Source organism: Crocosphaera sp. XPORK-15E (genome assembly GCF_034931425.1).
Taxonomy (GTDB): Bacteria; Cyanobacteriota; Cyanobacteriia; order Cyanobacteriales; family Microcystaceae; genus UHCC-0190.
This window is the reverse complement of the sequence record NZ_JAYGHQ010000006.1, coordinates 57,672-115,342: the sequence shown is the minus strand read 5'-3', so window position 1 is coordinate 115,342 and position 57,671 is coordinate 57,672. Positions and strand designations below refer to the sequence as shown.

Genomic DNA, 57,671 nt, shown 5'->3' with positions numbered 1-57,671 from the left:
GCGTCCTCTGGTGTATGTTGATGAAGATGTGGTACCTGGACAGGTTTTAGCCGATGGTTCGGCCACAGAAGGGGGAGAATTAGCCCTCGGCCAGAACATTTTAGTGGCTTATATGCCCTGGGAAGGCTACAACTACGAAGATGCAATTTTAATCAGTGAACGGTTAGTCTATGACGACACTTATACCAGTATTCACGTCGAAAAATTTGAAATTGAAGCCCGTCAAACCAAGTTAGGGCCAGAAGAAATTACCCGTGAAATTCCCAATGTGGGGGAAGATGCTCTAAGAAACTTGGATGAACAGGGTATTATTCGTAAAGGGGCATGGGTAAATGCAGGAGACATCCTAGTAGGGAAAGTAACCCCCAAAGGGGAATCAGACCAACCCCCCGAAGAAAAGCTTTTACGGGCGATCTTTGGAGAAAAAGCGCGGGATGTACGGGATAATTCCTTGCGGGTTCCCAATGGAGAAAAAGGCCGGGTGGTCGATGTGCGGGTATTTACCAGAGAACAAGGGGACGAATTACCCCCTGGGGCCAATATGGTCGTTCGGGTTTATGTGGCCCAGAAACGGAAGATCCAAGTCGGGGATAAAATGGCGGGCCGTCATGGGAATAAGGGGATTATTTCCCGAATTTTGCCCATTGAAGATATGCCTTATTTACCTGATGGCCGTCCCGTTGACATTGTGCTTAACCCCTTGGGGGTTCCCTCACGGATGAATGTAGGCCAAGTGTTTGAATGTCTGTTAGGGTGGGCCGGTGAAAACTTAGGGGTCAGGTTTAAGATTACTCCCTTTGATGAAATGTACGGCGCAGAATCATCCCGTAAAACAGTTCATGGGTTATTGGACAGTGCTGCTAAGAAACCCCGTAAAAACTGGATTTATAATCCTGAACATCCAGGGAAAATTCAGGTCTTTGACGGGAGAACAGGGGAAAAATTTGATCGGCCCGTTACCGTCGGTCAAGCTTATATGCTGAAACTGGTTCACCTGGTCGATGATAAGATTCACGCAAGGTCTACCGGCCCTTATTCCTTGGTAACACAACAACCTTTAGGTGGTAAAGCACAACAAGGAGGACAACGGTTTGGAGAAATGGAAGTATGGGCCCTGGAAGCTTATGGGGCGGCCTATATTCTGCAAGAACTGTTAACGGTTAAATCTGACGATATGCAAGGACGGAATGAAGCTCTAAATGCGATCGTCAAAGGAAAACCCATTCCTCGTCCTGGTACCCCTGAATCCTTTAAAGTGTTAATGCGAGAATTACAATCTTTGGGGTTAGATATTGCCGTTCATAAGGTAGAAACCGCAGAAGATGGCACCAGTCGAGATGTAGAAGTCGATTTGATGGTAGATACCCAACGCCGGGCCCCCAACCGTCCTACCTATGAATCTTTGTCTACAGAAGACCTGGAAGAAGAGGAAGTTTAAATCAGTCCATAGTAGGGGTTAACGGCCGTTGACCCCTATCGGCAATGTAAGGGCAGGTTTATCTGAAAATATTTGTTAAAATCATGGGATTTTGGGCAAAACCTACCCCTACCAACTATCACCTATCAACTATCAACTGACAACTGACAACTGACATGACATTCTATAACCACATTGTTGACAAGGGTCGTTTAAAAAAATTAATTGCCTGGTCTTACCGTCATTATGGGTCGGCCCGGAGTTCTCAAATGGCGGATAATTTAAAAGATTTAGGGTTCCGCTTTGCGACAAGAGCAGGGGTTTCGATTAGTATTGATGATCTGACTATCCCACCAACTAAACGGGGACTGCTTGAGAGTGCAGAACAAGAAATTAATATCACAGAAGCTCGATATGCCAGAGGAGAAATTACCGAAGTAGAGCGTTTCCAAAAGGTAATTGATACCTGGAATAGTACCTCAGAAGAACTGAAAGATGAGGTTATTCGTAATTTCCGAGAAACTGACCCCCTCAACTCAGTTTATATGATGGCTTTTTCTGGGGCGCGGGGAAATATGAGCCAAGTCCGTCAGTTAGTGGGAATGCGGGGCTTAATGGCTGATCCTCAAGGGCAGATTATTGACCAACCGATTAAAACGAACTTCAGGGAAGGATTAACAGTAACAGAATACGTTATTTCTTCCTATGGGGCCCGGAAAGGTTTAGTAGACACAGCTTTGCGGACAGCAGACTCTGGCTATCTAACCAGACGTTTGGTGGATGTGTCCCAAGATGTGATTGTCCGGGAAATTGACTGCGGAACCAGTCGCGGCCTCACTGTCACTGCGATGAAAGATGGCGATCGCGTGAAAATTCCTTTAGTGGATCGCTTGCTAGGACGGGTATTGTCCGAAGATGTGGTGGTAGATGGTAAAGTTTTGGCCAAGCGAAATCAAGCGATTGATTCTGACTTAGCAACTGAGATCGCCTCCCAAGTAGAATCGGTGGTAGCGCGATCGCCCTTAACCTGTGAAGCAGCCCGTTCTGTCTGTCAAAAGTGCTATGGTTGGAGCTTGGCAGTGGGTCGCCCAGTGGATCTTGGGGAAGCGGTAGGAATTATCGCGGCTCAGTCTATTGGGGAACCAGGGACGCAATTAACCATGCGGACTTTCCATACAGGCGGGGTGTTTACCGGAGAAGTAGCCGAGCAAGTGAAGGCAAAGGATGCTGGAGCGGTGAAATGGGGTAAAGGACTGACTACCCGCAAGGTTCGGACTCGTCATGGGGAAGATGCGTTTCAGGTAGAAACAGCCGGAGAATTAGCTTGGACACCGACCGCAGGGGGTAAAAAAATCACTTATTCCGTGACACCAGGATCTTTGTTGTTCATCAGTGATGGGGACAAGGTTGAAAAAGAGCAGTTGCTGGCGGAGGTGACTTCAGCTAAGGCGACGCGCTCAACAGAACGGGCCACAAAGGATGTGTCAACAGATTTGGCGGGGGAAGTGTTCTTTGCCAATTTAGTCGCCGAAGAAAAAACCGATCGCCAGGGGAATACGACTTATATTGCTCAACGGGGTGGTTTAATTTGGGTCTTGTCAGGAGATGTCTATAATTTACCCCCAGGAGCAGAACCCGTTGTGAAGAATGGGGATGAGGTAATAAGAGAAACGGTGTTAGCGGAAACGAAGCTGACATCGGTAAATGGTGGGGTGGTTCGTCATCAAACCAATAGCCGTGAGATTGATATTATTACCGCTTCGGTGTTGTTGGATCAGGCTGAAGTACGCAAGGAAAGTACGGCAGGCCATGAACAGTATGTCATTTATACGGCGGATGACCAACGCTTTTTGTTGAAGGCCACCCCAGAAACGAAGGTGACGAATCATGCAATTATTGCTGAGTTGATTGATGATCGTTATCAGACTGCCACCGGGGGCCTGTTACGCTATGCAGGAATTGAGGTAGCTAAGGGCAGCCGCAAAGCTGGCTATGAGGTGCTTCAAGGGGGTACATTATTATGGATTCCCGAAGAAACCCATGAAGTCAATAAGGATATTTCCTTGTTGGTGGTTGAGGATGGCCAGTATGTCGAGGCGGGAACTGAGGTGGTTAAGGATATCTTCTGTCAGTCCTCTGGAGTGGTAGAGGTGATTCAAAAGAATGATATTCTCCGAGAAATTGTGATTAAACCTGGGGAGTTTCATTTAGATGTTGATCCCGACGAGGTGAAGATTAAAAATGAGGAGTTGATTCAACCAGGGACAGAGGTACTGCCCGGCATGGTGATCACCGATCTGCGTCAAGCAGAATGGATCGAAAGTACGGAAGGTTTAGGGTTGTTGTTCCGTCCGGTGCAGGAGTATCCGGTGTCTGATGAACCGGCCGCGCCGTCTCAAGGGTCGATTAATGAAGAAGAAGGCCGACGGATTGAGTTGCGATCGGTGCAACGACTCTTTTATAAAGATGGGGAACGGGTGAAGTCAGTAGATGGCATTAATTTGTTAAGTACCCAATTGGTTCTCGAAATTGTGGTCGGGACAAATAACAATGCTTCGGGGACTGAGACAACAACGGTCAATCTTTCGGCGGATATTGAATTAAAAAATGATGAGGAGGAGGACTGTCAACGGTTACAGTTGGTGATTCTAGAATCTTTGATTTTGCGTCGGGATCTTGATACTGATCCCTATGGTGGTCTAATTAAAACGACTGTTTTGGTTACAGATGGTCAGCAAATTGCCCCAGGAGATGTGGTGGCAAAAACGGAAATCCAATGTAAGGAACATGGGGAGGTTCGAGGGATTAAAAGCGGCCAGGAGGCGATTCGTCGGGTTTTGATCGTGCGAGATGAAGATGTCACTACCCTGACCATTTCTGAAAAACCGACGGTGGCTAAAAATGATTTAATTGTGGCAGCAACGGAGTTGGCCCCAGGGGTAATTGCCCCTGAGTCGGGACGAGTGGTGGCCATTGAATCCACTGATTCGGGTTATGACATTAAATTGCGTTTGGCCCGTCCTTATCGGGTTTCTGCCGGAGCAATTTTACATATTGATGATGGGGATTTGGTGCAACGGGGTGATAATCTCGTGTTATTGGTGTATGAACGTTCTAAAACAGGGGATATCATTCAAGGTTTACCCAGAATTGAAGAACTTTTAGAAGCCCGTAAACCCAAAGAAGCTTGTGTCTTGGCCCGCAAACCGGGGATTTGTCAGGTGGAATACTTGGAGGATGAAAGCGTTGATGTGAAAATCATTGAAGATGATGGCACCATCAGCGAATATCCTATCTTACCGAACCAAAATGTCATGGTATCTGATAATCAACAGGTTGATGTGGGTGATCCCTTAACAGATGGGCCGGCAAATCCTCATGAGATGTTAGAGGTATTCTTTAGCTATTATGTGGACAAGAAAGGGGTTTATGACGCGGCCCTGATTGGTTTACGGGCAGCCCAAAAATTCTTGGTGGATCAGGTACAGACGGTTTATCAGTCTCAAGGGATTGATATTTCTGATAAGCACATTGAGGTGATTGTCCGTCAGATGACCGCTAAAGTACGGGTAGATGATGGGGGTGATACCACTATGTTACCTGGGGAATTGGTGGAGTTACGTCAAATTGAACAGGTTAATGAAGCCATGGCTATTACAGGGGGTGCGCCCGCCCGCTATACTCCAGTATTATTGGGGATTACAAAAGCCTCTTTAAATACGGACAGCTTTATTAGTGCTGCTTCTTTCCAAGAAACAACCCGTGTCTTAACTGAAGCTGCCATTGAAGGGAAGTCTGACTGGTTACGGGGGTTAAAGGAAAATGTGATTATTGGTCGCTTAATTCCCGCTGGTACTGGCTATAATATCCATGAAGAAATGGTGATGGGAGGGGTGGACAATAGTGTGGAAGAAGCCCCTAAAAATCGCTATGAACGGGAGAATAATCATGACCAACCTCGCCCCACCAGGATCTTAGGGACTAATTTAGATGAGGTGGATGAGAATATGATCTTAGATGATCATATCGCTCGTGCCTATACTGAAGCAGATTCTCCTTGGAGTTTAGAGTCTGATGATAATCTTGATGATGATTTTGATGACGACTAAAAACTAATAATTAGGGCGGGTTCTTCCCGCCTTTTTTTGCCGAAAAATCAGCATTTTTTTTCTTAATCCTTCCTTTGAGTAAACAACGTCTCGATACCCTATTAGTTGAACGCAACCTCTGTTCCTCTCGTCAACAGGCCCAAGGACTGATTCGGGCCGGAGAAGTCAGGGTTAATCAACAAATTATTGATAAACCTGGCACCGAAATCGATACCGCCGCTGATATTCAACTGCAAGCAAAACCCCCTTATGTCTCTCGCGGGGGACAAAAGCTTGAAAAAGCCCTAAAAGTGTTTAAGGTGGCGGTGGAAGGACGAATATGTTTAGATGGGGGGATTTCAACAGGGGGGTTCACCGATTGTTTATTGAAGGCGGGGGCTAAACAAGTTTATGGCATTGATGTGGGTTATGGACAAGTGGCTTGGTCTTTGCGTCAAGATCAGCGAGTGATCTTAAAAGAACGAACCAATTTTCGCTATCTCACCCCTGATTTATTATATCAAGACGACACAAGGGCAGATTTAGGGGTAATGGATGTTTCATTTATTTCTTTAACCAAAGTCTTGGAAGCCTTGTGGAATCTTTTGGTTGTGCCAAAAGAAGTCATCTTATTAGTGAAACCTCAATTTGAAGTCGGGCGATCACGGGTGGGTAAAAAAGGTGTGGTTCGAGATCCTAAAGATCATGCCCAGGCAATTACCCAAGTTTTACAAACCGCTTATGATCTGGGTTGGTATTATTGTGGTTTAGTCAAGTCTCCCATTACCGGGCCTGCGGGAAATATCGAATATTTGCTATGGTTACGTAGCGATCGCGGGACTCAGGAAGATCAATTAGATCTGATTGAGCAAGTTACTGAAGGAAAAATTTCAGAGTAATTACTGCTATTCCCTACAATACAGCATTCTTCATCAACTATTCCCTATCTACCCTGATATTTTTGCTATGCCTTGCAGTCTTGAGTTATCTGGATAATTACTGATACATAGATAGGTTTTTTCGCTTCAATATTCCCTCTTTAACCTGGGAATTTTAAGCTAGACTCAGATCTTGTACCAGCACCGAAAAGCTAAAAAAATCGGATTTTAAAACCGTCAAACCCTGATTATTTCGTTGAAATTTAGGCCAAAAATTGGATTTTTGGTTCAGGTGCAAGATCTGAGTAGATGTGAATTTTATCATACAACTAAAAAGTTTGTAGTAAGGGCTTCAGCCCTGGCTGAATGCCCTAAAGCCCAAGGACAAACGATATTTCTATTTGTACTTTATTAATGACCATCGACTTACTTTGATAATTATGCGGTATGTCCTGATTATATTTTATTATATTATCGGTATTTTCTTGGTTGTATCTGTTTTATTACTTAAGGGTTTATTGGGATAATCAAAAATGTGTTTTTTAAAAATATTTTTGACAAAAATTTCTCTATTTTACGTAAAAATTACCTTATCATTTCTAATTCTTAAAACATAGAATTGACCTATGATTAACAATTTTGGTAATCACCCTCACCACTAGCTGAACAGCTAAATCATTGTAATAATTTTGAATCTAGAGAGAAACAGCCATGGATAACCTATTTGATATAATCAACGATAATAATAATAATAACCAGCATGACTTATCAGTTACCGACTATAAATGTTCCTGTCCAGCTTGCCTTAACGGACTATTAGATAATAATGATAATCCCATCAATACAACGACAAGTAGTAATACCCCTTCATCAACAACGACTTCAAATAATCCTCCCATTGACGCAGTTTTATCTGGTTATAAATGGACGGTTCCTACCAATAGGGTGATTACCTTTAGTTTTTATGAAAATGATGTTTTTAACGGTTCATATTACGGCTATGAAACTGGAGTAAAAGAAGTCAGTAATGCCGTTAAAAATAATGTTCGCTCAATCATGAGTTGGCTAGAAAATGTCATTAATATTGATTTTCAAGAGGTAACAGAAACTAATACAAGCACCTATGGTCAAATCCGTTTTATGGATTCTGATAGCCCTTCTTATGCCTATGCTTATTTCCCTGGTGGTTCAGGGTTAGGAGTATCAGGTGATGTTCATTTAAGAAGTAGTTATGATCGTTTAGGCGATACCAATGGCTTCCAAAACCTAGCAGGAAAGCATGGTTATATGTCTCTAATTCATGAACTTGGTCATGCTTTAGGATTAAAACATACCCATGATGGAGGCTTAGATGCGGCTTTAGATAATACTGATAACTCAGTAATGACTTACAACTTCACGGGGAATTCTGCGGGAACTTATATGCCCCTTGATATTAAAGCATTGCAGAGTTTATATGGGGCCAAACAGTTTAATACTGGTAACGATACCTATGTTTTTACAACTAGCATTGATAAGTTTACTGTTAATGGTGTTTCACTGCTCAATACCACTAATTTAACCAAACAAGCACTTTGGGATTCAGGAGGAACTGATACCCTAGATTTTTCCGCTTTAACCTATAAAAGTGGTGGCTATCAGATGGATCTAAATCCTGGGGGTTTGTTGAGTGAAACCTTTGGTGCAACTACCAGTTATACGACGGCGATCGCTTATGATGTGACCATAGAAAATGTCATTAATTCTAGCAGTAATGATAAAATTTATCTCAATAGTGGCGCGAATACTATTAGTGGATATCTAACCAATAAAGTGACACGCAATGATGTTATTTATAATGGTAACAGTCAAGATACACTGAAGCTAGATTATACAAATGCTGCGGTTACTAAAACCCAAAGTGGTCAAGATCTAATTTTAGGTTTAGGGAGTAATGGTTCAATTAAGCTAGTTAATTATTATAGCGATCTTAACAATCAAATCAAGATTAATTATAGTGATAGTAATATTGCTCCTCCTCCTCCTCCTCCAGTTAGTAACAATAATGAGCTTTCCTTAACCATCAATGGAACAACCAAAACAGGTTCTTTGCAATCCTATGGTGCTGCTTCTATCAACAATGGGACACCTTCGCCTCAAGATACAAATCAAGCGGTTGTCACCTATTCAACGGATAAAAGTGAGGTGCAAATTGACAACAATGGATGGAAACAGTTTGGCATTGGCAACTACAATATTACCGCTAATACCGTCTTAACTTTTGACTTCCTCAGTACAAAAGAAGGAGAAATTCAAGGGATTGGTTTTGATAATAACGATAATATTTTTGATGATACCAATGCCCTTTTTCAACTCCACGGGACTCAAACCTGGGGAAATCAAGCCTTTAATAATTACACGGCTGCTAATGGTTGGAAAACCTATAGTATCAACGTAGGAGACTATTTTACTGGAAACTATGATCGCTTAGGTTTCATGAATGATGATGATAGAACTACTCCTAACATATCCAGTCAATTCCGTAACATTAAGATTTCTGAAGCCAATCTCACTAATACCACCAATTTAAACATAACTGTTAACGGAACCACCAAAACAGGTTCTCTGGAATCCTATGGCGCTGCTTCTATCAACAATGGGACACCTTCGCCTCAAGATACAACCCAAGCGGTTGTCACCTATTTTAGCAATATTAATGAGGTGCAAATTGAGAATAATGGATGGAAACAGTTTGGCATTGGCAACTACAATATTACCGCTAATACCGTCTTAACTTTTGACTTCCTCAGTACAAAAGAAGGAGAAATTCAAGGGATTGGTTTTGATAATAACGATAATATTTTTGATGATACCAATGCCCTTTTTCAACTCCACGGGACTCAAACCTGGGGAAATCAAGCCTTTAATAATTACACGGCTGCTAATGGTTGGAAAACCTATAGTATCAACGTAGGAGACTATTTTACTGGAAACTATGATCGCTTAGGTTTCATGAATGATGATGATAGAACTACTCCTAACATATCCAGTCAATTCCGTAACATTAAGATTGAGGAAAGTGCGACTCTTGGAAACACTCTTTTAGGTGAAAATGATAAAAATACTAAAAGCGGTAGTAAAACCATTCTTGAAGAAATTAGCTCCAATACAGGCATTGATTTAACAGGGATTAAAAAAGACCAACAATTAGTAGGACAAAAAGCACTGGTGAAGCTAGAAATAGGAACCAAAGGAGCAGATACATTCATTTTAGGAGATGAACTTCAAACCTACCATGATCAAGCTGGATATAAAGACTTTGCGCTGATTAAAGGATTTAATACCCAACAAGGGGATGTAATTCAACTTCATGGCGATCAGAGTTTATATGATGTGGTTTCCTTCGGAAAAGGTAATTATGAAGCTAGTGCTATCTTCTCTAAAGCTGGTAATACTGATGAGTTAATTGGTGTTGTTTCCGGGGTCAATTCTCTAGATTTGAATAGTTCAGCCTTTAGTTTCGTTTAAAGGAGGCAATAGAAAATAGGCAAAAAGCAAAAGGTTGTTAAATAAAAAGGACACAGATCTTATCTAATTCTGTGTCCTTTTGACTTTAAGATAATAGGAAAGCTAAGATAACTAATCCGGCATTAATTAAGTAAAAAACTCCGACAATTTGAGTTTCGGCCCAACCACTTAATTCTAAATGATGATGTAATGGGGCCATTTTTAACAATCGTTTTCCCTTCCCATCGGGGCCTTTTGTAGCTTTATAGTAACTAACTTGAGCAATCACAGACAAAGATTCCACAAAGAAGATGCCACTGAGGATAAAAAGTCCCCAAAGATGACCACTGAGAATGCCTACTGCTGCGAGAGAACCCCCTAAAGCAAGGGAACCCGTATCACCCATAAAAACCTTGGCCGGGTTACGATTATGCAGGACAAATCCCAAACAACCCCCACTCAGACAAGCGCAAAATATCCCTAATTCTGGTGAGGTAGCAGCGAGTAAAATTCCTAATCCTAAGAAAGCTAAGGCCCCGGTTCCTCCGGCTAAACCATCCACTCCATCAGTGAGGTTAGTCGCATTACTTTCTGCTACTAGAACAAATGCGGCCAGTCCCCAAAAAAAGACCCCTAGGGGAAGAATAAGATTACCAGCTAGGGTAACATTGGTGATGCTAGAGGGTTGACTCCAGAACATCCAGAGACAAAACCCAACGGCGATCGCAATTTGTAAAATTAGTTTCATGCGGGGGGTTAGGCCCTTATTCGATTGTTGCCGTAGAATTTGCCAGTCGTCAACCCAACCAATAGTCATATAAGCTAAGGTAACGAGAGAAACGGCAATGACATTAGGGTTAAAGTTAGACCAAATTAAAGCAATTATCACCGCTACAGGAACAAAAAAAATCCCCCCCATAGTAGGGGTTCCTGCTTTGGTTAGATGGGTTTGGGGGCCATCTTCTTGAATGACTTGTCCCGTTTTTAAGCGTCGTAATAAAGGGACAATGAAATAACCAAAAAGACCACTTGCAGCAGAGGAAACCCCTAGAGGAAACAGGAGTAACCGACTAAAATGATTAAATTGGCCCGATAACTGAGCAAAACCGAGAATCAGAAAGGACAGAAGCAGGGTTAGTAAGATTAGCAGACTGTTTCCTGATGGTTTTTTGAGGGAGATTGAGGGAGAGAATTTTGCGTCCACGACTTAAATTACACTATCACCAAAAATCAAGATTAATTAACTCAGTTGAAAGGGGAACGATCTTAAATGTTCCCCTAGTTTGACTCAATAGTTCGTCACGACTTCTATTGTTTAGTCTTCATCGAGATTAATAGTGTCATCATCGTCGTCATCATAGCTGTCATCAACATCAATTAAGTCGGAAATTTCCGCATCTTCTTCTACGGAACTGGTAGATTCTTCAGTTTCACGGGGAATCAAGCGATTAGTCGCTTCTAACCAATTAAGAATTGAAGAATCTTGCTTAACCGGAATGACTGCGGCCGGTTCATAGCGGGGTTCTTGACGAACGGAAGGATTACACTTGTACATTGGTTTAGATAGTAGAGATTACGCTAATATCTAATTTTAGCGGACAATTTGAGTTTACCGCTTATTAATCCTTGATCTTAAATAAAAGCAACTATTTTATGATGATTAATTATTTTAATCTTCCTGACCGTAAAATACTAATAAGTAGCCACATTCCTAATAAACTTGCCGAGGCAAATAAAACATTACTAATTAAGGATAATTGTTGAGTCTTAGATCCGGTTGAAATAATAGCAGCACCCATAATCAATGATCCTAACACAATACTAAAAGAAAGACGATTTGCTGAAGCATCAACACTACGACGTAAGGGATCTAATTCTTGTAATCTTAAATTCCATTGTAGGGTTTCAGAAGATAATCTATCGAGCAGCATTTCCACTTGTCGCGGCGTTTTTAGATAAATTGATTTGAGATCTAAAACCGTTCTTAAACTGGTTTGTAAGGGGGTATCTCCAATCAGTTGATTACGGAATAAATCTGTCATTAAGGGTTTAATTTCATCAAAAAGATTAATTGATGGGTTAAACTGTCTTGCTGCTCCTTCTAAATTAGCTAAACATTTAGCATATAATCCTAAATTTCCTGGCACTTTTAACTTATTTTTTCTCGCAATTTGCAATATTTCATAGACAACTTCACTAAAGTTAAATTGAGAGATACTTAAATCATAATACTTGCGTAAAATGCGTTCATAGTCACTTTGCAATCTCTCTAAACTTACAGATTTTCCTGACTCGGATAATTCAATGGTTAATTGAGTACAACCTTGAGCATCTAAATCAAAAATTGCTAATAATAATTCAGTCAAAATTTGTTGGGTTCGAGGATCAAGACGACCCACCATTCCACAATCAATAATAGCGATCCTACCATCATCTAAGTAGAAAATATTACCAGGATGGGGATCAGCATGAAAAAATCCATCTAAATAAATTTGTTGAAAAAAGGCTCTAAATAATAAGGTTGTGATTTCTTGTTTGCGTTGTTCGATGGGTTTATCACTTTCTGTAATTGTTAAATCAGCTTGTAAAATTGGTTTGCCATTTAACCATTCTAAGACTAATATTTTTTCTGTTGTCATCTCCCAATATACTTGGGGAACTACTAATTCTTTAGGATCAAACCAACGACTTTCCGATAAGTTTTTGCGTATTTTATCTGTATAAAGGGCTTCTTTTGTGAAGTCTAATTCGGCTTTAATTGCTTGAGAAAATTCATCAGCAAGTTTAACAACATCATAATTTTGACCAAATTCTGTCAAAGAAACTAATTCAGCAATTCCTTTGATTAAAGTAATATCTTGATCAACAATTTTATCAATACCTGGCCGTTGAACTTTAATCGCAACTTCTTGACCATTTGTTAAGGTTGCACGGTGAATTTGTCCAATGGAACCCGCCGCAATTGGTTGCTGATTAATTTGACTAAAAATAGACTCAATTGGTTGCTGTAATTGTTGACGCAAAACCCCTTCAATTTCTGTCCAACTAACAGGTGGAACATTTGCTTGTAAAGCGGTCAAAGCATTAATATAATTGGGTGGTAAAATGTCAGGACGAGTGCTTAAAATTTGCCCTAATTTGACATAAAATGGGCCAAGTTCTACTAATATATTACGCAGAACTTCTGGGGTGGGAATTTGGGGATTATCTGCTTTTCCCCTTGTTAATAATCCCCTCATATAATCCCAGCCATTACTAAGAACAACTTCGATGATTTCTCGTTGACGGGTACTTGTTTTAGTTAAGGAAAACATAAAAAAGTTAAACAGGTAATAAGGTAATAAGTTTAAAGTAAGTTTTCAAAACTCTCGTTATTTTGTAAGAGTTTGAGTAACTTTTTAATGTCTTGAGTGCGGTTTTTATTGACCACAAGGGTGACATTTTTATCTCGAACAATCACTACATCTTCTAATCCAATGGTGGCAATAACTTCCTGATCATCACTCGCATAAATGATCGCCCCTTTTGTATCAAGTCCCACATGATTTCCTAATTCTACATTTTTACCTGTACTATCAACTAATCTTTCTAAAGAATTCCAGTCACCTAAATCATCCCAGCCAAAATTAGCGGGTAAAACATAAGTTAATTGGGTCTTTTCCATTAAAGCATAATCAATACTGGTTTTTTCTAAATCAGCATAAGCATCTTGTCCCTTTTCTTCTAGGGGTTTTAAAATTTGGGGCGCGTGTTTTGCTAATTCATCTAACACAACACCTGCGCGGAAAATGAACATTCCACTATTCCAACTAAATTTACCTGTAGCAATAAAAGATTCTGCGGTTTCTTGATTGGGTTTCTCGGTAAAACGGCTTACTTTATAAACAGGTAAACTATCAAAATTACCAAACATATCTCCTTGTTCAATATAACCGTAACCTGTTGCTGGATAATTAGGTTTAATCCCTAATGTAACAATAGCATTTTCGGTTAAAGCTAATTGCGCTGCTGCCTTTAAAGTATGTTCAAATTGATCAGTATTTTTAATCCAATGATCTGCGGGAAAAAAGCCAATTACTGCATCATTTCCATAACGTTTAGCAATTTCTAAAGTTGCCCAAGCAACTGCTGGCGCAGTATCCTTTCCTTCAGGTTCAACTAATAGATTACTATTAGGTAAATTGGGTAATTGTTCTCTCACCCCATCAGCGATCGGTGCAGCAGTAATCACCCAAAGATTATCCCAATTTTGTGCTAATGGTAACAGACGATTAGCAGTAGCTTGTAGTAAACTCTCTCCACTACCATCAAGGGATAAAAATTGCTTGGGACGTTGACGACGACTAAGGGGCCAAAATCGTTCCCCTTTACCACCAGCAAGGATCACAGGAATTAAAGGTTGAGTCATGATGTCAAGTTTCAATCAGGTTGTGAACCGATTGTATCCTTAATGGTTGAATTTCGTTAAGATAAATTACAAGAATTATCTCAAATACCTTGACTTTAACATCAGCTTATCTTCTTGTTTCCCATGGTAGCCGTGATCCTCGCCCCCAAATTGCCCTAGAACGGTTATCTTATTTAGTACAGCAACATCTTCAGGCTTTCTGCTTACAGGGAATGAGCAACCGCAAAAACGCTCGTTCTGCTGTGCTTTCTCCTGTTTCCTCCATTTTAGTCGAAACAGCATCCTTAGAACTCGCTTCAGTCTCCTTAGCAGAGAGAATTCAACAATTTGCTGAGAAAGCTTGTACTGTGGGTATTAATTGCCTCAAAATTGTCCCCTTATTTTTATTACCAGGGGTTCATGTCAGAGAAGATATTCCCAGGGAAGTGGCGATCGCTCAACAAGCATTAGGAAACACCATCAAGTTAGAATTATGCCCCTATTTAGGAAGTTATGAAGGATTAATTAATATTCTGTCTTGTCAGTTCTCTAGTCACCCCCAAGACGCTAGAATAATTATCGCTCATGGTAGTCGTCGTCCGGGTGGTAATCAGTCCGTTGAGACAATGGCCAATCGGTTAAATGCGACTGTTGCTTATTGGAGTATTGCACCCAATTTACAAGACCAAATTTACGCCTTAGTTAAACAGCAAAACCAAAGTATTACTATTTTGCCTTATTTTCTGTTTACTGGTGGCATTACAAGCATTATTGAGCAACAGGTGAAGCAATTACAACAAAGTTTACCCAAGATTGAGATTAAGTTAGGGAACCCCTTGGGTGCAACCGCAGAATTAGCAAAATTGATGGTAGAGGAGATAACTCGATGACAGAAATAACAACGCAACCATGTTTAGGAAAAGTCTACTTAGTAGGCGCAGGGCCAGGTGATCCAGGTTTAATGACCTTAAAAGGCAAAACCCTCCTGGAACACGCTGATGTGGTCGTTTATGATGCGCTGGTAAGCCTTCCAATCTTGGATATGATCAGCGATCGCGCTTTAAAAATTGATGCGGGAAAACGTCGGGGCCGTCATTCCAAATTACAGGATGAAACCACGCAAATTTTAATTGAAAAAGCCCGTCAATATCCTGTTGTAGTGAGACTTAAAGGGGGTGATCCCTTTGTGTTTGGTAGGGGAGGGGAAGAAATGCAAGATTTAGTTAATGCAGGTATTCCTGTTGAAGTAGTACCTGGGATCACCGCAGGTATAGCGGCCCCTGCTTATGCAGGTATTCCGGTAACTCATCGGGGTTATAGTTCTTCTGTTACCTTTGTGACAGGCCATGAAGCAACGGGGAAATATCGGCCTAATATTAATTGGCAAGCGATCGCCCAAGGATCAGAAACTATTGTGATTTATATGGGGGTTCATAATTTGGCTAATATTATTAGCGGATTGCAACAAGGTGGGTTAACTGCTGAAACTCCTATTGCTTTAGTAAGATGGGGAACCCGACCCGAACAACAACAATTAATTGGGACATTTGCAACTATTTTAGCACAAATTGAGCAAAATAATTTTGAGGCCCCTGCGATCGCAGTTATTGGTAATGTGGTTAATTTGCATTCTATTCTTTACTAAATTTATATTCCTCTAATTATTTATTTTCGGGTAACAGGGGAACAATATAATCAGATAAAGTCGGTAGATTAACCTTAATAACAGTCCAAACTTCTTCTAAATCTACCTCATCATAATCATGAGTAATAACATCTCTCATACCAGCGATTTGCTTCCAAGGGATTACAGAATGTTCCTGCTTAAATTCTGACGATAATCTTTTAGTTGCTTCCCCAATAATCATAATACGTCTTAAAATAGCGTCCTGTTTTTCTTGATTATTTTCTAATTCTTCATAACTCACATTTTCGCTATATCTAAAAATTAAAACTATAGCTTGGTAAATATCCAATAATGCAGCTAAATCATGCACGATAAATCACCTCTGCTGAATTAAGAATTTCTTGACGTTTAATCCAGTTACTACTTTTTTGTATGCTGGTTTTACTAATTAAATCCACAGGGCGATTAAATAAACTTTCTAGCTTTTCTTTCAGTTGAATTTTTTCTAATAACCCTCTGGGGGCTGAAGGTAGATAACTAATCAGTAAATCCACATCACTACTTGAAGAAAAATCATCCCTTAAAATTGAGCCAAAAACTGCCAATTCAGCAATTAAATTATTCTCACAAAATCTTTTTAATTCTTCTGAATTAACTTGTAATCGTTGATAAATTTTAATCTGATTTGGAGCATTTGTAATTTGCATGAAGTTTCTAAATTTTTGAGTCTAGCATCAATAATACCTATCTATTGCTGTGATGAGAATACCAATTAGTGTCCAAATTAATGAGTAACTAACTGTTATGGGTGTTTGACTCATCGGGTTATTCTCCTACTGATTTTGTTTTTGTGCCATAATTGTTTTCCAATCTTCAATAATTCTTTGACGTTGCCTAGCAATAACTAATGCTTGATCAGGAACATTATTGGTAACAACTGAACCCGCAGCTACTGTCACATCTTCTCCCAAGGTTACGGGGGCAATAAATACACTATTAGCCCCTGTTTTGGTACGACTGCCAATAATTGTCGGATGTTTATTCACCCCATCATAATTAGCTGTGATAGTTCCGGCCCCAACATTCACCTGTTCTCCTAATTTAGCATCACCGAGATAGGATAAATGGGCCACATTGCTTTTTTGTCCGACTTCTGACTTTTTAATCTCCACAAAATTGCCAATGCGACAAGCTTCTTTAATTTTCGCCTCTCCCCGTAAATGAGTGTAGGGGCCAATACGACATTCTGAAGCAACTTCCGAGTCTGTAATCACAGAATAGAGTACCGTTACATTCTCACCAATTTGACTATTTTCGATCAAACTACCTGGCCCAATACGACTACCGGCCCCAATTACAGTATTACCCCGTAAATGGCTTTGAGGTTCAATGATCACATCAACCTCTAGTTTAACCGTGTCATCAATGGTGATACTATCAGGATCGATCATGGTGACACCTGCGGCCATCCAACGATTTTTGATACGGTCTTGTAATATATCGTTAGCGGCTGATAATTGTTGGCGATCGTTAATGCCATTAATTTCTAAGCAGTCTTCCACATCAACAGCCATGACGGGGCTAAGATACTGCACCACCTCTGTTAAATAATATTCTTGTTGATCGTTATTGGGGGAAAGTTTGGGTAAAACTTTGGCCAGTTGTGGCCAGTTAAAGCAATAAATACCCCCATTCACCCGATGATTTTTCTTTTGGGCGGCGTTACAGTCCCGATCTTCCACTATTTGGGTCACAAGATTATTATTATCACAAAAGACCCTTCCATAGCCTTTAGGGTTGGGTAAATGGGCGGTTAATAGGGTGGCTGCATTGCCATTAGTTTGATGAATTTTTAGCAGGGTTTCGAGGGTTTCGGGACGGAGTAGGGGAACATCCCCATTTAAAACCAATAAATCACCCTCAAAGTCTTGTAAATCGGGTAATAATTGTTGAATAGCGTGGCCGGTGCCTAATTGTTCTTTTTGTTCAACAAATTCCAGGGTTGGGGTAGTTTGTAGTGATTGTTTAACCTGTTCCCCTTCATAGCCAATGATAACCAATTGCCGAGACGGGTTAATCTTATGACAGCTATCAAGTACCCGTTGTACCAGCGATCGCCCTCCTAAAGTATGCAACACTTTAGGTAAGTTAGATTTCATCCTTGTGCCGCGTCCGGCTGCTAAAATTGCTACCGCTACCATTGTCCTACCCATCAACACTGTCGATTGGAGTATATCGCGTCTTGTTACCTTTTGGATAGAGGGGTTGATGAGGTCAGAAGCAGCAATTAATTAACAACTCAAACAAATTACTTATTACTTAAAATCTGTCTTACTGCGGTTAATGCAGAATAACTGACACCTGCTGTCCCTTCTCCTGGGTGGGTTGAGTCTCCCACTAACCAAAGATTTTTAATAGGGGTACGGGTTGCTATTCCAAAGGGGCCAAAGGTAGAAACTCGTTGACCTATTCCTCCAACTATACCCTGATCTCTAGCAGTATAATGGGCAAAAGTTCGAGGTGTGGCTGTTTCTTGATGAATAATGGTATCAGAATTAAGCTGAAAATAATTGCTTAAACAGGCGATCGCTTCAGAGGTATATTGTTGTTTTAATTGTTGATACTTTTCTTCTGTGGTTTGCCACCAAATTTGAGTATCCGTAAAACTAGAAGCAATGATAGTTGCTTTTCCTTCCGGGGCCCTACCATCTCCTGGTTTACTTACCGAAACAAACAAAGAATTATTCTCGCCAATGATGCCATTATAATCATATAAAAATTGTAAATGAGGGGGACAATTTTCAGGAATAGCTTGACGATCAACTCCTAAATAAATAACAAATGCCCCCGATGCTTCTGGTAATTTTTCTACTCGTTTTTGATACAATTTCAACCAAGTATTTACAGGTATATCCAACATTTTGACTAAATTTTGTACGGGAACATTAGCCACAATATGATTAGCTGTTTCAGTTAAAATACCCCCTGTTTTTTGATTACGAATGGTAATATTTTTATCATGAATTTTTTCGACTTTATGACCAGTTAAGAGTTTTCCTCCATGTTTTTCTAACCCTTCTACCAGGCGATCGCTTAATACTTGCATACTGCCTTGAAGATGATATAATCCTTGGGGTTCCTGGGATACTCCTAATGCTGTTGCTGCATATAATAAAGCGGTTTCATCTGCATTGACTTGGGAATAGAGTTTTAATTGTAAATCCAAGAAAGTTTTTAGGCGTTTATCTTCATATAATCCATATAATTTTAAGGCATCTCCTACCGTCATTAAGGTAAAAGGAACGGTAATTAATGTATCTAAGCGCATTGCTTTTATTAGCTGCCAAACATCCCAAAAATTACGGGGTGGTAAAACAGGATCTCGGCCTTGAAATTTCCAACTAGCTTGAAATAATTTCGCTAATAATTGCCAAAAAGGTTCACTTTCTGGGAACTGTTTTTGTCTTTCTATTTGCCATTTTTTGGGATCTCGCCAAACATTAATTGGGGTAGTTTCTTCTGGTAAAAAAACAGCACAAGCGGGGTCACAAAAAGTCGTTTCTGGTAATTCTATGTCTAATTCTTCAAAAATGCGTTGATGAATGCCTCCAGGCTCTAATCCTGCCACTTGAGTCGCTCCTACATCAAAGGTAAACCCCCTACGTTTAAAAGTAGAAGCACATCCTCCAGGTACAAAAGCCTGTTCATATACAGTTACATCATAACCGCGACGGGCTAATAATGCACCTGCCGTTAAACCTCCAATTCCTGCCCCAATAACAATAATTTTATTATTCATATTTTTTGGAAATTATATGTTTAAACTCTTAAGGGTTAATTTAACATAGCAAATTCTGTAGAACCAAAATTTTAGATTATTCATTATTTCCTTCTGTTTCCTCAAATTGAACTCCTTCATATAATTCTTTTATTTCAATGGAAAATTCGAGAGATTGTAATTGTAATATGGCTGCTTCTTGTTCATGTTCTCGTAATAACCAATTACCTTCTGGGGTTTTCGTATATTGCATAATATAACAGCGATCTTGTGCTAACAAAATATATTCTTGTAATTGAGGAATGGAACGATAAAAGCGAAACTTATCCCCCTGGTCATAATTTTGAGTTGATTTTGATAAAACTTCTACAATTAAACTAGGATTTGTCACTGTTGTTTTACTGTTTCCTTCATAAATGGGTTCACCATCAATTACCATTACATCAGGATAAGTATATTGACGAAAATCAGAAATCCAGAGACGTACATCGCCAATATAAACATCATATTTTTGACCCTTGAAGGCAAATTTAAGATAAGCGTAAAAGTTACCAGCAATTTTATTATGATTTGTGGTTCCACCCGTCATAGGAATAATTTCTCCATCTCGATATTCATTTTTATAGTCTGCTGTTGCTTCGAGTTCTAAATATTCCTCTGGGGTGTAATACTTGGGTTTGATTTGAGTCACCATTGAACACCTCTTACTGATAATTACGTGAACTATTACCCATTGCTTAGCTGCTGAAAAAATAACAATTAGAAAAATTTTAGATCGGTTTTCTTAAAAATTCTAATAAGATAGAGTATAATTGATAACAAGAAATCTAATCCATGATTAAATCGCGTTGAGTCGTTACCCTATGAGCAGTCAACCTGATCACATTATCATCTTTGATACTACTTTACGAGATGGGGAACAGTCCCCTGGCGCAAGTCTCACGGTTGAAGAAAAACTCACAATTGCTCGCTCTCTCGCACGACTTGGCGTTGATATCATAGAAGCAGGTTTTCCCTACGCCAGTCCTGGAGATTTTGAAGCTGTCCAGAAAATTGCGAAAATTGTGGGAACGGAAACTGGCCCGAAAATTTGTGGCTTGGCCAGAGCAAGTAAGAATGATATAAAAGCAGCAGGAGAAGCTCTAAAACCTGCCGTAAAAGCTCGCATTCATACCTTCATTGCTACCTCAGATATTCACCTGCAACATAAGCTCAAAAAGACTCGTCAAGAAGTCCTGGATATTGTGCCGGAAATGGTGGCTTATGCCAAAACTTTCCTGGATGATGTAGAATTTTCCCCAGAAGATGCGGGACGCAGTGATCCAGAATTTTTGTATCAAGTCTTAGAAGCGGCGATCGCAGCCGGAGCAACCACTGTTAATATTCCTGATACAGTAGGTTATACTACCCCAAGCGAGTTTGGGGCCTTAATTAAGGGCATCAAAGACAATGTTCCCAATATTGAGCAAGCCATCATCTCCGTACATGGTCATGATGACTTAGGGTTAGCGGTGGCCAACTTCCTGGAAGCGGTTAAAAATGGGGCCAGACAGCTAGAATGTACCATCAATGGCATTGGGGAACGGGCCGGCAATGCTGCCCTGGAGGAGTTGGTAATGGCTCTCCATGTTCGTCGTCAATATTTTAACCCGTTTTTGGGTCGTCCGGCTGATTCTACTGAATCTTTAACCAATATTAACACCAAGGAAATCTATAAGACCTCCCGTCTCGTATCTAACCTCACAGGGATGATTGTACAACCAAATAAAGCCATTGTGGGGGCAAATGCCTTTGCTCATGAGTCTGGTATTCACCAAGATGGAGTTCTCAAAAATAAGTTAACCTATGAAATCATGGATGCTGAGTCCATTGGGTTAACCAATAATCAAATTGTCTTGGGTAAATTATCGGGACGCAATGCCTTTCGGACTCGCTTAAAAGAGTTGGGGTTTGAGTTGTCTGATACGGACTTAAATAATGCTTTCTTGCGGTTTAAAGAAGTCGCTGACAAGAAGAAAGAAATTACAGATTGGGACTTAGAAGCTATCGTTAATGATGAGATTCAACAAGCCCCTGAATTGTTCCGTTTGGAGTTAGTACAGGTGTCTTGTGGCGATCGCGCTTGTCCTACTGCAACTGTTACCCTCAGAACTCCCGAAGGGAAAGAGTTGACTGATGCTGCGATCGGGACGGGGCCGGTTGATGCCGTTTATAAGGCGATTAATCGGGTAGTTAATGTTCCCAATGAGTTGATCGAGTTTTCGGTGAAGTCAGTCACAGCAGGGATAGATGCTATGGGAGAGGTAACAATTCGGTTACGTCATGAGGGGCGTATTTATTCCGGTTATGCTGCCAATACAGACATTATAACAGCTTCTGCCCGTGCTTATATTAGCGCGTTAAATCGTCTCTACGGGGCGATTCAGGAACAAGCTAAGGTTAACCCTTCCGAGGTAGTTTTAACGTCTAAGAACTAAATCCTTGATGGTTTCGAGGCAGAATATTGGTTGATGGTAGGGGCATAATAGATTATACCCCTACTTATTTTTTATGGGATTTAAGGAATATCTTCGACCCACATTAAATGATCAAACAGAAAATCATTTCTAACTGCGTTGAAAAAGCGTTCATCTGCTGTAACCATTTGACATTGATTTGTCACTGCTAATGCTAAATATACACAATCATATACCGCTTGATTAACTCTTATGGCAGTCATCAAAGCCATTGGCATTAAAGAAAAAGAGGGACAGATTTGCAATGGAAAACTGGAGATGGCTGCTAAATCGCTTTGAGCATCTTCTAAGGACATTTCTCCTCGACGGACTCGTTTCCACAGAATATTACCAATTTCAGGAAAGAAAAAGTCTGGAACACAAAAATTGTAGTTACTGTTGCGTAACCGTAAAGCTTGCTCTGAGTAAATTTCAGGCAATACCCATTTAATAGCAACATTAGCATCAACAACAATTTGATTCAACGCTGTCTGTCCTCTCTTAATAGTTCAGCACTATCACTAAAACTTTGACCTGTATGACGGTTTCTCGCTTCATCAATTTTTGCCCAAGCTGTTTCACTGGTTGTTGTTTGTGTGTCTTCAAAGGCTGTAACTGGTTCGAGAAAGTAAGTCATCAATAAGGTAACAATTTCATCATTAAGAGAATGTCCTTGTTTTTCAGCCCGTTTTTGAATAGCCTGATATAGTTCTGTGGGTAAAGTGACTTGAGTATTAATATTCTTAGTGTTAGTAGCCATCACGTTTTTAGGTTTGCTATGATAACTTTCATTTTATTCTAGCATGATGCAATTTTTAAATTAAGTAGCCCAATGCACTGTCCACCTTACCATTTAGGGTTTAACAGTGTTAAACCCCTACAGAATCATATTTGTATAAACTCGCAAACTATAGATCTAAAGTCGTTTGTATGCCTTTGGTTTCCCGTTGTTTTTCCGCAGACTTCAGCACTTCAAACATCAACCCAATATCAATACGTTTTCTTTCTTCTAAAATCTCTTGAATGGTGATAATTTGTATTTTGTCTACACTTTTATTCATATATTTACCTTGATAAATACCCGCAGCTTTAGCTGTTTGGATCATGTCTTTGGTAGGAGGTTTTAAGGTGATTAAAATTCCAATGGCAGCTTCTTGTAGGGTTATAGTTCCCTGTAAATCTCGAATATCTCCTGATTTTACTTTGCCTGATTTTACTTGAAAAATGATTTTTTCTCTCTCATCTTTATCTCCTTGGAAATAAGCAACCCCATCAATGCCTTGATCTGCTCCTTTTTTTGTATTAATTACGGCTCGGTTATTACTGTAGGTTAAGACTGCCCATTTTTCAAATTCTTTACGGGTACGATCATCAGATTTATTAGCTAAGGCGATCGCAGACTCTATGTCTTGAGGAATGCCATTGAGTTGTATTTTATCTAAAACATTTTTACCAAAAGAATCTTCGAGTCGTTTTAAAATGAGACTAATACTCTGATAAGTAATATCAATACCAATCCAAGGACGATTTAATCTTTCTGCAACAGCAATGGTTGTCCCACAGCCACAATAAGCATCTAAAATAATATCCCCTTCATTACTACTTGCTTTAATAATTCTTTCTAATAATGCTTCAGGTTTTTGTGTGGGATATCCTAAACGTTCTGGATCATTCGCATTAAGAATATTCATCAGCCACCAATCTTCAGGAATTTTCCCTAGTGGATGAGGTTTATATACTTTGTTCGTCCCTTTATGTTTTCCCCACATAGCATCATCTTTTCTATTGATTCCCTCAGCTTGATAAGGTACTCTAATTTGATCTGGATTAAATAAATATTGACTACTTTTAGCATATCTAAAAATAACGTCGTGTCTTCTTCCAAAGTCTTTTTTAGGAGAACATCCACCACGATAACACCAAATAATCTCATTCAAAAAGTCCCCCCCTTGACTGCAAAAAATAGCATCTAATACTAATTTTAAATAATGACTTGCTGTGGGATCACAATGTAAATAAAAACTCCCTGTTGGTTTTAATATTCTAAATATTTCAGCAATTCTTAAAGTCATACTTACCAGATAAGCGAGTAAACTACCTTTACCTAAAACTTTAGTTAAACCTGAAATTAAATCAATACTTTGAGAAGTAAAATGACCTAAATAGTTTTCTTGAATTTCTGCTAAACCTTGATTAGCATGATCATCCCAAGTCCAAGTATCTACAAATGCTTGTGCCTGTGCTTGATCTTCTTTCCCAAGATTATTATAAATTTGATTATAATTACGCTTAGAATTAAACGGCGGATCAATATAACATAAATCTACTGATTCATCTTTGATATGTTTTCTTAAAACTTCTAGATTGTCACCGTAAAAAAGTTGATTATTCATCTTCAATTAATTTGGAGTGTAGAGTTAATCCCAAACAGATTAAATACTACAATAATTTGAGTGGTTAAGCAATCGTTCTTAAACAAAATTATCCCATAATATCGTTAAAAAATCTCGGCAATTATATTGCATTCTCTACAATGCGATCGCCTTCTGAATAATTATCCAAACTTATCAAATTTTGTATAACTCATGATTTATTTCAATCAATCAGACCTCTTAACATAACTTCACTGAGATCTACTTTTTCCTGATTTTGCTAAAATTTGCCCGAAAATGAGATTTTTGCTATTTTCAGGATGCGCTATACTAATGTTAGATTGTAGAAATCTGTCTAAAAATCAAGTTACACCCCTCAAAGCCCTATATTACGTTATTCCCCTACCGTCTTAACTTCTCTCCATCCCTCAAAATAGCCCGATTTGAGCAGCAACCCCAATAATACATGATTACTAATAGATAATATTTGTAAACTGAGCTTGACAAAAAACTCATATATCTGAATTAGTAATTCATGAATTACCCCTAATGTTGTTATTGATACAGAAAAAATAGATAAAATGATTATTCCTTAAGGCTTCATTTGTTGACTTAAAGAAGAAATATTGTATTTTAGAAATATTGTTGAAATCATTATTAAATGAACCTTAAACAATAAAAGAATTTAATAAAAGTTACTGCATAATTACAGAAAAACCTATCAGAGACAGTCTATGGCTAATGTTCTTTGGCTGCAAGGCGGGGCCTGTTCTGGGAATACCATATCCTTTCTCAATGCAGAAGAACCGACCGTAGTAGACTTAATTACGGACTTTGGGATTAATGTCTTATGGCATCCGTCCCTGGGTTTGGAATTAGGCGATGATTTACAACAACTCTTAAAGGACTGTGTTAGTGGCAAAATTCCCGTAGATATCTTAGTATTTGAGGGAACAGTGGTTAATGCCCCCAAGGGAAGCGGAGAATGGAACCGTTTTGCGGGTCGTCCCATGAAAGAGTGGTTAGCAGACTTATCCAAGGTTGCCGCTTTTGTGGTTGCCGTGGGAGACTGTGCCACCTATGGAGGTATTCCGGCCATGGAACCCAACCCTAGCGAGTCCGTAGGCTTACAATTCCTGAAACGGAAGGAAGGGGGATCTTTAGGGGCAGACTATCGTTCTCAAGCTGGTCTACCTGTTATTAATATACCAGGCTGTCCTGCTCACCCAGACTGGATTAGTCAAATTTTGGTAGCAGTAGCGACGGGCAGAGTGGGAGACATCACCTTAGATGAGTTTCACCGTCCTGAAACCTTCTTCCGTAGCTTTACCCAAACAGGTTGCACCCGGAATATGCACTTTTCCTATAAGGCAAGTACCCAAGACTTCGGACAGCGTACCGGATGTCTCTTTTATGATATGGGTTGCCGTGGCCCCATGACTCATTCTTCCTGTAACCGTATTTTATGGAATAGGGTATCTTCTAAAACCCGTGCAGGAATGCCCTGTTTAGGTTGTACAGAACCAGAATTTCCTTTCCATGATCTTAAACCAGGAACGGTCTTTAAGACGCAAACCGTGATGGGTGTTCCCAAAGAATTACCACCCGGTATCAATAAGAAAGATTATGCCTTATTAACCGTTGTGGCCAAAGATACCAGTCCATCTTGGGCCAACGATGACTTTTTTACTGTGTAATAATCTGTAGGGGCATAATATATTATGCCCTTATGTTATAAAACATTTAACCATTCTTGAGAGGAGCAATATGGCAGTTCAAAAATTAGAAATATCTCCGGTTGGGAGAGTCGAAGGCGACTTAGATATTAGAGTTGATATTGAAGATGGCTATGTAGTCAATGCTTGGACAAAAGCCGAATTATTTCGGGGTTTTGAAGTAATTTTAAGAGGAAAAGACCCCCAAGCAGGACTCATTGTTACCCCTCGTATTTGTGGTATTTGTGGCGCGTCTCATCTTAGTTGTGCATCTTGGGCCTTAGATACAGCTTGGGGTACAGAAGTTCCTCGTAATGCAATTTTAGCCAGAAATTTAGGGCAATTAGTTGAGACTATTCAAAGTCATCCTAGACATTTTTATGCTCTATATGCCATTGATTTAACCAATAAAAAGTATAAGAATAGTCCCTTTTACGAAGAAGCTTGTAAACGGTTTAGTGCCTTTACTGGGACATCTTACGAAATAGCCATTACCACCTCAGCGAAACCTGTAGAATTATATGCTTTATTTGGGGGACAATGGCCCCATTCAAGTTATATGGTTCCTGGGGGTGTAATGTGTGCGCCTACCCTAACAGATGTTACCAGAGGTTGGGGAATTATGGAGTATTTTCGCACCAATTGGTTAGAACCAGTTTGGTTAGGATGTTCCTTAGAAAGATACGAACAAATTCAAACCTATGAAGATTTCTTAGAATGGTTAGATGAAAGTCCTAATCATGCTAACTCTGACCTTGGTTTTTATTGGCGTATGGGGTTAGATATTGGGTTAGATAAATATGGTGCAGGGCCAGGTAAATTTTTAACTTGGGGTTATCTTCCCCACGAAGACAAATATCAAAAACCCACCATTGAAGGACGCAATGCTGCCGTTATCATGAAGGGTGGTGTTTATGATAGCCTTACTGATACTCATCAGATGGTAGACCATACCTTCACCCGCGAGAATACCAGTCATGCTTGGTATGAAGAAGGCACTGCTGATGTTCATCCCTTTGATCGTACCACCGTACCCAAGGAAATTAATACCGGGGACTATGAAGGTAAATATTCTTGGTCTACTGCGGTAAGTCATAAAGACTTAGGCCGTATGGAAGTGGGTTCTCTAGCGCGTCAGTTAGTTGCTGGTGGTAAACATGGGGAAAGTTGGCAGCATTATGATGGTTTAGTGTTGGATATGTTCAAGAAAATGGGTGGCCCTAGCATTCATTTACGGGAGTTTGCCAGGATGCACGAATCCGTTAAACTATATCGGGAAGTAGAACGGTGTCTGCGGGAATTTAAGTTAAATGACCCTTGGTACATCAAACCCACAGAAAAAGATGGCCGGGGTTGGGGTGGTACCGAAGCAAGTCGCGGGGCCTTATGTCACTGGGTTGAGGTAGAAGGGGGCAAAATCAAGAATTATCAGGTAATTGCCCCGACTACCTGGAATGTGGGGCCAAGAGACGGTAATCATACCAGAGGGCCTATTGAAGATGCCTTAATTGGTATTCCTATTGAAGACCCCACCAACCCCGTAGAAGTGGGTCATGTGGCCCGTTCTTTTGATTCTTGTTTGGTTTGTACTGTTCACGCTCATGATGCGAAGACAGGCAAAGAATTAGCCAGGTTCCGTACTAATTAAAGTTTAATGGGGTGGGCAATGCCCACCTTATTTGTTTATTATTAAATCCTGTAGGATTTTCAGAGTATTAAATTCTAAAATTTGAACCCATATTTAAAAGTTTTTTTCAAAATGTCAGCTATCAATCATAGCAATTATAAATGTACTTTCTAACCAAGCTATTATAAACTTTATCTCCATTTTTTAAAACTGTAATTGTACTATATCCGCCTTGTTTCTTGGTGTGAAAGACTCGATAAATATATTCATTATTATTAGCTATCCATTCTTCAGTCCACTCCATCCCATCTAAAACGTTATATTTAGCCGACAAAAATACCTTGGAGTTATCTTGTTTATTCTGACCTACATAGTAATATAAGTTCTTACCTTCAGGATCGTAAACACAATCATCTCCTTGAAAACAAATTGCAATATTATATTCTTTAGTTGATAAGGCCATATACGTTTTCTTCCCTTGATTTTTACATAAAATTGAGTCTCCATAAACAAATTCTTCTCCTAAACTAACATTAGGAAATGATAAAAACATAGCTATGGATAAAGCGATAGACTTAAATGACTTCATCTAGAAACTTTCCTCCTACTAGAATTATAAAATATAATACATTCGAGGAGGTCGTAACCGTCCAGAAGATATTAGACGGGGTATAGGAACTCATCCTTGTGGAATTACTGGCATTTCAGTGGAAAGTGCAGTAGGCTTAAAGGTGGAACAATTGGCTAAAAACATCCCTCATGGTCAAATTGGTATGACAACAGTTAAGGAGGTTCGTCAAATGGGTGGTGATGTTATTCGTACCTCTGGAAGAAGCAAGAATCATGCAACGCTAACAGGTTTAACCCCCGAACAAATTAGTTATTTGTTGACACCAACGATTCCTAATCCAACTAAAAATAATTAAGGACTAAAATAATGATGAATCAATTAAGAGTTTTTGCCGATTTTCATAATGCTGATGCTCAAGGTCATTTACGATTAAATTGTACGGGAACTCTTGAAGATTTAAGCTGTCAAAATATTCGTTTACAAAAGGGACAAAAATTAACTTTGTATAGTGAAGAATTAGAAGTTGATGGAATGGTGGAATATTCCTCAGAAGAAAATCTTTGGGTTGCTGTGATTGATTGGGATAAAATTAGAGAGATTGATGATATTAATGTTGAATTAAATCCATCAGTATCTATCTATTAAATTTATACTATTAGTTCTATGTCTAAAACACTTTACGACCAAGATTTTCAAAAGTGGATAGAAACCACTATCTATCAATTGCAAAAAAGTGATTTTTCTTCTTTAGATATTGATAACTTAATTGAGGAATTAACGGAGTTGGGAAAATCAGAAAAAAGAACTTTAGAAAGTAATTTGATGATTCTTTTAGCTCATTTGCTCAAATTAAAAGTACAAGATGATGCACCTTCATCTATGAAAGATAGTTGGTATCGTTCTATTATCGAACATCGTCAACGAGTTCAGAAAAATTTACAAGATACTCCTTCCCTTAAATCTTATCTAGAAACTGCTATAGAAAAAGCTTATCCTGATGCTCGTAAAATAGCCATTAAAGAAGGAAAACTTGCTAAGTTTGGGGTTCGTATTCCTCAAGAAAATGAATATCCTAAAATTTGTCCTTTTTTGCAAGAACAGATATTAGATGAAGATTTTTATAGTAATTAATAAATTCTGTAGGGGCATGGCATTAATAAGATTGTGGGTTAACCATTAAATTTGTATTGCCATGCCCATCTAATCCCTGACCTTATAAATTTGGTCAAATTCACGGTAAGATGATAAATTGGTCTGTGTGGTAACTAACTGCTTAAACAAGACCAGTGAGGAGCCTGTAAACTGGTTAACAGCAACGTTTCCAGACATAAGCAGGAAAAAATATCAGCTTAGATAGTCTAACTTTTATCTAAGTTTTTAGGTAAAAGTCGGCAACTTGTCCCAAAAATCAGCAAGTTGCCCCAAAAAATAAGTGATGGCAACATTTCATTGATGACACTGTGTAAAATATTATGACTGATTCGATTCGTATCTTAATGTGCGCTCCCGACCACTATGATGTAGATTATGTGATTAATCCTTGGATGGAGGGGAATATTCATAAATCTTCCAGCGATCGCGCTGTAGAACAATGGAACAAGCTCTATCACGCAATTAAAGATCGGGCCATTGTAGAACTCGTTACTCCCCAAAAAGGATGGCCGGACATGGTATTTACAGCCAATGCGGGTCTAGTTTTAGGAGATAATGCGGTGTTAAGTCGCTTTTTCCACAAAGAACGTCAAGGGGAAGAACCCTATTTTAAAGAGTGGTTTGAGGCCAATGGGTTCACAGTTTATGAACTCCCCAAAGATCTCCCCTTTGAAGGGGCCGGAGACGCTTTATTTGATAGAGAAGGCCGCTGGTTATGGGCCGGATATGGGTTTAGATCCGAATTAGACTCCCATCCCTACATTGCTAAATGGTTGGATACAGAAGTTTTATCCCTACGTCTTATTGATGAAAGATTCTATCATTTAGATACTTGTTTTTGTCCCCTCACAGGTGGTTATTTACTCTATTATCCCCCTGCTTTTGATTCCTATTCTAACCGCTTAATTGAATTGCGAATTCCTGAAGAAAAACGCATCATTGTGGAAGAACCTGATGCGGTAAAATTTGCTTGTAATGCGGTAAATGTTAACCACACCATCATTATGAACCAGATAAGCGAAAGCTTACAACAACGGTTAACTAATGTTGGTTTTGAAGTGGTACAAACTCCCTTATCCGAATTTCTTAAAGCAGGAGGGGCCGCTAAATGTTTAACCCTGCGGGTTAATGAACCTGTCTTAGAATCAGTTCATGCAAGTACCCCCGTTGAAAGTCGTATTATGCAACTACAAGGACATCTCCTTGACGCGGGTGTCATGAATAAGGCCCTAGATATGATTGTCGAGAATGGGGGCAGTTTCAAAGTTCTTAACTTTAACTTAGGGGTAGAAAGACAAAGCACTTCCTCTGCTGAGGTAAGAGTTTCTGCACCGGATCATGATGTCATGGAAGAAATCATGACACAACTAATTGATATTGGTGCGGTTGCTCCTCCCGAAGAAATCTGTGATATCAATGTAGAAGTGGTGCAACAAGACGGCGTGGCCCCCGATGACTTCTATGTGAGTACCATTTATCCTACAGAAGTACGGGTTAACTGTGAATGGGTATCAGTGCAAAATCAACGCATGGATGCAGCAATTGTGGTTGATCCTAACGCCATGACGGCCCATTGTCAGTTATTACGGGATCTTAAATTAGGCGATCGCGTGATGGTGGGGGTTGATGGTATTCGTACCGTCAGACAATCAGAAAACCGCGATCAACGCAACGGTAAAAAAGAATTCACCTTTATGGGGTCTGGGGTTTCCAGCGAACGTCGGGTAGAATTATTGGTGGAACAAATTGCCTGGGAACTTCGCCAAGTGCGAGATCAAGGGGGTAAAGTTATAGTTACCGCAGGCCCTGTGGTCATTCATACGGGTGGGGCCCAACATTTAGCCAAATTAATCCGAGAGGGTTATGTTGATGCTTTATTAGGGGGAAATGCGATCGCGGTTCATGATATTGAACAAGCGATGATGGGGACTTCTTTAGGGGTAGATATGCAGCGAGGTATTCCTGTGAGTGGAGGCCACCGTCATCACCTCAAAGTTATTAACACTATTCGTCGTTGTGGTAGCATTGCCCAAGCGGTAGAAGCAGGAATTATTACCAAAGGGGTTATGTATGAATGTGTCAAGAAGAATGTCCCCTTTGCGTTAGCGGGTTCTATTCGGGATGATGGCCCCTTACCTGATACAGAAATGGACTTAATTAAGGCCCAAAGTCACTATGCTGAATTAATACAAGGGACAGACATGATTTTGATGTTGTCCAGTATGCTGCATTCCATTGGGGTCGGAAACATGACTCCTGCGGGGGTTAAAATGGTCTGTGTGGACATTAACCCTGCGGTGGTGACGAAACTAAGCGATCGCGGTTCTGTGGAGTCTGTGGGCATTGTAACTGATGTGGGACTATTCCTCAGTTTACTGGTACAACAGTTGGATAAATTAACTCATCCTTATCCCTTAGTTGGAGCCGTATAATTTATGTAAGGTGGGCAATGCCCACCTTACTCTTAATATAGTCATGATATTTGATTTTCTTATTCCCCAACGACCTCGATCTGTACAAGCAAAAAATGTACAAACTTGGAAACATACTGTGAAAACTGAAGCTCAAAAAACTTGGACAGGAACAGTATTACCAGAAGATTTAGAGTTACATCTAACATTAGTTTACTTGTACCATAGAGATCCTGTTGATGTAGATAATATAATTAAACCAATACAAGATGCCTTAATTGGTGTAATTTATGAAGATGATCAACAAATCACAGATGTTCAGGCACATCGTCGACATTTGAAAGGAACTTTTGATCCTTTAAATTATCCTGATCTATTACTTCAAGGAATTTATACTGGTTCTGAATGTGTTTATGTAAGAATATGTCAATCTAAGACTTTGGAGAGTTATTTATGAATGCTGAAACAACTAGAAATCAACATAGTCAACTAGAAAACAGGATTGCTCAAAAATATAAAGAACAGGGGTATGAAGTATGGATTGAACCTGATGCTGTTCCTTTTGATTTAAGTGGATATCGACCTGATTTAGTCGTTAAAAAATCTGATCATGAAGGTTATATTATCGAAATCAAATCCCAATCTTCAAAACAGATTACTATAGATAGATATAAAGAAATAGCTGAAATAGTTGCTCAACATTCAGGCTGGCGTTTTTTATTGATTACAGGAGACGATCAAGTTCCCATTAATCCAAGTAATAGCAATAGTTTGCTATCTTGGGAAAAGATTATCAAGAAAAGAAAAACTGTGGATAATCTTATTACATTAGAAGATCAAGAAAGTGCTTTTTTAATCTTATGGATAATCTTAGAAGTTTTACTTCGTAAACAAGCGGAAAAAGTGTCTATTCCCATTGAAAGATTTAGCCCAGTGTCACTTATTAACCATCTTTATTCTCAAGGAGAACTTTCAATAGAACAATATAATATAGTCATTAATTTATATAACATCAGAAATCAGCTTGTTCATGGATTTCAAACAGTAGAATTCAATCAAGAAATTCTATCTCAACTTCAACAACTTGTTGATCAATTCATAGGTTTATGGTCGCTAAGATAATCGTCATTTAAGGATAGATAATTAGTCATGACAAAAGAATTAATAGAACTTAGGCAATATATTAAGGAAGGTCGTTATCAAGACGCATTAGATATTATTGATGATTTAGAAGAAATGAGTAAAAAAGCAATTTTAGAAAAAATTCAAAGTTTTCTAGTAAGATTGCTAATTCATTTAATTAAAAATCAAGTCGAACAACGATTAACTAATTCTTGGGCTGTTTCTATTCGAGATTCTATTTTAAGAATTCAATCCCTTAATCTGAAAGACAATAATAAATTTTATTACATCAAAGAAGAGCAATGGCAAGATTATTTAGATGATGGCTTTGAGGATGCGGTTTTTGCTGCAAGTGTAGAAGTATTTGACGAGCAATATAATCCATTTCAACTTAGAGAAAAAGTTAACGAAGAACAAATTAAAAACATCGCTTATGCTTTGTTAAAGATGACTTATACTTATTCTACAAAAACAATTAGAGTAGAAATTAATCATCAATTATCCCAATTACCCGGAGGAGAAAATTGGATAAATTAAACTACTTTTTAAACTTTGTAGGGTTGACGGTGCCTACCTTACGAAATTATTTAACATAATTATCCATTTCTTCTTGCAGAAGTCTAACATAACTAATCAGAAATTCCTCAGCATAATAAGGTTGAGGTGTTTTTGTCTGTAAATAGTCAAACCCCCCACTTGCATAAGCATTCATTCTATCAATTCCGTAATCAGTTAAATTTGTAATACTACTAGGATCAATTAAGTCTTTTAAAATCTTTTTAGTCTGACTTTTATCATCTAAACTAAGCCCTTTATCTGACAATTCTGCTTGTATTAATAACCCAATAATTAAGTTTTGTTGGCTTTGATAGTCTGAGACAAAATACTCAACAAAATCTGTAGAATTACTGGCAGCAGGAATATTATAGCTTTTTGATGCTAGTCCCATCATCAAACATAAATAGTATAAATCAAATTTAGTATTAAGAGGAGGTTTTTGGTTTTTAATTTTAGAAAACCAATCTTCTGCGTCATGACGCATTCTAAATGATTTAGCCATGTTTATTGCTCCTTTAAATCGTATTGTGTATCAAAGTTATCAAAATAGTCTTTACCCTGCACAATGACACAATTTTGAGTATGGGTTACACCTTCTGATGGTAAAGTTTTTTCTAGTTTTTCAGTTCCTTGAGTTTTCCGAAATACTGTCAGAAACTTGATCTTTTCTGAATGTTTATCAAGGGTATCTGTGAACCCTTCTCGTTCTGAAGAAATGGTAAAAGCAATAAATTGTTGACATAATTTAGGAATTAATTGAGCGATTTCTCGTCTAACTGTTACATCAATTGAATTAGCTGGACTATCAACTAATAAGGGGAATTTATTTTGTCCTTCTGATAATAAAGTTGTCAGAAAGATATAACCAACTGATAAAGTTTGTCCGATACTTGCTGCTTTTTGTCCTTGTAAAGTAATTGAGTGATTGATCTCACTAATCGAAATAGGATCACGATGTAATATATTACTTAATCTGACATTACACTTATCACGAATAGACTCTCTTAGATTATTATTTGCTTTCTGTTTAGTGAGTTCAATAATCTTTTGTAAAACCTCTTTTTTCTTACGCATTTCTATAGTATTAGAAATTTCAGCGAGTTTAATTTCTTCATCTTCTCGCCATTTATAAAGAGCTTTTAGACAGTTAGTTTTTTCATAAAATTTAGGATTGTCATGATGATTAGGTTCCCGTTCAATTGCTTCTAATTCTAACTCAAGTTTATTTTTTATATTTTTGTTTTCATCAAGTTGTTCCTGCCATTTTTTAACTTCATCACTACCCTGATCAATAATTTCTTGTTTTAAATAATCCCTTTCATTTTTGAGCAGTTCTCTATATTCATTAGTGTCTTGTAAATTATTCACACTATGTTTTAAACTATTTTCTATCTCATTATCGGTTGATAACAAATCTCTCCTAATATCCTCTTTTAAACTATTTAAAAATGCTGCGGTATTATCAGACAGATATAAATCAGCACGTTGTCTAATTATTTCTCGTATTTCGTCATTTAATTCTCTCCCACAAATACATTCTTTCTCATGACAAAGATCAATAAAAAATTGCCGCGATGCTTTTTCTGGAAGTTCAGCTTTATCAAATTTATCTTTTAATTCAATCAGTAAATTTATGAATTTTGGATGTAATAATTGAGGTTTTCTAATTTTATCCATCAATTCATTAACATCTCTTATGACTCTTTCTTCAGCACGAATTAAGTCTTTTTCTTTTTCTTTTAGTTTTTCATCAAGATTTTGATCTTGACTCAGATAATATTCAATTTTAGAGTTTAAGTCTTCTATTTCTTTTTCAAGCTTAGAATGTTTAATCCGTTTAAGATTAGTGATTTCTTCTATGGTTTCAATACGTCTTTTTAACCCATCTACTAAATTTTTTTGTCGTGTATAACCCCTTTGACATTTTGCTTTATAAAAAGTTTCTCTGTCCCAGTGATTTTCAGCATTGTTATGTAATTCATCTAATAAATATAACTGAAACAAAGAATCAATTGCTTGAGAAGCTTCTGATTTATTGGAGTCTAATAATTCTTGAGCAAGTTCCCCATCAAAAATAAATAGTCTCACAAATCTAGATTCTAAAAATCGTTTAATATTAATAGGTGGATTCCAATAATAAGTCATTCCACCAGATAAATGGAAACTGGTACTATAATTAACCATTCCTTCCTCAAACTTGAACATTAATTCAAAAGTTAAAAGTTCGTTATCAACCTTTAAATTTAATATAAATGATCCTTGAGAATGAGTGTCTCCATTTCGACGATAACTTTTAACATCTTCTTTATTCCATTTTGTTGCTTCTCCTGTCAAAGCAGCACGAATTAAGTTTAAAGTTGTTGTTTTTGCCGTACCATTTGGCATTTGAATTAAAGCAACATGAGCAGGGTTTTCACCAGACATTAAATCTATCTTCATATCTGGACAGCGTAACCCTTGACATTCCCAACTAATGATTTCAATCTTCATAAGAATTTTCGTTTTTTTCAACTTTTATCGCATCATAAATCAATTCTAATCTTTGTGCTTGATCCCTATCAGATAGCTTGTTATTACTAATAGCTTCAAGCCAAGCTATTATCTGTCTTAAAACTGAGTCAGATTGACCCATTTCCGTAACAGATTCTTCAATCGCTTGTTTAATTTCAGGTTCTATAGACATCTGTATAAATCCTCTTGATTTGTGATAATTCAGTGAGCCAAAGATATCGCTCCTCATCAGCACCAATTCTCTCTTTTTCTTCCTCACCCTCAACAACAAAATCAACAATTTTTGCTTTTTTATTAGGACATTCAGGATCAGTCCGAAGACAACGACCAATTCTTTGTATTGTTTCAAGTTTTGCTCTTGCTGATGAGAATATAATAACATTTTTTAGTCTTTTAATATCAATTCCTTGAGAAACTCTATGACAAGTAATTAAACAGTCAATATCTCCTTTTGCAAAGGCTTTAAGATTTTCTTGATCTTCCCCTGAGTAGTAGGTACGATAACGATGAGTATGTTTGTGAATGGTATTTAAAAGCTGATTGCCGTAAGATTTTTCTTCAACAAAGATAATTGTTGACTTCAACATATTAGGATTATTTTCTACAAAATCAGCAAATATTGTTGGTTTTTCCTCTGCCAGTTTATATACTTTAGAAAGTGCTGTCCATACTTCTTCTTTTGTCATGGGTTTACCTTCTTTTTGTCTAGCTGCTTTTTGTCTATAAACTTGATTACGTCTTTCTTTATCTGCATCAGTTAATTGATACCTCAATGGAATATAATCAAACTCACAAAGTATTCCCAGTTCAATGGCTTCTTTTAGCCCAAATTTAAAAAATACCTCTCCGATTTCCTCAAAAATAAATTTAGTTCCTTCTTGATCATATTGTCTTTCTGGCGTAGCACTTAAACCTAAACAATAGCCAAAATTTTGATGTTTATGTTTTAATTTTTTGCAGTTTTCTGGACTTCCTAAACCATGAACTTCATCATGAATAATAATTATTTTTTGTTTCAGATTATCTTTAATATGGCTTAAAAGCAAACTCAGCTTTGTTCGTGAAATTACAATAATTGCCCTCTGAGAATTATTAATAAAGCTTTCTAATTGATGATGATTACCGTAATGTTTTAAAATGCGAAATGCTTTAGGTCTTTTAATTGCCCAACCTTGTATCTCATTTGACCATTGATCTAATAAATCATTACCATCTGTACTAATAATAATTCCATCAATTTTACTCTCATCATCAAGTTGACTAAGAATTTTTAAACTGGTTCGCGTTTTTCCTGTTCCTGTTGCCATTTCCAAGACACCACGACGCACTTCTAAGAACCTTTTAACAGCTTCTTCTTGATGTTGCCAACGGTTATTTTTATTTGATGATTCTGATACTTTAATGATTTTTTGCGGTTTAAATGTATCATCATCAAAAGGATTAAAATTAGGCGCATATGAGCTAATAAAGTTTAGAGATTTTTCAGAAAGACCTACCGTTTTTAACCCGTCTGCTTTCCCTGTCCAAGCATCTTCAAATTCTTCTATTTTATTTACTACTCTCTCTTGATCAGGGATTATCCAATCACGATAGACATCAATTGATTCATAATTAAAATTATGACCGTTTATAGATTCATTAGCTGAACCCGTAAAAGCAATCATGTCTCCCCAAGGAAAATCAAATATCCCAATTTTCTCATGAAATAAACCTACTTGATCTAAATGTTGCGGAAAAGCGAATCGTAATATTAACCTTTCATTAGCTATCATCCAGGCTAATAACTTTTGTCTTGTTTCAGAAGAATTATTTTGTAATGTATCTTTAATAATTTTGTCCGCAAAAACTTGTCTTAACTTATCGCGCTCATTTTCATCAGTCGCTATGCTTAAAGCCCTCTTATCGTTATCCGATAGTTCAGGAGAAATAATTAATTTAATGATGACATTATCTAAAATAATATGGGAAATAGCATCACACCAAGTAATCAACACACTGCTAGAAAAATAACCAACAGCACGCCGATATTGATGACAATACTTTAAACAAGGTACAAAAAAATCCTTGCCTAAGTGTGCTTTCCCACTGCGATAATGACTGCTGATGTTTCGGATAATTTCCTTTCCTTCAACTGTCAGAGAGGACGGATGATCTATCTCTAGAAGATCTGACATATAATCTGTAATTGTTCTTTTTCCTAGAGTTCCCTAAAATCTCATGATTATTGCAGTGATTAGATAATTTATTTTGTCGTCATTTTTAGTAAAAGTCCTCATAATAAAAAAACAGACCACCACAAGGCAATCAAAAATGGCCACAATTTTAAGACCGTTGAGTTATCGATATCCTTGGTTATACAACACTGTTTCTCGTCTCAGTGCCCTCCCAGTGGGAGGAGAAGAAAAATTCCGTCATTTAGCCCTAGAAGGACTCACCATCACCCCAGATACCAAAATCTTAGATCTCTGCTGTGGTGGGGGGCTAACCACCCGTTTTCTCGTCGAAAAATCCAACGATGTCACGGGACTTGATGCCTCAGCAACCGCTATTAGTCGCGCTAAAAAAAACGTTCCCCAAGCTGACTATGTGGAAGCGTTAGCAGAAAAAATGCCCTTTGCTGATCAACAGTTTGATCTTGTTCATACCAGTGTAGCCCTTCATGAAATGGAACCGCAACAGTTAACCCAAATTCTTAAAGAAGTCTATCGTGTCTTGAAACAAGGGGGAATACTTGCTTTAATTGATTTACATCAACCGACTAATTATCTATTTTGGCCGCCTGTAGCAGTTTTTATCTGGTTATTTGAAACAGAAACCGCTTGGCAACTCTTAAACACTGATTTAGTTGCCCAACTAAAGTCAATAGGGTGGGCTGAATGTCAACAACGTCTTTATGCGGGAGGAAGTTTGCAAGTAATTCAGGCCAGGAAATAAGATTAATAGTTAGCCCCTCATTATTTAACCAAGTCTATGTCTAAGGCCAAACTCTTACAGCCCGATCTCATTTTAGGTGATACTATCCTCGGTTTAACCCCAAATATCCTGGAATATTATCACATTCAAGGATTAGTCTTAGATGTGGACGAAACCTTAGTTCCCCTCAAAAAAGCCCATATCTCTGAGGAATTAAGGCTTTGGGTTGACAGTATTCGCCCAAATACCCCGATTTGGTTAGTGAGTAATAATTTGAGTGAAAATCGGATCGGCAGAATTGCTAAGTCTTTAGATTTACCTTACCTATTAGGGGCAGTCAAACCCTCTCGACGTAAGCTTCGTCAGGCAATTCAGGCGATGGAATTACCTAATGCTCGCGTCGCTATGGTGGGCGATCGCTTGTTTACCGATGTTTTGGCCGGCAACCGTTTAGGAATGTTTACTATCCTAGTTCAACCCATGGTAGATCCGGCGATCGCCACTCGTTCCTATCCTATCCATAATTTTGAAGTCTGGTTATCCCAAAAGTTAGGGGTGTCCCTGATGTCTCCGAAACATAAGTTCACGAAACATGACAAACGGAAAAGAAATGAAACCTAAAATCTATTTTAAGTAAAAGGGAATAGGCAAGGGGTTAGATAGGGTTGTTAACCGACTCATTAACTGCAAAATGGGGCTTTGCTTGTGGAGAGTTGTAAGATATTATCAACTATCAATGATAAATTTAGCTGAAGCAATGAACGGCGAACCCTTATTTTGTGTTGACAACTTACGCATTCAGTATCCTAATAGTAAACATTGGGCAGTAGACGGGGTATCTTTTACCCTGCAACCAGGAGAAAAACTAGGATTAGTGGGAGAGTCAGGCTGTGGCAAATCCACCTTGGGCCGAGCCGCCATGAAACTCCTGCCCAACCTAACACAAATTGAAGGAAAAATCCAGTTTGAAGGGCAATCTATTGTTGACTTAAACCCAGAAGCATTAAGACAGTTTCGGGGGGAAGTAGTGGGGTTAGTATTTCAAGATCCCATGACTCGTCTTGATCCTTTAATGACTATTGGTGATCATTGTATTGAAACCTTGCAAGCTCATCAACCCCAATTATCTCGAAAAGAAGCGGTAAATTTAGCAATTAAGACCTTAGATAAAGTCAAAATTCCCCCTAACCGTTGGGCCCAATATCCCCATGAATTTAGTGGAGGAATGCGTCAACGGGTGGCTATGGCCTTGGCTTTATTGTTGAACCCCAAAATGATTATTGCTGATGAACCAACTACCGCTTTAGATGTTACTGTAGCTGCCGAAATTTTGCAAGAATTAACCCGTTTATGTGCGGAAGAAAGTATGGGGTTATTATTAATTTCCCATGACTTAGCTATGGTAGGAGAATATTGCGATCGCCTGGCGGTTATGAATGAGGGAAAAATTGTGGAAATGGGTAAAATGCAAGACATTTTACATCATCCGCAACACCATTATACTAAGTCTTTATTAAAAGCAGCTTTGCACGTTCAAATAGACGAAGAAGAAGAATTAACTATACAGCAACTGCGGAAACCTGATACAATTCCGACAACACCTTTATTAAAAATAACAAATTTACAACAATATTTTACCTTAGAAGGTAATTTTTTGCAAGAATTTTTCTCAAAAGAAACAGAAGTTATCAAAGCGGTTGATCAGGTAAGTTTTGAATTATATCCTGGAGAAATTTTAGGCTTAGTGGGAGAGTCTGGTTGTGGCAAAAGTACCCTATCCCGAACTATTTTGCAACTGATAAAAGCCACTGGGGGAAGTATTGAGTTTTTAGGAGAAGAATTAACCAAACTTTCGGACAAAGAAATGCGTCTGAAACGGCGACAAATTCAGATGATTTTCCAAGATCCTCATGCTTGTTTAAATCCTTTAATGACTGTTGGACAAAGCATTGCTGATCCTTTATTTATTCATAAATTAGCAACGCAAGAAGAAGCAAAAAATCAGGTATGTCAAATGTTAGAAAGGGTCAAATTAACCCCGGTAGAAGACTATTATGATCGCTATCCTAAACAATTATCAGGGGGACAACAACAGCGAGTTGCTATTGCGCGGGCCTTAATTACTAAACCAAATTTAGTGATTTGTGATGAACCTGTAAGTATGTTAGATGCCAGTGTACAGGCACAAGTTTTAGAATTAATGTCTGAGTTAAAAGATGATTTTCAATTAACCTATTTATTTATTACCCATGATCTTTGGGTAGCCCGTTTTTTCTGTCACCGAATTGCGGTGATGAATCAAGGTAAAATTGTAGAAATTGGAGACACTGAAAGCATTTTTAAACAACCCCAACATCCTTATACTCAAAAATTATTGAATGCGGCCCCTTTATTAGCGATCTAAGTAGTCACCACCGTGAAGCGGCATAGTTGTCTAATCATGACATAGCAACCCCCAAATCAAAGAACGGGGTTAAAATTGATTAAATCTATCTTGATGGAGTCGGATCAAGCATAATCCCTAGTTTGAGGGGTGAATAAGGCTTTAGTATCTGTTATTCCATCTAAAAAGTTATCATGAGGAGACTAAACATGAACGCATCGGAAAAAGCCCAAGGCGTAGAATTGGCGACCAAAATTGCCGTGATCGTCCATTTATTTAAGTCCCATTTTCCTGATGCGAAAGCCGATCTCAAGCCTTGGCGCAATGATCCTGATACCTTAAAGTTAGTTGATCCCCACTCCATCGATATTGGATTTCATTTACCTGGGTGGAGTCCCCGTTTTCAAAGTCGCAGTATGTTAGTACAAATTCACTTTCATCAAGATTTCCTAGATCAATCTCAACGATTTATCGGGGTAGAAGCCACAGGCTTTAATCATCAGGGACAAGCCTGGCGATTGTCAACCGTAGACAATTGGCAATTAGAAGGTAATTATCAACCTGCTGCTGATATCGGGGAAAAGCTAAAATGCTTCTGTCGTCAAGTATTTGATGTTTTTAGTTCCCGAAACAATAATCAATTTTCGGCGTAATTCGATTCTTATCGCAATTTTTACCTTGAGTTGCTAAACTTCAGAAAAAGCCAGGAAGGTTCCCAGCTTTCTCCAACTCTAGGTGTATTGTGGTCGGAGTTTAATCGTTATCGTAAAGGTTAGCAATCATCTTTATCATCCCCTCGACAATCTTTCTGTTGAGTGATAACAGTGCCAGAGATTAAGTTAGGAGAGGCGACTGCCATTGTTTCCACACCGAAAACAAAGAGAAGCGCGATCGCCATTCCTACTGCTAATTTACGTTTCATGGTTAGTTTACAATTCATGGTTAGTTTGTCTCCTTTACTCACACCAAAATGAGAAATTTATCAGTTCCACCATGATTTGAAATGGTGGAGGTAGATCATCCTCTACTTTTAGGATAGGGCCCATTTCATCGGATGTCAGTCCCATTCCAGGGAATTTTTCGGGGTTGTCAGGGGGAGGCAACATCGAAAAAAGTAGAAAATAGTAGAATAGAAATAGAGATGATTCTTGTTTATAGGTTGACACTCCACTGCCTAAAGGCGAGTGGATTCTTGGTTCACCGAGATGTCTTGCCCCAAAAGAATCACTTCTTCTAAAGTAGAGGACACTTCTTCCCAAGCTTGAAATCCGGTATGCCCTACCGTATTTAATCCTTCTTGATTCAGTTGCTCTCGACGGGAACCGCCAAGACCGCACTGAATCGCTTTTTTAAGAATATTGATTGCCGCGTTTTCGTCTCTATCTAAAACACATCCACACTTACACTGATGGGTTCTAGTTGATAGAGATTTCTTCACAGTTTCACCGCATTGAGAACAGTTTTGAGACGTATAATGAGGAGCGACAGCAATAGTTATTTTGCCCATCTTTTGCCCAAAATACTCTAACCATTCTCGAAACTGATACCATGCCACGTCATTAATACTCTTGGCTAAACAATGATTTTTAACTAAGTTCTTAACTCTTAAATCTTCATAGGCAATCACATCGTTAGAGTGAACTACGCACCTTGCTAACTTTACAGCAAAGTCTTTACGCTGCCTACTTACTTTAAGATGAACTTTAGCTAATTTAATCCTTGCTTTTTGACGGTTAGATGAACCCTTTTTCTTTTTAGATAATCGTCTTTGAAATCGTTTCAATCGCTTCTCAGACTTTCTCAGAAACTTAGGGTTATCAATTTTATTGCCTTCATGATCGGTGTAGAAAGAACTTAAGCCAACATCTAAACCAATACATTTACCCGATGGTTTAACATCTTCTTTAACTTCACAGGAAAGAACAAATTGACAATAATATCCATCAGCACGTCTAACAAGTCTAACCCGCTTAATATCAGACTCGTTAAAATATCCTAAATCCCAAGTCCCTACTAATTTAAGAACACCTATGTTTTTTTTGTCAGTGAACTTGATAGTTTTAAGATTCAGAAGTTTCCATCCTGATTGCTTGTATTCAACAGAGCGACTAAACTTCTTAAATTGAGGATAACCCTTTTTTCCTGATACCTTACGCTTACATTTATCGTAGAAACGGCTAATGGAACTCCAAGCTTTTTCAGCACTTGCTTGTCTAGCTGTTGAATTAAGTTCGTTGGCAAAGTTAAAGTCATGAGCTAATTTTTTAGAGTATTTGTATAGATCGTTTTTCCCCGTACCTTTTGTGTCTATCCATAACCTTACGCATTTGTTACGGATAAATTGAGAGGTACGGATAGCGTCATCTATCGCTTTATACTGTTGAGTTTTAGCTTTAACTTTGAACTCTAGAACGAACATTTACGCACTGTGTACTTAGATAAAATCAGAATAACACACTCAAGCCTAAATTGGCAACTCCATAAAAAGCGATGCACTCCGGTCTTGGCGGCTTCCGTCGAGGAGGAAGTGCATCAAGAAGCCGCCCTAAAACGGCGGGGCTTTAAACCCAGAATTTTTGGTAAAAATAAAAACGGATAGTATTTTTTATCGTTTATCATAGCCTTTTTTCAATTAAACAGATACATCATCAGCATAACTATAAACTTCAATCCCTAAACTTTCGGCAACGGGTAAAGCAGTGGGATCAATCATCGGTGAAATCACAATTTTACGGTTCACACTGCGCTGATATTTTTGCTGATAAAATTCTACTTTACGGCTAAATGTATAAATATCTGATTTACTCATGGAAGATTTAATTTCACAAACAATCACTAACCCATTTTTAATAATGACATCAATTTCCACTTGATCAGGTCGTCCAAAAACTATCCCATCAGGGTCATAATCATTAATATTAACAACTTCTACCCCGAAAGAGTCTTCTAAAATACCTGCTAACGCATTGCGAAAACTCGCTTCAGAAAAGAGTCCCCAACGAGACCCCAAAGCTCCGATGGTGCTATCATATTTACGATTCATCTGTTTAATTTCTGCTAAGGTTTCTTGATTTTGTTGATATTGTTGATCCCATTTCTGGTTTTGTTCATGAATAAAATCATCTAAACGACGGTTATTTTCATCCCATTTACGGTTATTATCCTCCCACTTATGGGCTTGTTCTTCCCGATCTCGCTCTAATTTGTCTAAAAGTTGATCCCATTTATGGTTATTTTCATCCCATTTACGGGCTTGTTCTTCCCGATCTCGTTGTAATTCGTCCAAAACCCGATCCACTCGTTCTTTAAATTCCTCGAACTTCTGATCAGTCTCTTGTTTGGGTGAATAATAGTCTGAAACGGTTCGCAAGATAAAATCCCGAATACTCGCATCTTCCGCCAGAATATTCGGTAATTGCTCTCTAATTAGGTCTTTAAGATCAGCAGAATTTGTCATCTTAATTCAACTACAGCCTGTCTAATTCCAATTATAGTCTGCTGCTCTCTATCCTAAAAGCGCACTGGGTTCGGGAACAGAACGCTCATTTTGTCAAGAAATTGCTTATTTTCAAGATGTCCGTGAATAAGCCAAACTTGAGTCTGTTCCTCGTTTATTAGCATTAGGATTAAGTGTAGAACAAATTGCTGAAGCTTTACAGTTAACTGTAGAAAAAGTTCGAGAAGTCCAGAAAACCCATTAATAGAGACGGTGAATTTTTGTTATAATTGATTATTATTAATGCGATCGCTATGAAACCAAAAGACTGGGATAAATTCATCAAAGAAGTTGCCAACGAGCAAAATTTAAAAGGGAGACTCCGAGAGATTTTTTTAGTGCGGTTTGCTTATGAAAATTGGCGGAAACCGGATACGGAAGTTTGGGAACTTGCAGAAGCAGCGAGTCACGAAACCTATAAAAAGCAAATGACAGAACTTTACGGTTGTTTTTCGAGTGAACAACCCAATGGATGTCCCGAATTAGATCCTCGAAGTAAGGGGCCGGGTAAGTTCCAAATCTTACGAGAATGGCTGAAAGATATCAAATATCCTGAGTGGAAACAAGCCTCAACCATGCCAACCTTTGGGATGTTTCCTGTCATTGAAACTCAAACCCAAATTAAGGTTGATTCTCCCATTTATATTCCTCGTCCTCCCATTGAATCAGATTGTTGTCAAGCCATTCTTAAACCTGGGGCCCTAATTCGCATTAAAGCCCCGGAAAAAATGGGTAAAACCTCTCTACTAAATACAATTTTAGCTCATGCAGAAGCCAATGATTGTCGCAAAGTTTACCTAAATCTTCGGGCAGCAGAAGGGGCAATGTTTAGCAGTTTAGATAAGTTTTTGCGCTGGTTTTGTGCCAATATTAGTCGAGAATTAGGGTTAAAACCAGAACTTGATGATTATTGGGATGAGGAATTATTTGGCAGTTTAGTCAGTTGTAAAACCTATTTTCAAAGTTATCTATTAGAAAAGATTGATCGCCCTTTAGCTTTAGGGTTAGATAATTTAGATCGGGTTTTTGAATATGCTGATATTGCCAAAGATTTTTTACCCATGTTACGCTATTGGCATGAAGAAGCTAACAATTTAGAAATTTGGCAAAATCTACGTTTAGTGATTGCTAATTCTACAGAGGTTTATATAAAATTAGATGCGAATCAATCTCCTTTTAATGTGGGACGACAAGTTAAGTTACCTGGGTTTGATTTAGAACAGGTTTTAATTTTAGCTAATTATTATGGGTTTCAATGGTCAGAAGATCAGAAAAAACAACAGTTTGCTAAAGATTTAATTGAGATGGTAGGGGGACATCCTTATTTAGTTCGTTTAGCTTTAGATGCCTTAGCTTATCAGAATGTTTCCCAAGAAAAATTGTTAGAAGAAGCCCCAACTCAAGGGGGAATTTATGGCAGTCATTTACGTCGTCATTGGAACAATTTACAATCTTCTCCTGAGTTAGCAGAAGGCATGAAACAAGTTGTAAAAACTGAAACCGGAGTACAATTAGAACCGTCTATTGCTTATAAATTAGAGAGTATGGGATTAATTAATTTATTGGGAGATGAAGCACATCCTAATTGTGAATTGTATCATCGTTATTTTCAAGATAATCTTTAAATAGTAGGGGCAATTCATGAATTGCCCCTACAGGTATTGTCTATTTTTTAAACAAATAAACTTTATCTTTTTGATAGGTTAACTTAAATGCGGGTATTTGCCCAATTTTTTGTTTAATGCTTTCAATTAATTCTGGGGAACTTGCCCTCCCTGGATGAAGTTGATTTAATAAGATATAATCAAATTGGTTTAAATCAAATCCATCTGCTCCATCTTCTGCTAACTTAATCAGAGGACGTTGACTAAGATGAGGCGCGATATAAGTTGAGGTTAAAACACTACCTTTCGTTGAAATTTGACTGATAGCTGTTTGAGTTGCTTTCCAGGTATCAAGAGACTCTAAATATCGAGAGGTAAAATAGCCAAATTTTGCTAGGGCTAAAAATCCAATGAGTGACCAAATAATTATATATTTTTCTTGTCTAAACCAGGCTTTTTCTGTTGCTAAGGTTGTGATGACTGTAACCATTAAAAAAGGAATAATGGGTAAAGAATATTGATGTAATAAATCTTTTTGTAAGACATCTTGGGATAATAAATTCATGGCTAAAACAGGAATAGCACCCACTAAAGGGGAAAGATGCCTAAAAGATAGACCCCAAATTAAAGGAATTAACAATAAAAGTAAATATTCTAAATTGGCTAAATTAAATAATCCTTGTAATAATAACCAAGGTTTAAAGATAAAGTTTTGAACAATTTCTGTAAAAGAATTTCCTAAATAACTAAATCGAGAAATATGTCGCCCAATATTGGCACTATTATCACTAAATAAGGGAATAATTACCTGGGTACTAATAATAAACCAAGCAAGGCCTAAACCTAAAGCAATAGAACCATATAACCGTTTTTTTTCAAACAATAATAACCAAATTCCCATAAAAATAACTGTTAAAGATAAGACACCTTTACAACTTAAAATAATTATAATTGCTAAAATAAATACTCCTAATTTATTGGTAAAAGCCGCTAAAATCCCCCACAGAATAGCAGGAATAGCAATTATATCAGGGTGAAAATCAAATAAATTAATATTAAAAATCAAAGGATAAAGTAAATAAACCAAACTAAGAGTTAAGGATTGAGAATTTTTTAAACCTTGATATTTAGCTAAATACCAGATCGGTAATGCTCCTAAACTTAAAGAAAATGCTTGAATAAATAATAACCAATAAACGGACGGATAAAGCTTATAAAATAAGGACAGAGGATAGAAAATCAAAGCAGCATGATCCCCTAAAATATGAATATTCAGAAAAGAAGAAATAGGCGGTTGATTCTGACTAATTAAGTAAATAGCTTGATCAAAAATAGCTAAATCCCAAGCAGTTGACTGAAATAAAATATGTTTTAAAACACTGCAAATAAACAGAATTAATGTATTAATAATAATGAGAAAACTGAGTGGATTAAAGTTGAGTTGGGAAAATTTCATTGAAAAAATCAAGATAAAACCGTCATTTTAACCTTTTTAAGTACCAATGTTCAATTGAGGCACTATCTCTGATTATGGCGATCGCTTACTCGGTTTGTATCAATCAATAATCCTTAAATAAACCTTAAGAAGTCTATTTTTTACCAAAACTTAACAATAGCAAAATCTGTTCTTATCTTAAAGCAAAGATACTAAGCACTGGTGAGGAGATCTTAACAATTGTCGTCAAGATAAAAAAAAATCCTCATCTGCACACACTGTCCCTAACGAGGAGAAAATGGAAAACTTATTAAAAATTGCTGTTGGCCTAACAACAACAGCTAGTGTGGTTGCTCTGGGGGCAAATGCTGCTCAAGCTCAGTTTACAACCCAATATCCGACTGCTCAAATGCAGGGGTTAAACGGTTGGAATACCAAAGCCATCTTTACCGTAGGCGAAACCATTAACGGTTACACCCCAACCGGGATTTTAGACGGAATTGGAGCCTTTAAAATCAATAATGATACCGTTCGGGTTCTGGTTAATAGTGAAATTAACTCTACTCAGGGATACGCTTACAATCTCAATACTAAAGATGGAGATATAGGTAATGATGTCTCCACCACTGGAGCAAGAATCCACTACTTCGATATTGATGCCAACACCCGTACCGTTAAAGATGCAGGATTAGCCTTTGATCAGATTTTTGATCGGGCAGGGGCTCTGATTACCGATGTTAGTCAATTTCCCACTGGTGCGGGTCTTAACCGCTTCTGTTCTGGTCAACATATTAATGCCGGAACCTATGGTTTTGTGGATAATATCTACCTTACTGGGGAGGAAACCAATGGGGGAACTATGTTCGCTCTAGATGTTGATTCTATTAGCGATAGTCCCTTGGGTGGCGCACTTTATGCGGCTTCAGCTTTAGGCCGCGGTGGTTGGGAAAACGTCACTGCCATTGATTCTGGAAATGATGATCAGGTTGCCCTTATCCTAGGGGATGACAGAGAAGCCGCCCCTCTTTATATGTATCTTGGGGACAAAGGTGCTGTGGGTGACGGTAGTTTCTTGGATCGTAACGGTTTGGCCCAAGGAACCCTCTATGTTTGGAAAGCAGACGATGGTAGTACCACTCCGGCTGATTTTAATGGGACTGGGGCTTCTCGTTCTGGGACTTGGGTAGAAGTTACTAATTTTGACGCTGGACAAGCTGCACAACCTGGGTTTGATGGGGTTGGATATGCTACTCAAGATGGTTTAGATACTCAAAGTGGACGGGCTGCTTTCTTAGGAAATACGGTGGTTCCTGGGTTAACCGATGTAGGAGCTTTTCTCTTCTCTCGTCCTGAAGATGTTGCGACGAACCCCAATAATCCTAATCAGGTAGTGATGGCTTCTACAGGGCGTGAAGATGTATTTCCTGAAGATAGCTGGGGAACGACCTATACCATTGATATTGACGCAACGGGTCTAACGGCTAACGTCAACATTCTTTATGATGGGGATGATGCAGATAAGCAAGATTTTGGCCTACGCAGTCCTGATAACTTAGATTGGGCTGATGATGGTGATATCATCATCCAAGAAGACCGTTCTGTGAATGCTTTTTGTACTGTTAGTGGAGAAGAAGCTTCTATTTGGAAGCTTAATGCTACTACTGGAGCAGCAACACGAATTGCTCAAATGGATCGCAGTGTAGTTGCTCCTGCTGGGGTTACTGATCCTGTGCCTAATGATTGTGGTAACTGGGAAAGTTCCGGTATCTTGGATGTTACTAGCCTCTTTAAGACCAGAAACGGCGAAAAACTCTTTATCTTAGACACTCAAGCCCACAGTCTCCGCGATGGTATTATTGGGTCTGCAAATCTTGTTCAAGGTGGTCAATTGATTTTAGCTTCTCAACAAGTTCCTGAACCCTCTGTAACCCTTGGCCTCTTAGCCTTTGGTACTGCTTTGGGTGTTGGTGCTTCTCGTCGCAAACGTAAATAATTGACTGATTACATCAATCTTTTTTAATTGATGATTGTAGGGACGTTGTATACAACGTCCCTACATTTTTATGAGATTCTATGGGTAGGGGTAATTCATGAATTACCCCTAGAAAAAAGAGAATTAGGCACTGCTATTAAAATTGTATAATAGAAAAAATTCACTTTAATACATAATCATGACAACAACGACGACAGAACTTAAAAGCTATAAAATTAACGCATTTTGGGATGCAGAGTCTGGGGTTTGGGTGGCAACTAGCGAAGATGTACCAGGTTTAGCAACTGAAGCAGAAACTCTCGATTTTCTTGATTCTAAGTTAAAACAAATGATCCCAGAATTACTGATTCTTAATGGTCTAATTTCAGCAAACTACACAGGTTCTATTACCATTGAGTTAAGCACTCATCGTCAAGAAATTATTAAAGTAGTATCTTAACAATGCCTTCTTCTTTTACCTCTCAATTAAAAAAACTGCTTGTAGATGCAGGATGCTATTTTGAACGTCAAGGAAAAGGAGACAACGAAATTTGGTACAGTCCTCTGACACAGCGACGTTTTGTGGTAGATAATACGATTAAATCCCGTCATACAGCTAATGCTGTTTTAAAACAAGCAGGACTTTCAAAAGCTTTTTAGTCCGTATTTCACCAGATTCTTCTGATTGCTTAGGTGCGTTGATGATTCTCATCGGGGCAAGATCATGTTCTATTGTTAAGCTTTTTATCAGAATCTTTGCTTGCGGTGCGATTTTTATCTATAATTCGAGAATCTTTCCCTAAAATATTCCCTATATCTACTGATGAATGAAGAAGCAAATTTGAGTAAAGTGCAAGAACCCATTAATACGGCCCCTCCTGAAATAAGAGAAATTATTGAACGGGTTTTACAGTTAGAAAAAGAGAAATTATATCAGCGATCGCCTCGTAATATTAATGATGATATCGTCAAAATTGTTAAAGAAGTAATTCAATGAAACTTTTGTCCCTTAAATTATGTAATTTTCGTCAATTTTACGGCAAAACCCCAGAAATATTTTTGGCTTCTGGAACCCACAATACAACAATTATTCATGGCAATAATGGGGCAGGAAAAACCACGTTATTAAATGCCTTTACTTGGGTTTTATATGAAAAATTTACCGCAGCTTTTGCTTCCCCTAACCTGTTAATTAATAAACGGGCGATCATGGAAGCTGAAACAGGTGCATCAGTTGAATGTTGGGCAGAAATTTATTTTGAACATGATCATCAACGCTATCAAGTTAAACGTAAATGTTATGCTTGTTTAGATAAAAATGGCGTAATTCAATACAGTAATAGTCAGTTTTTTATGTTAGTTTCTGGTGAGGATGGTCGCTGGTATCCTCCCCTACAGCAACCGGAAGATATTATTAACCGAATTTTGCCAGAAAGTTTACATCGATATTTCTTTTTTGATGGGGAACATATTGATTATATTTTTCGTGGCAATGATAAAAATAGAATTGCTGAAGATACAAAAGAATTATTAGGTATTAAAGTTTTAGATCGTTCAATTGATCATCTTAAGAAAGTCGAGAAAATCTTTCAAGATGAACTAAAAATTATTGGGGATATCAATATCAAAAAAATCCTCAAAGAACAAACAAAATTAGAACAAGAAAAAGAACAACTCATTGAAAAAGAAGCAACTATTATCAAGGAAATTGATGAGCAAGAGTCTCAGCAAAAAGCAGTCTCAACTCGTTTATTAGAGTTAAGTGGGGCTGAACAATTAAAACAACTGAAAGAAAAATTAGAAAGACAAGAAAAATTGTTAAGAAGTGATTTATTAGACTCAAAAAAACAGCTTAAACAGTTCATTTCTAATCAAGGTTATACTATCTTTTTAACTAATATTATCTCAAAATTTAAAGTTATAATTGCTGATTTACGTCAACGGGGAGAATTACCAAGTGGCATTAAACAGCAATTTATACAACAATTATTAACCAGACAAAGCTGTATTTGTGGTCAAGAATTATTAGAAGGAAGCAGTCATTATGAACTGGTTAAACAATGGATGAATAAAGCAGGAATTGCTGCAGTAGAAGAATCAGCTATTCGCTTGGAATCTCAAGTTTATGATCTAGAACAAAAAGTCATTGATTTTTGGACGAATGTTGATGATAAACAGACTAAACTAGAACAGTGTCGCTTAGAATTATCTAGGGTAGAAATTGAATTAGATGAGATTAGCCAAAAGTTCCGTAATTATCCTAATCAAGATGTTAGAGAATTTCAAGAAACTTTAGATAAAATCAATCAAATAATTAGACAATTACGCTTAGAGCAAGGAGGCATTCAACATCAATTAAAAACCTTAGAAAAAACTCTAGAAACTATAGAAAAAGATATCAGTAAACAGAAAGTTAAAGAAGATAAGCAAAGTTTGGTAAAACGGCGCGTTGAAGGGATAAAAGATGCAAGGGAACGAATTATTGAAGTTAGAAGTCGTTTAGAAAAACAGTTTCGTCTCTCTCTAGAAAGACGAGTACAAGAGATTTTTAGTTCGATTTCTTTTACCCCTTATCTTCCTCGTTTAAGTCAAAATTATGAATTAAATTTAATCGAAAATACATCAGGAATAGCAGTTCCTGTGGCAGCATCAACAGGAGAAAATCAAATCTTAAGTCTCTCATTTATTGGGGGAATTATTGATCGGGTTAGAGAGTGGAGTCATCGCAATACTTTAATGGGACCAGATAGTAGTACATTTCCTATTGTTATGGATTCACCTTTTGGTAGTTTAGATGAAATTTATCGCCGACAAGTTGCAAAATCAATTCCTCAATTAGCAAATCAATTAATTATTTTAGTAACGAAAACTCAATGGCGCGGTGAAGTACAAGAAGAAACTTATAATTATATTGGAAAAGAATATATTTTAGTCTATTATTCCCCTAAAGTTGACTGTGAAGAAGATACTATTTCTATTAATGGGGTTAATTATGCTTTAGTAAAACAAAGTCCTAACGAATTTGAATATACAGAAATCATTGAAATTTTTCGGGATAATTCATGAATTATCCCGACATTAAATGATGTTTTTAATTCAAACTTTTCCGAATATGATCCTCAATTTTTTTCTTCCTCTTGTCATCAGTAAGAGAAAATTTTCCAAAGTCCCCACTACTACTGTTAACATGAGTCATGATCCGTTGCTTACGATCATTCCCCAGGGGAGTTGGGGTGGGTTGGGGTATGGGAGTCGGGGAAGGAGTCCCAGAGGGTTCGCTAGTTTGTTTCGGTGCAACATATTGCATTCCGTCTGTACTTTGTTTTAAATGTTCGAGAATACGCTTTTTACGATCATCAACGGCCATAATTCTTTTGTGTGTGAAGTTTTGTAACTAAATTTGATTGTAGAGGATTTTGGCTGGTGTGACCACTACTGATGATCTTTGCGTACAATAATAAGAGAACAGCGATCGCCAAAATTAACAGATCAATAAGAAAGACAAAAGGTTTCAGAAATGGAGTCTATTCTAGAAAAATATCGTCAACAGTTTGGCAAACTTTCTGAATAAATCAACTGATATTAACTTATTATGTTTCTCACCACTGACCATTTTAACGAAATCATTAATTGTTGCCAAAATAGTCCTATTGGCAAACAATTACCTAATGCTTTATATGTTCATAGAAGTGCGATTAATTATCTTGAAATGATTTTACAAGAATATGAACAAAAAGCAAGAATTACTGATAATATAGAACAAGCAACAATTGTTAAATTTAATACGGATAAACCGAAAATTTCTTATTTGTTTTATCCCAACTTTGATCTTGATCCTCATCCCGAATTAACCTTAAGTATTGTAGTTAATTTAGAGACACAACAAGCAAGTTATTGGGACTATACAGAAACAAATAATCCTCCCATACTCCATCGCAAAGAAACCTTTGTTACTGCTGACTATCCTCACCATGAAATCTTTGAACATCTTACCTATATTGAAGAAAAATTAGGATTATTAAAATTAACCCGTTCCATTGGTACTAAACTAGAATGGGAACAAAGATTAAACCGTTATCGGCTGATTTTTGAAGGTCATTATTTAGCTTGTCTACGTCCTTTAAATTCCAGTGAAATCTTACCCGTAGAAATTGAAAGACATAAAGCAGCAATAGTTAGAAAAAGCTTATCTCGTCCCGTTCGTTTAGCTTTAGAATCATCATTATTTGTCCCAGAAACTAGCTTTTTTGACTATGGATGTGGTCATGGAGGAGATATTGAACGCATCGCAACAGCAGGATATGAAAGTACAGGATGGGACCCTTATTATCGTCCAGATGCACCCAAAAATTCGGCTAATATTGTTAATTTAGGTTATATTATTAATGTCATTGAAGACTTAAAAGAAAGACGAGAAGCATTGATTAAAGCATGGGAATTAACCCAACGTATTTTAATTGTTGCAGCACAAGTATTAATTGATGATCGAGATCGGGGAGTTGTTGCTTATGGAGATGGGATAATTACCAGTCGTAATACTTTTCAAAAATATTACGAACAAGAAGAATTAAAAGCTTATATTGATCAAGTTTTAAATGTTGATGCTATCCCCGCAGGTTTAGGCATTTATTTTGTATTTAAAGATGAAGCAGAAGCACAAACTTTTAGGGTTTCTCGTTTTCATTCTCGCGCTGCAACCCCTAGAATTATTGTCGAAACTAAACGCTTTGAGGACTATGAATTGATTTTACAGCCATTAATGGACTTTCATACAGAAAGGGGTAGACTTCCCATTAATGGAGAATTAGAGTTAGAAAATGAGGTACAATTAAAAGAACAGTTTAGAACCTTTAAGCAAGCCTTTAAGGTTATTTTACAAGTAACTAATGAAGAAGACTGGGATATGATTACGCAAAAGCGTCGCCAAGATTTATTATTGTATTTAGCTTTGAGTACCTTTAGTCATCGTCCAAAAATGCGAGAATTATCTCCTAAAGTTAAACAGGATATTAAGTCGTTATTTGGCAGTTATAATAGTGCTTGCCTCTTAGCTGATGCTATGTTGTATCAGGTAGGCAATTTAGAAATTATTGCTGGATTATGTCAAAATAGTCCTGTGGGAAGAAAACTTAAAAATTCCCTACTTATTCATATTACTGCTTTGGAAAGTTTAGAAACTTTATTACGTTTATATGAGGGATGTGCAAGTCGAACCGTAGGAAGATTAGAAGAAGCAAATCTTATTCAATTTTCTTGGCGTATTCCTAAGATTACTTATCTATTTTATCCTGATTTTGACACTAATCCTCATCCAACTTTACACACCAAAATGCAAATTGAATTAGGGAATTTACGGGTCAATTATTCAGATTATTCTCAAGATGAAAATCCGCCTATCTTGCATTATAAAGATAGTTTAGTTACTTCTGATTATCCTTTGTATGAAACCTTTGCTAAACTAACACAACAAGAGCAAGATTTAGGGTTATTAGAAGATTATTACAAAATTAATCGGTTACAAGGATGGTTACAATGTTTAGCAGCAAATAGAATAATAATAAATCAGTATGATTTACAACAGCAAAAAGATGATTTAATTGACTAGAAATAATTCATTTTATGGGTTCTAAGGGCGTTTGGTTTAATTCTTCTTTATAAATTGACCAATGGGGAAGAAATTGATCCATTAATTTTCTAAATTTTTCGTTATGATGTCGCTCAAAAAAATGGGTCATTTCGTGAACAATGACGTATTCTAGGCAATGACTTGGGGTTTTAATTAATTCTAAGTTTAGCCAAATTCTTTGGGCTTGAATATTACAGGTTCCCCATCTAGTTTTCATCTTTTTAACTCCCCATTCTTTAACCTCAATTTGCATAATTTTTTCCCACTTCCTTATTATAGCAGGAATTTCTGATTTTAGTTGTTGTCGATACCAATTAATTAAGGTTTGTTCTCGTTGATTTTGTTCGCTTCCTTCTTTTACATAAAGGTCAAGATAAGTATTATTTCTGATTTCTACTTTTGGGGTTTTAATATAATAAATTACGTTTAACAAGTAAGGTTTTCCCTGATAATAATGGGTTTCTCCTGTTACAAATTTTTTCTTGTTTTGACGGGGTTGATTTTTTAATTTGGCTTGATTTTTTTTGATCCAATGAAGTTTAGAAATTGCAAAAAGACGGATGGTTTCATCATTAAGGTGCAATGGTGCTGAAATTCTTACCTCTCCATCAGGCGGATGAACGGTTAAATGAAGGTTTTTGATCTTTTTTCTGGTAACATTGATAATTAGGTCATTTAGGGTTATTTGGTGCATGGGTTTAGGGAATTAATGATTAACTGTTAATATTCTGTTTGATTTTTAATGATTTCAAAAATAAGGTTAATATTGTCTTCGCTTTCTAGATGTTGTTTGATGGCTTTTTTGACTTGACGTTCTTTGATTGTATTGCCTCGCCAACTGTCTTTTTTTGTGGTTATAATGGTGTAATGAATGGCTAGGGCAAGGGCTTCGTTTTGTTCTAAATTGTCATATAAGGCTTGTTTGGCAGGGGTGTCAATGGTATTAGGATAACGGTTTGAGTGACTGGGTTGGTTAACTTGTTTAGAAAGTTCAATAATCTGTTTTAAATAAGCTTCATAGTCTTGGATAATACCTTGTCTTTCTATGATTATTTGTTCTAAAAGTTGGGACATTTGATCGTAATATTTGGGGTTTGTTGGGTAGGCAGTTGTGATGACTTTTCTTAGGTTATTTTCAATGGTGGCCGCCGTTGCTTGGGGACTGCAACGAATAGTCGGGGGCAAGAAATCAATGGCATCTGCCCCCCGTTGTACAATTAATTGAATTAGGGTTAAATCATCAAAAGTGGTGATTTTTTCGCTTTCTTCTGCCCCTATATAGCTGTCTATGAGGTGACGCATGGCGGGTTCATAGGTTTTCAGGTCAATATAGTCCCCACTGGCGAGTTTTATGGTTTCTCGTATTTGTTCATATTGTTTGACTTCTGCTTTAATATCGTCTATTTCTTGACTGGTATAGCCCAGGCTTAGCATATCATTGGCTAGGTTAGCATAGGCCCGAACTAAGGAGGCGGTATGTTGATAGAGGGCGTGACGTTTTTGCTCGGTTTCTTGCAATAATTCATAATTTTGGCTATTATCTCCACAAAAATAGTCTATATAGTCGTCTATCTCTTTGGGATGGGCTACAGGTTCAGAGATGGCGTGAATCCTCTCGAATGCTTCTTCTAGCTGTTTTTGTCCTTTTTGAAGGCGATCGCCCATTAACCCGTCGATGTCTTCAGGTTCATAGTCTTCAAAGGCTTCTATTGTATAATCTTTGATGGATTTTTCTAGGCTTTTAAAGAGGTCTTTATAGTCAATAATATAGCCATATTCTTTGTCTTCTTCATCTAATCTATTGACTCTACAAATGGCTTGAAAAAGTCCATGATCTCTCATACTTTTATCAATATAAAGATAGGTTGCTGAGGGAGCATCAAACCCTGTTAAGAGTTTATCTACTACTATTAATAGTTGCATTTGGGCGGGTTCATGAATAAATCTATTTTTAACTTCTTCTTCAAATTTTTCGGGGTCTTTGCCGCCTAACATTTGCCTATAAATTTCGTATTTTCTGAGTTTTTCGGTAAGTTGTTCTTCTCCT

General features: G+C 37.8%; 51 protein-coding genes and 1 pseudogene (2 of these 52 cut by a window edge). 28 read left to right on the top strand and 24 right to left on the bottom strand.

Annotated elements, in window-relative coordinates; translation table 11 throughout:
• The 4 genes from rpoB to VB691_RS07050 all read left to right on the top strand — a co-directional run.
• Nucleotides 1-1,438: the 3' portion of a DNA-directed RNA polymerase subunit beta gene (gene rpoB / locus VB691_RS07065; protein WP_323290770.1), read on the top strand. Its footprint begins 1,874 nt before the window's first position; only the last 1,438 of its 3,312 coding nucleotides appear in the window; the start codon falls outside the window, past its left edge; its stop codon occupies nt 1,436-1,438.
• Nucleotides 1,439-1,593: 155 nt separating this feature from the next.
• Nucleotides 1,594-5,526, top strand: a complete 3,933-nt coding sequence (locus VB691_RS07060) for a DNA-directed RNA polymerase subunit beta' (RefSeq protein ID WP_323290769.1) — start codon at nt 1,594-1,596, stop codon at nt 5,524-5,526.
• A 74-nt stretch (nt 5,527-5,600) separates the two neighbouring features.
• On the top strand, nt 5,601-6,404 hold the full coding sequence (locus VB691_RS07055; RefSeq protein WP_323290768.1) for a TlyA family RNA methyltransferase: 804 nt from the start codon (nt 5,601-5,603) through the stop codon (nt 6,402-6,404).
• 690 nt (nt 6,405-7,094) lie between these two features.
• Nucleotides 7,095-9,890 (top strand): M10 family metallopeptidase, encoded by a 2,796-nt coding sequence (locus VB691_RS07050; protein WP_323290767.1) that lies wholly within the window; start codon nt 7,095-7,097, stop codon nt 9,888-9,890.
• Between the two features lie 85 nt (nt 9,891-9,975).
• On the opposite strand, the gene mraY is transcribed toward VB691_RS07050, so the two are convergent.
• From mraY to VB691_RS07030, 4 genes are all read right to left on the bottom strand, one after another.
• A complete protein-coding gene (mraY, locus tag VB691_RS07045; RefSeq protein ID WP_323290766.1) occupies nt 9,976-11,073 on the bottom strand; it encodes a phospho-N-acetylmuramoyl-pentapeptide-transferase in 1,098 nt (365 codons plus the stop codon).
• A gap of 111 nt (nt 11,074-11,184) precedes the next feature.
• Nucleotides 11,185-11,424, bottom strand: coding sequence for a DUF3134 domain-containing protein (locus tag VB691_RS07040; RefSeq protein WP_323290765.1), 240 nt, complete (start codon nt 11,422-11,424; stop codon nt 11,185-11,187).
• Nucleotides 11,425-11,533: 109 nt separating this feature from the next.
• A complete protein-coding gene (locus VB691_RS07035) occupies nt 11,534-13,183 on the bottom strand; it encodes an AarF/ABC1/UbiB kinase family protein (protein WP_323290764.1) in 1,650 nt (549 codons plus the stop codon).
• A 32-nt stretch (nt 13,184-13,215) separates the two neighbouring features.
• The gene (locus VB691_RS07030; RefSeq protein ID WP_323290763.1) at nt 13,216-14,277 is read right to left on the bottom strand and encodes a mannose-1-phosphate guanylyltransferase; all 1,062 of its coding nucleotides are present in this window, start codon (nt 14,275-14,277) and stop codon (nt 13,216-13,218) included.
• Nucleotides 14,278-14,366: 89 nt separating this feature from the next.
• On the opposite strand from VB691_RS07030, the gene VB691_RS07025 reads away from it, so the two are divergent.
• Nucleotides 14,367-15,146, top strand: coding sequence for a sirohydrochlorin chelatase (locus VB691_RS07025; RefSeq protein ID WP_323290762.1), 780 nt, complete (start codon nt 14,367-14,369; stop codon nt 15,144-15,146).
• Nucleotides 15,143-15,901, top strand: a complete 759-nt coding sequence (gene cobA, locus VB691_RS07020; RefSeq protein ID WP_323290761.1) for a uroporphyrinogen-III C-methyltransferase — start codon at nt 15,143-15,145, stop codon at nt 15,899-15,901. The genes VB691_RS07025 and cobA overlap by 4 nt, the downstream gene beginning before the upstream one ends.
• Nucleotides 15,902-15,917: 16 nt before the next feature.
• Here the strand turns inward: cobA and VB691_RS07015 are convergent, their stop codons facing one another.
• From VB691_RS07015 to VB691_RS06995, 5 genes are all read right to left on the bottom strand, one after another.
• The gene (locus VB691_RS07015) at nt 15,918-16,253 is read right to left on the bottom strand and encodes a DUF86 domain-containing protein (RefSeq protein WP_323290760.1); all 336 of its coding nucleotides are present in this window, start codon (nt 16,251-16,253) and stop codon (nt 15,918-15,920) included.
• Nucleotides 16,246-16,590 carry a nucleotidyltransferase domain-containing protein gene (locus VB691_RS07010; RefSeq protein ID WP_323290759.1) on the bottom strand — a complete coding sequence of 115 codons (345 nt, stop codon included), beginning with the start codon at nt 16,588-16,590 and terminating at the stop codon, nt 16,246-16,248. Before VB691_RS07010 ends, VB691_RS07015 begins: the two co-directional genes overlap by 8 nt.
• Nucleotides 16,591-16,716: 126 nt before the next feature.
• Nucleotides 16,717-18,084 carry a bifunctional UDP-N-acetylglucosamine diphosphorylase/glucosamine-1-phosphate N-acetyltransferase GlmU gene (glmU, locus tag VB691_RS07005; protein WP_323290758.1) on the bottom strand — a complete coding sequence of 456 codons (1,368 nt, stop codon included), beginning with the start codon at nt 18,082-18,084 and terminating at the stop codon, nt 16,717-16,719.
• Between the two features lie 107 nt (nt 18,085-18,191).
• Nucleotides 18,192-19,682 (bottom strand): C-3',4' desaturase CrtD, encoded by a 1,491-nt coding sequence (gene crtD / locus VB691_RS07000; protein ID WP_323290757.1) that lies wholly within the window; start codon nt 19,680-19,682, stop codon nt 18,192-18,194.
• Between the two features lie 76 nt (nt 19,683-19,758).
• The gene (locus VB691_RS06995; protein WP_323290756.1) at nt 19,759-20,355 is read right to left on the bottom strand and encodes a Uma2 family endonuclease; all 597 of its coding nucleotides are present in this window, start codon (nt 20,353-20,355) and stop codon (nt 19,759-19,761) included.
• A gap of 169 nt (nt 20,356-20,524) precedes the next feature.
• Here VB691_RS06995 and VB691_RS06990 point away from each other — a divergent pair, with 169 nt between their 5' ends.
• A complete protein-coding gene (locus VB691_RS06990) occupies nt 20,525-22,138 on the top strand; it encodes a 2-isopropylmalate synthase (protein WP_323290755.1) in 1,614 nt (537 codons plus the stop codon).
• An 80-nt stretch (nt 22,139-22,218) separates the two neighbouring features.
• On the opposite strand, the gene VB691_RS06985 is transcribed toward VB691_RS06990, so the two are convergent.
• The 3 genes from VB691_RS06985 to VB691_RS06975 form a co-directional block, all read right to left on the bottom strand.
• The gene (locus VB691_RS06985; protein ID WP_323290754.1) at nt 22,219-22,641 is read right to left on the bottom strand and encodes a type II toxin-antitoxin system VapC family toxin; all 423 of its coding nucleotides are present in this window, start codon (nt 22,639-22,641) and stop codon (nt 22,219-22,221) included.
• Nucleotides 22,638-22,916 carry an Arc family DNA-binding protein gene (locus VB691_RS06980; RefSeq protein ID WP_323290753.1) on the bottom strand — a complete coding sequence of 93 codons (279 nt, stop codon included), beginning with the start codon at nt 22,914-22,916 and terminating at the stop codon, nt 22,638-22,640. The genes VB691_RS06985 and VB691_RS06980 overlap by 4 nt, the downstream gene beginning before the upstream one ends.
• Before the next feature lie 148 nt (nt 22,917-23,064).
• Nucleotides 23,065-24,549: a DNA methyltransferase gene (locus tag VB691_RS06975; RefSeq protein WP_323290752.1), complete on the bottom strand. Its 1,485-nt coding sequence runs from the start codon at nt 24,547-24,549 to the stop codon at nt 23,065-23,067.
• Between the two features lie 713 nt (nt 24,550-25,262).
• Here VB691_RS06975 and VB691_RS06970 point away from each other — a divergent pair.
• Together VB691_RS06970 and VB691_RS06965 are read left to right on the top strand one after the other, a co-directional pair.
• A complete protein-coding gene (locus VB691_RS06970) occupies nt 25,263-26,225 on the top strand; it encodes a hydrogenase small subunit (protein WP_323290751.1) in 963 nt (320 codons plus the stop codon).
• A 70-nt stretch (nt 26,226-26,295) separates the two neighbouring features.
• A complete protein-coding gene (locus VB691_RS06965; RefSeq protein WP_323290750.1) occupies nt 26,296-27,891 on the top strand; it encodes a nickel-dependent hydrogenase large subunit in 1,596 nt (531 codons plus the stop codon).
• 121 nt (nt 27,892-28,012) lie between these two features.
• Here VB691_RS06965 and VB691_RS06960 read toward each other — a convergent pair whose 3' ends face one another.
• Complete coding sequence (locus VB691_RS06960) at nt 28,013-28,459, bottom strand: hypothetical protein (protein ID WP_323290749.1); 447 nt, start codon at nt 28,457-28,459, stop codon at nt 28,013-28,015.
• A 118-nt stretch (nt 28,460-28,577) separates the two neighbouring features.
• On the opposite strand from VB691_RS06960, the gene VB691_RS06955 reads away from it, so the two are divergent.
• The 7 genes from VB691_RS06955 (at nt 28,578) to VB691_RS06925 (ending at nt 33,663) form a co-directional block, all read left to right on the top strand.
• Nucleotides 28,578-28,796 (top strand): hypothetical protein, encoded by a 219-nt coding sequence (locus VB691_RS06955; RefSeq protein WP_323290748.1) that lies wholly within the window; start codon nt 28,578-28,580, stop codon nt 28,794-28,796.
• An 11-nt stretch (nt 28,797-28,807) separates the two neighbouring features.
• Entirely contained in the window at nt 28,808-29,086 is a 279-nt protein-coding gene (locus VB691_RS06950) for a hypothetical protein (RefSeq protein WP_323290747.1), read from the top strand.
• A gap of 18 nt (nt 29,087-29,104) precedes the next feature.
• Nucleotides 29,105-29,572: a DUF29 domain-containing protein gene (locus VB691_RS06945; protein WP_323290746.1), complete on the top strand. Its 468-nt coding sequence runs from the start codon at nt 29,105-29,107 to the stop codon at nt 29,570-29,572.
• Nucleotides 29,573-29,913: 341 nt separating this feature from the next.
• Nucleotides 29,914-32,025 carry a TIGR00300 family protein gene (locus VB691_RS06940; protein ID WP_323290745.1) on the top strand — a complete coding sequence of 704 codons (2,112 nt, stop codon included), beginning with the start codon at nt 29,914-29,916 and terminating at the stop codon, nt 32,023-32,025.
• Nucleotides 32,026-32,068: 43 nt separating this feature from the next.
• Nucleotides 32,069-32,461, top strand: coding sequence for a RusA family crossover junction endodeoxyribonuclease (locus tag VB691_RS06935; protein WP_323291018.1), 393 nt, complete (start codon nt 32,069-32,071; stop codon nt 32,459-32,461).
• Nucleotides 32,458-33,126, top strand: a complete 669-nt coding sequence (locus VB691_RS06930; RefSeq protein WP_323290744.1) for a hypothetical protein — start codon at nt 32,458-32,460, stop codon at nt 33,124-33,126. Before VB691_RS06935 ends, VB691_RS06930 begins: the two co-directional genes overlap by 4 nt.
• A gap of 27 nt (nt 33,127-33,153) precedes the next feature.
• Nucleotides 33,154-33,663, top strand: a complete 510-nt coding sequence (locus VB691_RS06925) for a DUF29 family protein (protein ID WP_323290743.1) — start codon at nt 33,154-33,156, stop codon at nt 33,661-33,663.
• A gap of 46 nt (nt 33,664-33,709) precedes the next feature.
• Here the strand turns inward: VB691_RS06925 and VB691_RS06920 are convergent, their stop codons facing one another.
• The 4 genes from VB691_RS06920 to VB691_RS06905 are packed head-to-tail and all read right to left on the bottom strand — an operon-like array spanning nt 33,710 to nt 38,189.
• Nucleotides 33,710-34,186 carry a hypothetical protein gene (locus VB691_RS06920; protein WP_323290742.1) on the bottom strand — a complete coding sequence of 159 codons (477 nt, stop codon included), beginning with the start codon at nt 34,184-34,186 and terminating at the stop codon, nt 33,710-33,712.
• 2 nt (nt 34,187-34,188) lie between these two features.
• The gene (locus VB691_RS06915; RefSeq protein WP_323290741.1) at nt 34,189-36,174 is read right to left on the bottom strand and encodes an AAA family ATPase; all 1,986 of its coding nucleotides are present in this window, start codon (nt 36,172-36,174) and stop codon (nt 34,189-34,191) included.
• Complete coding sequence (locus VB691_RS06910) at nt 36,164-36,367, bottom strand: CxC ATPase DNA modification system associated small protein (RefSeq protein WP_323290740.1); 204 nt, start codon at nt 36,365-36,367, stop codon at nt 36,164-36,166. Before VB691_RS06910 ends, VB691_RS06915 begins: the two co-directional genes overlap by 11 nt.
• Nucleotides 36,351-38,189 (bottom strand): DEAD/DEAH box helicase family protein, encoded by a 1,839-nt coding sequence (locus tag VB691_RS06905; RefSeq protein WP_323290739.1) that lies wholly within the window; start codon nt 38,187-38,189, stop codon nt 36,351-36,353. The genes VB691_RS06910 and VB691_RS06905 overlap by 17 nt, the downstream gene beginning before the upstream one ends.
• Nucleotides 38,190-38,505: 316 nt before the next feature.
• Between VB691_RS06905 and VB691_RS06900 the strand changes: the two genes are divergently transcribed.
• The 4 genes from VB691_RS06900 (at nt 38,506) to VB691_RS06885 (ending at nt 42,144) form a co-directional block, all read left to right on the top strand.
• Complete coding sequence (locus tag VB691_RS06900; protein ID WP_323290738.1) at nt 38,506-39,129, top strand: class I SAM-dependent methyltransferase; 624 nt, start codon at nt 38,506-38,508, stop codon at nt 39,127-39,129.
• A gap of 36 nt (nt 39,130-39,165) precedes the next feature.
• The gene (locus tag VB691_RS06895; protein WP_323290737.1) at nt 39,166-39,729 is read left to right on the top strand and encodes a YqeG family HAD IIIA-type phosphatase; all 564 of its coding nucleotides are present in this window, start codon (nt 39,166-39,168) and stop codon (nt 39,727-39,729) included.
• A 136-nt stretch (nt 39,730-39,865) separates the two neighbouring features.
• Nucleotides 39,866-41,512 (top strand): ABC transporter ATP-binding protein, encoded by a 1,647-nt coding sequence (locus VB691_RS06890; protein ID WP_323291017.1) that lies wholly within the window; start codon nt 39,866-39,868, stop codon nt 41,510-41,512.
• Between the two features lie 188 nt (nt 41,513-41,700).
• Entirely contained in the window at nt 41,701-42,144 is a 444-nt protein-coding gene (locus VB691_RS06885) for a hypothetical protein (RefSeq protein ID WP_323290736.1), read from the top strand.
• 119 nt (nt 42,145-42,263) lie between these two features.
• Here VB691_RS06885 and VB691_RS06880 read toward each other — a convergent pair whose 3' ends face one another.
• The 3 genes from VB691_RS06880 to VB691_RS06870 all read right to left on the bottom strand — a co-directional run bounded on the left by VB691_RS06880 (nt 42,264) and on the right by VB691_RS06870 (nt 44,948).
• Nucleotides 42,264-42,431, bottom strand: coding sequence for a hypothetical protein (locus VB691_RS06880; RefSeq protein WP_323290735.1), 168 nt, complete (start codon nt 42,429-42,431; stop codon nt 42,264-42,266).
• Between the two features lie 234 nt (nt 42,432-42,665).
• On the bottom strand, nt 42,666-43,910 hold the full coding sequence (locus VB691_RS06875) for a transposase (RefSeq protein ID WP_323290734.1): 1,245 nt from the start codon (nt 43,908-43,910) through the stop codon (nt 42,666-42,668).
• A gap of 213 nt (nt 43,911-44,123) precedes the next feature.
• Nucleotides 44,124-44,948, bottom strand: coding sequence for a PD-(D/E)XK nuclease family protein (locus tag VB691_RS06870; protein WP_323290733.1), 825 nt, complete (start codon nt 44,946-44,948; stop codon nt 44,124-44,126).
• A 133-nt stretch (nt 44,949-45,081) separates the two neighbouring features.
• On the opposite strand from VB691_RS06870, the pseudogene VB691_RS06865 reads away from it, so the two are divergent.
• Nucleotides 45,082-45,192: pseudogene (locus VB691_RS06865) on the top strand (flagellar assembly protein H); the annotation flags it as partial.
• A 49-nt stretch (nt 45,193-45,241) separates the two neighbouring features.
• Nucleotides 45,242-46,612: an AAA-like domain-containing protein gene (locus tag VB691_RS06860; RefSeq protein WP_323291016.1), complete on the top strand. Its 1,371-nt coding sequence runs from the start codon at nt 45,242-45,244 to the stop codon at nt 46,610-46,612.
• A gap of 40 nt (nt 46,613-46,652) precedes the next feature.
• Here VB691_RS06860 and VB691_RS06855 read toward each other — a convergent pair whose 3' ends face one another.
• Nucleotides 46,653-48,047, bottom strand: a complete 1,395-nt coding sequence (locus VB691_RS06855; RefSeq protein ID WP_323290732.1) for a DUF2079 domain-containing protein — start codon at nt 48,045-48,047, stop codon at nt 46,653-46,655.
• 277 nt (nt 48,048-48,324) lie between these two features.
• Between VB691_RS06855 and VB691_RS06850 the strand changes: the two genes are divergently transcribed.
• The 5 genes from VB691_RS06850 to VB691_RS06830 all read left to right on the top strand — a co-directional run bounded on the left by VB691_RS06850 (nt 48,325) and on the right by VB691_RS06830 (nt 53,064).
• Nucleotides 48,325-50,019: an alkaline phosphatase PhoX gene (locus VB691_RS06850; RefSeq protein WP_323290731.1), complete on the top strand. Its 1,695-nt coding sequence runs from the start codon at nt 48,325-48,327 to the stop codon at nt 50,017-50,019.
• A gap of 178 nt (nt 50,020-50,197) precedes the next feature.
• Nucleotides 50,198-50,458, top strand: a complete 261-nt coding sequence (locus VB691_RS06845) for a DUF1902 domain-containing protein (protein ID WP_323290730.1) — start codon at nt 50,198-50,200, stop codon at nt 50,456-50,458.
• 2 nt (nt 50,459-50,460) lie between these two features.
• Nucleotides 50,461-50,658, top strand: coding sequence for a type II toxin-antitoxin system HicA family toxin (locus VB691_RS06840; RefSeq protein ID WP_323290729.1), 198 nt, complete (start codon nt 50,461-50,463; stop codon nt 50,656-50,658).
• 163 nt (nt 50,659-50,821) lie between these two features.
• Complete coding sequence (locus VB691_RS06835) at nt 50,822-50,995, top strand: hypothetical protein (protein WP_323290728.1); 174 nt, start codon at nt 50,822-50,824, stop codon at nt 50,993-50,995.
• A complete protein-coding gene (locus VB691_RS06830) occupies nt 50,992-53,064 on the top strand; it encodes an AAA family ATPase (protein WP_323290727.1) in 2,073 nt (690 codons plus the stop codon). Before VB691_RS06835 ends, VB691_RS06830 begins: the two co-directional genes overlap by 4 nt.
• 25 nt (nt 53,065-53,089) lie before the next feature.
• On the opposite strand, the gene VB691_RS06825 is transcribed toward VB691_RS06830, so the two are convergent.
• Nucleotides 53,090-53,365: a hypothetical protein gene (locus tag VB691_RS06825; protein ID WP_323290726.1), complete on the bottom strand. Its 276-nt coding sequence runs from the start codon at nt 53,363-53,365 to the stop codon at nt 53,090-53,092.
• A gap of 225 nt (nt 53,366-53,590) precedes the next feature.
• On the opposite strand from VB691_RS06825, the gene VB691_RS06820 reads away from it, so the two are divergent.
• Entirely contained in the window at nt 53,591-55,603 is a 2,013-nt protein-coding gene (locus VB691_RS06820) for a DNA phosphorothioation-associated putative methyltransferase (protein WP_323290725.1), read from the top strand.
• Between the two features lie 7 nt (nt 55,604-55,610).
• Here the strand turns inward: VB691_RS06820 and VB691_RS06815 are convergent, their stop codons facing one another.
• Both VB691_RS06815 and VB691_RS06810 read right to left on the bottom strand, forming a co-directional pair.
• On the bottom strand, nt 55,611-56,318 hold the full coding sequence (locus tag VB691_RS06815; protein ID WP_323290724.1) for a SprT family zinc-dependent metalloprotease: 708 nt from the start codon (nt 56,316-56,318) through the stop codon (nt 55,611-55,613).
• Nucleotides 56,319-56,344: 26 nt separating this feature from the next.
• Nucleotides 56,345-57,671, bottom strand: the 3' portion of a protein-coding gene (locus VB691_RS06810) for an HsdR family type I site-specific deoxyribonuclease (RefSeq protein ID WP_323290723.1). The gene runs 1,766 nt beyond the window's last position; the window shows 1,327 of its 3,093 coding nt (coding positions 1,767-3,093); the start codon falls outside the window, past its right edge; the stop codon is at nt 56,345-56,347.

Coding starts and splice junctions, on each gene's coding strand:
- VB691_RS06895 (WP_323290737.1), top strand. CDS start 39,166: ATGTCTAAGGCCAAACTCTTACAGCCCGATCTCATTTTAGGTGATACT.
- crtD (WP_323290757.1), bottom strand. CDS start 19,682: ATGAATAATAAAATTATTGTTATTGGGGCAGGAATTGGAGGTTTAACG.
- cobA (WP_323290761.1), top strand. CDS start 15,143: ATGACAGAAATAACAACGCAACCATGTTTAGGAAAAGTCTACTTAGTA.
- VB691_RS06840 (WP_323290729.1), top strand. CDS start 50,461: ATGCCTTCTTCTTTTACCTCTCAATTAAAAAAACTGCTTGTAGATGCA.
- VB691_RS06830 (WP_323290727.1), top strand. CDS start 50,992: ATGAAACTTTTGTCCCTTAAATTATGTAATTTTCGTCAATTTTACGGC.
- VB691_RS06925 (WP_323290743.1), top strand. CDS start 33,154: ATGACAAAAGAATTAATAGAACTTAGGCAATATATTAAGGAAGGTCGT.
- VB691_RS06845 (WP_323290730.1), top strand. CDS start 50,198: ATGACAACAACGACGACAGAACTTAAAAGCTATAAAATTAACGCATTT.
- VB691_RS06940 (WP_323290745.1), top strand. CDS start 29,914: ATGACTGATTCGATTCGTATCTTAATGTGCGCTCCCGACCACTATGAT.
- VB691_RS06970 (WP_323290751.1), top strand. CDS start 25,263: ATGGCTAATGTTCTTTGGCTGCAAGGCGGGGCCTGTTCTGGGAATACC.
- VB691_RS07060 (WP_323290769.1), top strand. CDS start 1,594: ATGACATTCTATAACCACATTGTTGACAAGGGTCGTTTAAAAAAATTA.
- VB691_RS06820 (WP_323290725.1), top strand. CDS start 53,591: ATGTTTCTCACCACTGACCATTTTAACGAAATCATTAATTGTTGCCAA.
- glmU (WP_323290758.1), bottom strand. CDS start 18,084: ATGGTAGCGGTAGCAATTTTAGCAGCCGGACGCGGCACAAGGATGAAA.
- VB691_RS06945 (WP_323290746.1), top strand. CDS start 29,105: ATGTCTAAAACACTTTACGACCAAGATTTTCAAAAGTGGATAGAAACC.
- VB691_RS06930 (WP_323290744.1), top strand. CDS start 32,458: ATGAATGCTGAAACAACTAGAAATCAACATAGTCAACTAGAAAACAGG.
- VB691_RS07010 (WP_323290759.1), bottom strand. CDS start 16,590: ATGCAAATTACAAATGCTCCAAATCAGATTAAAATTTATCAACGATTA.
- VB691_RS06965 (WP_323290750.1), top strand. CDS start 26,296: ATGGCAGTTCAAAAATTAGAAATATCTCCGGTTGGGAGAGTCGAAGGC.
- VB691_RS06815 (WP_323290724.1), bottom strand. CDS start 56,318: ATGCACCAAATAACCCTAAATGACCTAATTATCAATGTTACCAGAAAA.
- VB691_RS06850 (WP_323290731.1), top strand. CDS start 48,325: ATGGAAAACTTATTAAAAATTGCTGTTGGCCTAACAACAACAGCTAGT.
- VB691_RS06825 (WP_323290726.1), bottom strand. CDS start 53,365: ATGGCCGTTGATGATCGTAAAAAGCGTATTCTCGAACATTTAAAACAA.
- VB691_RS06920 (WP_323290742.1), bottom strand. CDS start 34,186: ATGGCTAAATCATTTAGAATGCGTCATGACGCAGAAGATTGGTTTTCT.
- VB691_RS06880 (WP_323290735.1), bottom strand. CDS start 42,431: ATGAATTGTAAACTAACCATGAAACGTAAATTAGCAGTAGGAATGGCG.
- VB691_RS07035 (WP_323290764.1), bottom strand. CDS start 13,183: ATGTTTTCCTTAACTAAAACAAGTACCCGTCAACGAGAAATCATCGAA.
- VB691_RS06875 (WP_323290734.1), bottom strand. CDS start 43,910: ATGTTCGTTCTAGAGTTCAAAGTTAAAGCTAAAACTCAACAGTATAAA.
- VB691_RS06990 (WP_323290755.1), top strand. CDS start 20,525: ATGAGCAGTCAACCTGATCACATTATCATCTTTGATACTACTTTACGA.
- VB691_RS07040 (WP_323290765.1), bottom strand. CDS start 11,424: ATGTACAAGTGTAATCCTTCCGTTCGTCAAGAACCCCGCTATGAACCG.
- VB691_RS07050 (WP_323290767.1), top strand. CDS start 7,095: ATGGATAACCTATTTGATATAATCAACGATAATAATAATAATAACCAG.
- VB691_RS06900 (WP_323290738.1), top strand. CDS start 38,506: ATGGCCACAATTTTAAGACCGTTGAGTTATCGATATCCTTGGTTATAC.
- VB691_RS06960 (WP_323290749.1), bottom strand. CDS start 28,459: ATGAAGTCATTTAAGTCTATCGCTTTATCCATAGCTATGTTTTTATCA.
- VB691_RS06950 (WP_323290747.1), top strand. CDS start 28,808: ATGATGAATCAATTAAGAGTTTTTGCCGATTTTCATAATGCTGATGCT.
- VB691_RS06855 (WP_323290732.1), bottom strand. CDS start 48,047: ATGAAATTTTCCCAACTCAACTTTAATCCACTCAGTTTTCTCATTATT.
- VB691_RS06980 (WP_323290753.1), bottom strand. CDS start 22,916: ATGGCTACTAACACTAAGAATATTAATACTCAAGTCACTTTACCCACA.
- VB691_RS06890 (WP_323291017.1), top strand. CDS start 39,866: ATGAACGGCGAACCCTTATTTTGTGTTGACAACTTACGCATTCAGTAT.
- VB691_RS06975 (WP_323290752.1), bottom strand. CDS start 24,549: ATGAATAATCAACTTTTTTACGGTGACAATCTAGAAGTTTTAAGAAAA.
- VB691_RS06915 (WP_323290741.1), bottom strand. CDS start 36,174: ATGAAGATTGAAATCATTAGTTGGGAATGTCAAGGGTTACGCTGTCCA.
- VB691_RS06885 (WP_323290736.1), top strand. CDS start 41,701: ATGAACGCATCGGAAAAAGCCCAAGGCGTAGAATTGGCGACCAAAATT.
- VB691_RS06870 (WP_323290733.1), bottom strand. CDS start 44,948: ATGACAAATTCTGCTGATCTTAAAGACCTAATTAGAGAGCAATTACCG.
- VB691_RS06935 (WP_323291018.1), top strand. CDS start 32,069: ATGATATTTGATTTTCTTATTCCCCAACGACCTCGATCTGTACAAGCA.
- VB691_RS06995 (WP_323290756.1), bottom strand. CDS start 20,355: ATGGTGACTCAAATCAAACCCAAGTATTACACCCCAGAGGAATATTTA.
- VB691_RS07030 (WP_323290763.1), bottom strand. CDS start 14,277: ATGACTCAACCTTTAATTCCTGTGATCCTTGCTGGTGGTAAAGGGGAA.
- VB691_RS06835 (WP_323290728.1), top strand. CDS start 50,822: ATGAATGAAGAAGCAAATTTGAGTAAAGTGCAAGAACCCATTAATACG.
- VB691_RS06910 (WP_323290740.1), bottom strand. CDS start 36,367: ATGTCTATAGAACCTGAAATTAAACAAGCGATTGAAGAATCTGTTACG.
- VB691_RS06860 (WP_323291016.1), top strand. CDS start 45,242: ATGAAACCAAAAGACTGGGATAAATTCATCAAAGAAGTTGCCAACGAG.